At 55.1% G+C, this 57,671-nt stretch carries 50 protein-coding genes and 1 other RNA gene (2 of these 51 only partly in view); 29 read left to right on the top strand and 22 right to left on the bottom strand.

Going from position 1 to position 57,671, the window contains the following annotated elements:
- Positions 1-474: the 3' portion of a lysophospholipid acyltransferase family protein gene (locus ACP86_RS06215; protein ID WP_053113082.1), read on the top strand. It extends 291 nt beyond the left edge of the window; 474 of the gene's 765 nt are visible here — the last part of the coding sequence; its start codon lies off the left edge, out of view; the stop codon is at positions 472-474.
- A 25-nt stretch (positions 475-499) separates the two neighbouring features.
- Here the strand turns inward: ACP86_RS06215 and ACP86_RS06210 are convergent, their stop codons facing one another.
- Both ACP86_RS06210 and nhaD read right to left on the bottom strand, forming a co-directional pair.
- Entirely contained in the window at positions 500-1,483 is a 984-nt protein-coding gene (locus ACP86_RS06210) for a calcium/sodium antiporter (RefSeq protein WP_176443030.1), read from the bottom strand.
- A 9-nt stretch (positions 1,484-1,492) separates the two neighbouring features.
- On the bottom strand, positions 1,493-2,743 hold the full coding sequence (nhaD, locus tag ACP86_RS06205) for a sodium:proton antiporter NhaD (protein ID WP_053113081.1): 1,251 nt from the start codon (positions 2,741-2,743) through the stop codon (positions 1,493-1,495).
- 328 nt (positions 2,744-3,071) lie between these two features.
- Between nhaD and mqo the strand changes: the two genes are divergently transcribed.
- The 5 genes from mqo to ACP86_RS06180 all read left to right on the top strand — a co-directional run bounded on the left by mqo (position 3,072) and on the right by ACP86_RS06180 (position 10,652).
- Positions 3,072-4,553 carry a malate dehydrogenase (quinone) gene (gene mqo, locus ACP86_RS06200; protein ID WP_008171082.1) on the top strand — a complete coding sequence of 494 codons (1,482 nt, stop codon included), beginning with the start codon at positions 3,072-3,074 and terminating at the stop codon, positions 4,551-4,553.
- A gap of 156 nt (positions 4,554-4,709) precedes the next feature.
- Positions 4,710-5,942, top strand: a complete 1,233-nt coding sequence (locus tag ACP86_RS06195; protein WP_053113080.1) for an ATP-grasp domain-containing protein — start codon at positions 4,710-4,712, stop codon at positions 5,940-5,942.
- Between the two features lie 55 nt (positions 5,943-5,997).
- Complete coding sequence (locus ACP86_RS06190) at positions 5,998-8,022, top strand: hypothetical protein (RefSeq protein WP_053115475.1); 2,025 nt, start codon at positions 5,998-6,000, stop codon at positions 8,020-8,022.
- Positions 8,023-8,070: 48 nt separating this feature from the next.
- Positions 8,071-9,741, top strand: coding sequence for an acetolactate synthase large subunit (locus ACP86_RS06185; protein ID WP_008171088.1), 1,671 nt, complete (start codon positions 8,071-8,073; stop codon positions 9,739-9,741).
- A gap of 47 nt (positions 9,742-9,788) precedes the next feature.
- The gene (locus ACP86_RS06180) at positions 9,789-10,652 is read left to right on the top strand and encodes a hypothetical protein (protein ID WP_008171090.1); all 864 of its coding nucleotides are present in this window, start codon (positions 9,789-9,791) and stop codon (positions 10,650-10,652) included.
- Here ACP86_RS06180 and ACP86_RS06175 read toward each other — a convergent pair.
- The 3 genes from ACP86_RS06175 to ACP86_RS06165 form a co-directional block, all read right to left on the bottom strand.
- Positions 10,649-11,536, bottom strand: coding sequence for a chemotaxis protein (locus tag ACP86_RS06175; RefSeq protein WP_008171092.1), 888 nt, complete (start codon positions 11,534-11,536; stop codon positions 10,649-10,651). The two genes, ACP86_RS06180 and ACP86_RS06175, sit on opposite strands and share 4 nt — an antisense overlap.
- 217 nt (positions 11,537-11,753) lie before the next feature.
- Positions 11,754-12,410: an SDR family oxidoreductase gene (locus tag ACP86_RS06170; RefSeq protein ID WP_008171094.1), complete on the bottom strand. Its 657-nt coding sequence runs from the start codon at positions 12,408-12,410 to the stop codon at positions 11,754-11,756.
- A 69-nt stretch (positions 12,411-12,479) separates the two neighbouring features.
- Positions 12,480-13,076 carry an exopolysaccharide biosynthesis protein gene (locus ACP86_RS06165; RefSeq protein WP_008171095.1) on the bottom strand — a complete coding sequence of 199 codons (597 nt, stop codon included), beginning with the start codon at positions 13,074-13,076 and terminating at the stop codon, positions 12,480-12,482.
- 261 nt (positions 13,077-13,337) lie between these two features.
- Between ACP86_RS06165 and ACP86_RS06160 the strand changes: the two genes are divergently transcribed.
- The 3 genes from ACP86_RS06160 to istB all read left to right on the top strand — a co-directional run bounded on the left by ACP86_RS06160 (position 13,338) and on the right by istB (position 16,486).
- A complete protein-coding gene (locus tag ACP86_RS06160) occupies positions 13,338-14,210 on the top strand; it encodes a substrate-binding periplasmic protein (protein WP_158499459.1) in 873 nt (290 codons plus the stop codon).
- Between the two features lie 155 nt (positions 14,211-14,365).
- The gene (gene istA / locus ACP86_RS06155) at positions 14,366-15,736 is read left to right on the top strand and encodes an IS21 family transposase (RefSeq protein ID WP_053113078.1); all 1,371 of its coding nucleotides are present in this window, start codon (positions 14,366-14,368) and stop codon (positions 15,734-15,736) included.
- A 9-nt stretch (positions 15,737-15,745) separates the two neighbouring features.
- Positions 15,746-16,486, top strand: coding sequence for an IS21-like element helper ATPase IstB (gene istB / locus ACP86_RS06150; RefSeq protein WP_053113077.1), 741 nt, complete (start codon positions 15,746-15,748; stop codon positions 16,484-16,486).
- 293 nt (positions 16,487-16,779) lie between these two features.
- On the opposite strand, the gene ACP86_RS06145 is transcribed toward istB, so the two are convergent.
- The 4 genes from ACP86_RS06145 to ACP86_RS06120 all read right to left on the bottom strand — a co-directional run bounded on the left by ACP86_RS06145 (position 16,780) and on the right by ACP86_RS06120 (position 21,797).
- Positions 16,780-18,330: a hypothetical protein gene (locus ACP86_RS06145; RefSeq protein WP_008173682.1), complete on the bottom strand. Its 1,551-nt coding sequence runs from the start codon at positions 18,328-18,330 to the stop codon at positions 16,780-16,782.
- A 627-nt stretch (positions 18,331-18,957) separates the two neighbouring features.
- Positions 18,958-20,111, bottom strand: a protein-coding gene (locus ACP86_RS06135) for an IS3 family transposase (protein WP_085986445.1) whose coding sequence is annotated in 2 segments (ribosomal slippage) — positions 18,958-19,871 and positions 19,871-20,111 — 1,155 coding nt in all. Because the reading frame shifts where the segments join, the coding sequence is not laid out codon by codon here.
- A gap of 386 nt (positions 20,112-20,497) precedes the next feature.
- Positions 20,498-21,064, bottom strand: coding sequence for a hypothetical protein (locus tag ACP86_RS06125; protein ID WP_053113076.1), 567 nt, complete (start codon positions 21,062-21,064; stop codon positions 20,498-20,500).
- Position 21,065: 1 nt separating this feature from the next.
- Positions 21,066-21,797, bottom strand: coding sequence for an AHH domain-containing protein (locus tag ACP86_RS06120; protein WP_053113075.1), 732 nt, complete (start codon positions 21,795-21,797; stop codon positions 21,066-21,068).
- A 763-nt stretch (positions 21,798-22,560) separates the two neighbouring features.
- On the opposite strand from ACP86_RS06120, the gene ACP86_RS22045 reads away from it, so the two are divergent.
- From ACP86_RS22045 to ACP86_RS06100, 4 genes are all read left to right on the top strand, one after another.
- Positions 22,561-23,508 (top strand): Abi family protein, encoded by a 948-nt coding sequence (locus ACP86_RS22045; RefSeq protein ID WP_075267610.1) that lies wholly within the window; start codon positions 22,561-22,563, stop codon positions 23,506-23,508.
- Positions 23,509-23,603: 95 nt separating this feature from the next.
- Positions 23,604-23,843 (top strand): hypothetical protein, encoded by a 240-nt coding sequence (locus tag ACP86_RS06110; protein ID WP_026948197.1) that lies wholly within the window; start codon positions 23,604-23,606, stop codon positions 23,841-23,843.
- Positions 23,844-23,873: 30 nt separating this feature from the next.
- Complete coding sequence (locus ACP86_RS06105; RefSeq protein ID WP_053113073.1) at positions 23,874-25,871, top strand: class I SAM-dependent DNA methyltransferase; 1,998 nt, start codon at positions 23,874-23,876, stop codon at positions 25,869-25,871.
- Entirely contained in the window at positions 25,868-26,239 is a 372-nt protein-coding gene (locus tag ACP86_RS06100) for a hypothetical protein (RefSeq protein ID WP_053113072.1), read from the top strand. The genes ACP86_RS06105 and ACP86_RS06100 overlap by 4 nt, the downstream gene beginning before the upstream one ends.
- A 216-nt stretch (positions 26,240-26,455) precedes the next feature.
- On the opposite strand, the gene ACP86_RS06095 is transcribed toward ACP86_RS06100, so the two are convergent.
- Positions 26,456-27,772 (bottom strand): IS1380 family transposase, encoded by a 1,317-nt coding sequence (locus tag ACP86_RS06095; RefSeq protein WP_053113071.1) that lies wholly within the window; start codon positions 27,770-27,772, stop codon positions 26,456-26,458.
- Between the two features lie 205 nt (positions 27,773-27,977).
- Here ACP86_RS06095 and ACP86_RS06090 point away from each other — a divergent pair, with 205 nt between their 5' ends.
- From ACP86_RS06090 to ACP86_RS06075, 4 genes are read left to right on the top strand one after another with little or no spacing between them, the layout of a single operon-like run.
- Entirely contained in the window at positions 27,978-28,763 is a 786-nt protein-coding gene (locus ACP86_RS06090; RefSeq protein WP_053113070.1) for a restriction endonuclease subunit S, read from the top strand.
- Positions 28,760-30,604, top strand: a complete 1,845-nt coding sequence (locus ACP86_RS06085) for a DUF262 domain-containing protein (RefSeq protein ID WP_053113069.1) — start codon at positions 28,760-28,762, stop codon at positions 30,602-30,604. The genes ACP86_RS06090 and ACP86_RS06085 overlap by 4 nt, the downstream gene beginning before the upstream one ends.
- 24 nt (positions 30,605-30,628) lie before the next feature.
- Entirely contained in the window at positions 30,629-33,829 is a 3,201-nt protein-coding gene (locus ACP86_RS06080) for a type I restriction endonuclease subunit R (protein WP_053113068.1), read from the top strand.
- Entirely contained in the window at positions 33,829-34,362 is a 534-nt protein-coding gene (locus tag ACP86_RS06075) for a transcriptional regulator (protein ID WP_053113067.1), read from the top strand. Before ACP86_RS06080 ends, ACP86_RS06075 begins: the two co-directional genes overlap by 1 nt.
- Before the next feature lie 26 nt (positions 34,363-34,388).
- Here ACP86_RS06075 and ACP86_RS06070 read toward each other — a convergent pair whose 3' ends face one another.
- On the bottom strand, positions 34,389-35,603 hold the full coding sequence (locus tag ACP86_RS06070) for an IS256 family transposase (RefSeq protein WP_053115474.1): 1,215 nt from the start codon (positions 35,601-35,603) through the stop codon (positions 34,389-34,391).
- A gap of 24 nt (positions 35,604-35,627) precedes the next feature.
- Between ACP86_RS06070 and ACP86_RS06065 the strand changes: the two genes are divergently transcribed.
- From ACP86_RS06065 to ACP86_RS22600, 7 genes are all read left to right on the top strand, one after another.
- Positions 35,628-36,266 carry a hypothetical protein gene (locus ACP86_RS06065; RefSeq protein WP_053113066.1) on the top strand — a complete coding sequence of 213 codons (639 nt, stop codon included), beginning with the start codon at positions 35,628-35,630 and terminating at the stop codon, positions 36,264-36,266.
- 44 nt (positions 36,267-36,310) lie between these two features.
- Positions 36,311-36,859, top strand: coding sequence for a winged helix-turn-helix transcriptional regulator (locus ACP86_RS06060; RefSeq protein WP_053113065.1), 549 nt, complete (start codon positions 36,311-36,313; stop codon positions 36,857-36,859).
- Between the two features lie 104 nt (positions 36,860-36,963).
- Positions 36,964-37,140: a hypothetical protein gene (locus ACP86_RS22980; RefSeq protein ID WP_011399984.1), complete on the top strand. Its 177-nt coding sequence runs from the start codon at positions 36,964-36,966 to the stop codon at positions 37,138-37,140.
- Between the two features lie 251 nt (positions 37,141-37,391).
- Positions 37,392-37,745 (top strand): TIR domain-containing protein, encoded by a 354-nt coding sequence (locus tag ACP86_RS22855; RefSeq protein ID WP_158499458.1) that lies wholly within the window; start codon positions 37,392-37,394, stop codon positions 37,743-37,745.
- Positions 37,742-39,169 carry an SIR2 family protein gene (locus ACP86_RS06050; RefSeq protein ID WP_144422719.1) on the top strand — a complete coding sequence of 476 codons (1,428 nt, stop codon included), beginning with the start codon at positions 37,742-37,744 and terminating at the stop codon, positions 39,167-39,169. The genes ACP86_RS22855 and ACP86_RS06050 overlap by 4 nt, the downstream gene beginning before the upstream one ends.
- A gap of 9 nt (positions 39,170-39,178) precedes the next feature.
- Positions 39,179-39,766: a toll/interleukin-1 receptor domain-containing protein gene (locus ACP86_RS06045; RefSeq protein WP_053113063.1), complete on the top strand. Its 588-nt coding sequence runs from the start codon at positions 39,179-39,181 to the stop codon at positions 39,764-39,766.
- Positions 39,767-40,354: 588 nt separating this feature from the next.
- Positions 40,355-40,711 (top strand): hypothetical protein, encoded by a 357-nt coding sequence (locus ACP86_RS22600; RefSeq protein WP_144422718.1) that lies wholly within the window; start codon positions 40,355-40,357, stop codon positions 40,709-40,711.
- Between the two features lie 5,114 nt (positions 40,712-45,825).
- Here ACP86_RS22600 and ACP86_RS06010 read toward each other — a convergent pair.
- Genes ACP86_RS06010 through ACP86_RS05995 form a run of 4 tightly spaced genes read right to left on the bottom strand, consistent with a single transcriptional unit; the run spans position 45,826 to position 48,811 of the window.
- A complete protein-coding gene (locus ACP86_RS06010) occupies positions 45,826-47,268 on the bottom strand; it encodes a YfjI family protein (protein ID WP_227507869.1) in 1,443 nt (480 codons plus the stop codon).
- A gap of 32 nt (positions 47,269-47,300) precedes the next feature.
- Positions 47,301-48,221, bottom strand: coding sequence for a toprim domain-containing protein (locus tag ACP86_RS06005; protein WP_053113055.1), 921 nt, complete (start codon positions 48,219-48,221; stop codon positions 47,301-47,303).
- Complete coding sequence (locus ACP86_RS06000; protein WP_053113054.1) at positions 48,214-48,618, bottom strand: hypothetical protein; 405 nt, start codon at positions 48,616-48,618, stop codon at positions 48,214-48,216. Before ACP86_RS06000 ends, ACP86_RS06005 begins: the two co-directional genes overlap by 8 nt.
- A complete protein-coding gene (locus ACP86_RS05995) occupies positions 48,611-48,811 on the bottom strand; it encodes a helix-turn-helix transcriptional regulator (protein ID WP_053113053.1) in 201 nt (66 codons plus the stop codon). The genes ACP86_RS06000 and ACP86_RS05995 overlap by 8 nt, the downstream gene beginning before the upstream one ends.
- Before the next feature lie 188 nt (positions 48,812-48,999).
- Here ACP86_RS05995 and ACP86_RS05990 point away from each other — a divergent pair, with 188 nt between their 5' ends.
- Positions 49,000-49,200 carry a hypothetical protein gene (locus tag ACP86_RS05990; protein WP_141201818.1) on the top strand — a complete coding sequence of 67 codons (201 nt, stop codon included), beginning with the start codon at positions 49,000-49,002 and terminating at the stop codon, positions 49,198-49,200.
- Positions 49,201-49,773: 573 nt separating this feature from the next.
- On the top strand, positions 49,774-49,974 hold the full coding sequence (locus tag ACP86_RS05985; protein ID WP_141201818.1) for a hypothetical protein: 201 nt from the start codon (positions 49,774-49,776) through the stop codon (positions 49,972-49,974).
- 1 nt (position 49,975) lies between these two features.
- On the opposite strand, the gene ACP86_RS05980 is transcribed toward ACP86_RS05985, so the two are convergent.
- From ACP86_RS05980 to smpB, 7 genes are all read right to left on the bottom strand, one after another.
- Positions 49,976-50,245 carry a hypothetical protein gene (locus ACP86_RS05980; RefSeq protein ID WP_053113051.1) on the bottom strand — a complete coding sequence of 90 codons (270 nt, stop codon included), beginning with the start codon at positions 50,243-50,245 and terminating at the stop codon, positions 49,976-49,978.
- Positions 50,246-50,312: 67 nt separating this feature from the next.
- Positions 50,313-50,927 carry a hypothetical protein gene (locus ACP86_RS05975; protein ID WP_053113050.1) on the bottom strand — a complete coding sequence of 205 codons (615 nt, stop codon included), beginning with the start codon at positions 50,925-50,927 and terminating at the stop codon, positions 50,313-50,315.
- Positions 50,928-50,942: 15 nt separating this feature from the next.
- The gene (locus ACP86_RS05970; RefSeq protein WP_053113049.1) at positions 50,943-51,161 is read right to left on the bottom strand and encodes a hypothetical protein; all 219 of its coding nucleotides are present in this window, start codon (positions 51,159-51,161) and stop codon (positions 50,943-50,945) included.
- Positions 51,162-51,192: 31 nt separating this feature from the next.
- A complete protein-coding gene (locus tag ACP86_RS05965; protein WP_053113048.1) occupies positions 51,193-52,425 on the bottom strand; it encodes a tyrosine-type recombinase/integrase in 1,233 nt (410 codons plus the stop codon).
- Between the two features lie 179 nt (positions 52,426-52,604).
- Positions 52,605-52,969, bottom strand: a transfer-messenger RNA (tmRNA) gene (ssrA, locus tag ACP86_RS22035).
- Between the two features lie 90 nt (positions 52,970-53,059).
- Positions 53,060-54,478, bottom strand: coding sequence for a WS/DGAT/MGAT family O-acyltransferase (locus ACP86_RS05960; protein WP_053113047.1), 1,419 nt, complete (start codon positions 54,476-54,478; stop codon positions 53,060-53,062).
- Positions 54,479-54,618: 140 nt separating this feature from the next.
- Positions 54,619-55,098 (bottom strand): SsrA-binding protein SmpB, encoded by a 480-nt coding sequence (smpB, locus tag ACP86_RS05955; RefSeq protein ID WP_008171507.1) that lies wholly within the window; start codon positions 55,096-55,098, stop codon positions 54,619-54,621.
- Positions 55,099-55,298: 200 nt separating this feature from the next.
- Here smpB and ACP86_RS05950 point away from each other — a divergent pair, with 200 nt between their 5' ends.
- From ACP86_RS05950 to ACP86_RS05940, 3 genes are all read left to right on the top strand, one after another.
- A complete protein-coding gene (locus tag ACP86_RS05950) occupies positions 55,299-56,924 on the top strand; it encodes a sodium-dependent transporter (RefSeq protein ID WP_053113046.1) in 1,626 nt (541 codons plus the stop codon).
- Between the two features lie 72 nt (positions 56,925-56,996).
- The gene (locus tag ACP86_RS05945; RefSeq protein ID WP_008171509.1) at positions 56,997-57,443 is read left to right on the top strand and encodes a type II toxin-antitoxin system RatA family toxin; all 447 of its coding nucleotides are present in this window, start codon (positions 56,997-56,999) and stop codon (positions 57,441-57,443) included.
- Positions 57,440-57,671, top strand: the 5' portion of a protein-coding gene (locus ACP86_RS05940) for an RnfH family protein (RefSeq protein ID WP_053113045.1). 59 nt of this gene lie beyond the right edge of the window; only the first 232 of its 291 coding nucleotides appear in the window; the start codon lies at positions 57,440-57,442; its stop codon lies beyond the right edge, outside the window. The genes ACP86_RS05945 and ACP86_RS05940 overlap by 4 nt, the downstream gene beginning before the upstream one ends.

Below are 57,671 nucleotides of genomic sequence, written 5' to 3'. Positions count from 1 at the left end.
GTCACCTTCGTATCGTTGCCGGGATCGATCCGTATGCTGGCAAAAAAGGAGCTGTTCAGTATCCCGCTGCTGGGGCGGGCCATGCGTGCAGCGGAATTCCCCTCAGTAGACCGCTCCAATCGGCAACGTGCAGTCAGGGATCTGGAGAAGGCGCGGGCGATGATGGAAAGTGGAATCGTGCTCTGGGCCGCGCCCGAGGGAACCCGCTCGCCGGACGGAAAACTTCTGCCTTTCAAGAAAGGCTGTTTTCACCTGGCGCTGGATACTGAGGCGGTGATCGTGCCGGTGGCCGTGCGGGGTATCCACCGTGTTTTACCGGCCCGCACCTGGCAGATCAACCTCGGGCAGCCGGTGGATGTGAGGGTAGGAGAACCGCTGGATACGGCAGGAAAGACCAAAGCCGACCTGGACGAAGTCATGACCGAGGTGCGCGCAAGGCTGACGGAGCTGTTGGGAGACGGTGAAGCCGGTTAGCACCGGCCTCACATCGGCACGCAGATCAGGCCGTACCGGCAGCCACCAGCGTGGAGAGCAGATAGCCGGTATAGGCCACGTACACCAGCACCAGGATGCCACCATCCACACGGCTCACCAGTTTTCGCCATCCGGTAAGCCCGTAACCCATCAGGAACAGACCCACCGTGAGCGCCAGCATCAGCGTCCAGTCACGGTAGAGCACTTCCGGGTCCACCGCGAGGGGTTCGATAACAGCCGCGAGACCCACCACGGCGAGGGTGTTGAAAATGCCCGACCCCAGAATATTGCCCAGGATCAGGTCGTGTTCGTTCTTTTTGACCGCGGCCAGAGCCGAGGCGAGTTCGGGCAGGGAAGTGCCGATGGCAACGATGGTGAGACCGATCACCAGATCGCTGACTCCAAGGCTCTGGGCAATCGTGACGGCACCCCAGACCAGCATCCGGGAGCTGACGATCAGCAGTACCAGGCCAATTACCAGCCAGATCACGGCGGTTTTCAGGGGCATGGGGTGCGCAATGATCTCGGCGTCGGCATCACCGGCCAGGGGGTCTGCCTTGCCTTTCAGGCCCTGGAAGATTGACCAGCCCATAACCACTGCAAATACCGCCAGCAACACCCAGCCATCCATACGTGAAAGTTGCCCGTCGAGCAGCTGGGCGCCGGCAATGAGGGTGAGCACGATCAGCAGCGGCAGTTCTTTACGGATTACCTGGGAGTGCACCGCGATGGGCGCGATGATGGCTGTCAGGCCGACAATGAGCGCAATGTTGGTAATGTTGGAGCCATAGCCGTTACCCAGTGCCAGCCCGGGATTGCCATCGGAGGCTGCCATGGCAGACACGGCCAGTTCCGGTGCCGAGGTACCGAAACCGATAATCACCATGCCGATCAGCAGGGTGGGCATGCCGAGATGTTTGGCGGTCGCCGCGGCGCCCTCCACAAATTTATCGGCACTCCAGACCAGGAGGACCAGGCCGGCGATGATTGCGCCAAATGCCATTAGCATAGATAGACCTCAGTTGATGAAACGCCCGAGCATGTAGACACCGGCGTAGCCCAGGGTATAGGCCGCCAGAAGGTGTGCAAGATACCGCATATAGGCGGCAAAGGTCAGCCCCGGAATCTTGCTCATTGCCACTATACCGGCGGCTGAGCCAATCACCAGGAGCGATCCACCCACACCCACGGCATAGGTCAGGCCCATCCACTCGCCGGGGCTCATGTCGATGCCGGCCTTCAGCAGGGCCGCCGTCAGAGGCACGTTATCGATAACGGCCGAGAAGATGCCCATCAGGTAATTGGCGTACAGCGGCGGCAGGATGTCGTAAATCGCCACCAGCGAATCCAGCGCATGGATCTCCTTGAGCATGCCCACCAGCAGGAGGATGCCGAGAAAGAACAGGAGCGTTTCAAACTCGATGATGCGGATGTACTCGAGAATCGGGTCCAGATCGGAGTCGTCACTCATGAATCGAGACACCAGGAACATGATGGACAGGCCGAACAGAAAGGTCAGTACCGGTGGAATCCCGAACAGGGCATTACCGGCAATGGTGCTCAGGATTGTTAACAAAAACAGCCCGCTGATGATCGCGTCCACCCGTCGCACCGGGGTGGTGTTGGAGCGCAGTGTCACGGTTCCTGTGAGCCCTCGCGACAGGAAAACCGCAAGGATGAAAACGGTGATCGAGGCCGGAATGGCCAGGGTTAGAAGGGTCAGTATTTCAACCTTTTCCGCCAGGAAAATCATCAACGTAGTGACGTCGCCGGTGATCAGAGAAACACCTCCCGAGTTGACCGCAAACACAACCAGCGTGACGAACTGGATACGTTTTTTCAGCTCCAGATCGAGAGACAGAATCAGCGAACATGAGACTAAAGTGGCGGTGATATTGTCTGCTAAAGAGGAGAAAATGAAACAAAAAAGACCGGTCAGGAATAGTAGCCGTCGCTCGCTTACCTGCTTCGGCATGATCAGGTAAATCACGTTTTCGATCATACCCTTCTTGTTCAGGTAGGCGACAAACGTCATGGCTGCGACCAGAAACAGCCACAGCCCGGCGATTTCGGCGATGCTCTCGGACAGACCATCGGAAATGGCAGACGTTTCACCAGCGTTATCACTGAACAGGAACAGCAGCATCCAGCTCATGGTGCCAAAGAACAGCGTTACCTTGGCCTTGTTGATGTGGATGACCTCTTCAAATATGACGCCAAGCAGTGCCAGAACCGCGAGCATAATCAGAAACGCATCAAGGGCAGACATTGGGGAAATCCCGTCCTGGTTTGTCAAAGTGGAGGCCTGAGCCGGCCAGACAGATCACGTGGGCGGATTGGATTTTAGACCTTTGACCCGTAGCAAACCACTGTTCGTAAGTGCACGTATCTGCCCCTGAAGCAATTAGATGCCGAAGAAAGACGCAACGATTGACAATCGCAATTTATTATCCCGGCAAAAATCGGGATAATTGCGCGCACATTCAGACCGGAAGCAGACGGCGGCGCCGTTTACCTCGCGCCCGGCCGGCTTCCGACAGGCTCTCTTGCTGATCGTGAGAGGGCAAAAGGCTCAACACTAGCTAGGGTGAAAACCAATGGCCGTTAGACAGGCAGACGTAGTGCTGGTCGGCGGTGGCGTCATGAGCGCCACTCTCGGCATGATGCTCAGGCAGCTTGATCCGTCCCTGGACATCGTCATGGTGGAGCGTCTCGACCACGTTGCCCATGAGAGCACAGACGGATGGAACAACGCAGGTACCGGGCATGCCGGGTACTGTGAGCTTAACTACACTCCCGAGACCGGTGATGGCGATGTCACCATCGATCGGGCCCTGCAGATCAACGCCCAGTTCGAGGTGTCACTGCAGCTGTGGTCCTACCTTGTGGAGCAGGGCATCCTGCCCGAACCCTCCAGCTTTATTAACCGCACACCGCATCAGAGCTTTGTCTGGGGCGAGAAGGATGTGGCCTTCCTCAAGCGTCGTTATGAACGCCTGAGTGCCCATCACCTGTTCCGCGACATGGAATATACAGAGTCCCCGAAGGATCTCGAGGAATGGATGCCGCTGATCGTCAATAACCGGGACCCCATGCAGCGGGTTGCCGCGACCCGGATCAAGCACGGTTCCGATGTGGATTTCGGCTCTCTTACCCGCAGCATGGTGAGCTGGCTGGAAACTCAGCCGAATTTCGAGCTGATGCTCAGCTCACCGGTGCACTACATCGACCAGCGGGATAACGGCCGATGGAAGATCCGCGTCAAGAACCAGAAGACCGGCGAGCTGACCAAGCTCGAAACCGGCTTCGTGTTCCTCGGCGCCGGCGGTGGCGCGTTGCCGCTGCTGCAGAAATCCGGTATCGACGAAGCCCGGGGCTACGGTGGCTTCCCGGTGAGCGGTCAGTGGCTGGTGTGTGGCAAGCCCGACATCGTCAAGCAGCATAACTCCAAGGTATACGGCAAGGCGCCGATCGGGGCACCGCCCATGTCGGTACCGCACCTCGATACCCGCATCATTAATGGCGAGCCGGCCCTTCTGTTTGGCCCCTTCGCCGGTTTCACTACCCGCTTCCTGAAACAGGGCTCGATCTTTGATCTGATTGGTTCGGTGAAGCCCACCAACCTGAAGCCCATGCTCTCGGTGAGCAAGAGCAACATGGACCTGACACGCTATCTCATCGGTGAAGTGTTCCAGTCCCACGGTGACCGGGTGGCATCGCTGCGCAACTTCTTCCCGGACGCCATGGAAGAGGATTGGCAGTTGCGCATGGCCGGCCAGCGCGTCCAGATCATCAAGCAGGTCGATGGTGGCGGTGGCAAGCTTGAGTTCGGCACCGAAATTGTGGCGGCAAAAGATGGAACGCTGGCGGCGCTGCTGGGTGCTTCGCCCGGAGCCTCCACCGCAGCCAATGCCATGATCAACGTGATCGAGCGCTGTTTCCCGGAGAAGATCAAGACGCCGGAGTGGCAGGAACGGATGAAAGAGCTTGTTCCGTCCTATGGCCAGTCCCTGGTAGAGGACGAAGCACTGCTTACCAAAGTTCGCGAGAGGACCCTGTCGACCCTGAAACTGGGCTGATATTCCCAATCGATCTAAGAAAGCCTAAGGCACTGCGATTGCTGGATTCACTCCCGGCTGTCGTAGTGCTTTTTGCGTTTCAAATGGGGGCGAAATTTGCGATTTCACAGCTAATGCGTAGGGTTATAAGTCAACCCTTATGAAAGGAGAGAGCCTGTGAGTGAGCAAAAGTACAATCCTGAGAAAGGGTATATTGCATTACTGGGCTGGAGCCTGAATGCGGTTGAAGCGGCCGACAAATTCGATCGTCGGTATGTTGTCGTGGCACCGGACTGGGCCGAAGCCTATTGCGAAGAGCATGACATTCCCTACGTGCCCTGGAATTTTGAGCGCCTGAATGACCGTTCGGTAGAAATTGCGCAGACCCTCAAGGAGATGGGCGTAGACGTTGCCATCCCGTTGTTTGAGGAGACTGTGGAGTGGGCAGGTGCCATTAACTCGGTGTTGATGGACAAGCCTCGTTTGCTCGGTCAGGCCATGCTGCTGCGTGACAAGGCCCTGATGAAACGCCGTGCCCAGCTCGGTGGTATCCGGGTGGGTATCTTCGAGGAAGCGCACGACAAGGGTGATGTTATCCGGTTCCTCAAGCGGGTTAACCAGACTCTGCTGAAACTGGATGGTGACCCCAACGATCCGATTCACCTCAAGGCCTTTGATAAGGCCGGCTGCCTTGGCCACCGGGTGATCCGTACGCCGGATGAAGTCGATACCATCCCGGAAGAAGAATTCCCGGTTTTGATGGAGTCGCACCTGGATGGCTGGGAGTTTGCGGTAGAGGCCTGGATTCACAACGGCAAGATCGCCTTCCTGAACATTTCCGAGTACGTGACGCTGGGCTATTCGGTATTTGTGCCCGCAACACCGGACCTGGAGAAGTATCGCGACCAGATTCGCGGCGAAATCGAGAAGCTGATCAAGACCTTCGATATCGAATTCGGGTTTATCCACCCGGAGTACTTCGTGACCAGCGACCGGACCATGTACTTTGGCGAGGTGGCCTATCGCCCACCGGGCTTCAAGGTATTCGAGCTGCTTGAGCGTGCCTATGGTTTCAACGCGTATCAGGGCATGATCCTGGCCTTTGACCCGAAGACCACGGAAGAGGAAATCAAGGCCTTCTTCCCGAAGGAAGTGGTGGATGCGAAGGGTTACGCCGGTTGTTTCGGTGTGTATCCGCGCCGCCGGGTTGTCAGCAAGCTGGAAATCCCGGACGAAACCGAAAATCACGAGTATTTCGAGTCCCACGAGCTGACTGCGCCGCTTGAAGAAACGGTCACCAAACGTACCGCTTTCGGTACCCACTGGGGGCTGGTGTATTTCTTCGGTGAAGACCCGTATGTCATGCGGGACCTCCTGAAACATCAGGAAGACCTCGATTTCTATGTATAATCAGGAGAAGCATTAACAACAACCGGGTTTGGTGCCAGGCCCTGAGGATTATCGTTTGAACGATCACCAATCGGGCAGCGCAGCGCCAGCTGTAAACCTTGACAAGCTGGCTCAACGCCTGGATGACGCCATTCAGGCTTTGGAAGAAAGCCGGTCTTTTACCAAGGCTGGCAAACTGCCGCGTGTGCTGGATATTGCCCGCCGGATCCTGCTGCAGCCGGATGGCTGCCGGATCATCGAGGAGCGCGCTGAGCGCCTTGAACTGGCGGGTGTCTTTGCCGGCACCGACTGGGCCGAACCCGGTATTCTCCTTCCCACGCTGACAACCTATTCGCTGCAGAGCCAGAATGCCGATACCGTCGTCATCGAGGCCTTCAGCGAATTGCGGCTGCTTGCCGTCGCCCGGGGCAGCTATCTGCATCCTTCGGTGTCGGCTGAACAGGCCCACCACTATCTGACCCAGGTTCTTGCCATCAACCTCGGCCTGCTGTTTGGCATGACCGGCGAGGCTGAGCGGGAGCAGGGCAAGCTCGCGCTGATCAGCCAGAACCTTGTGCAGTACGTGGCCCACCACATCGGCTACGAACATGTCATTGATAGTCTGATCGAGGAGATCTGGCGGATCCTTGAACAGCGACCGATCCAGGTATCGGACGTTCGCAAGATGATTACCCAGATTGCCCTTTGCCGGGCCGATCCGCAGGCCGATCTGGGCAGTGCCGGGCGCGGTGCCGACCGATTGATCTCCAGCCTCTATGGGCCCACCCGGGCGTGCAGTGAAGACCCCGGAACGGTGGTGTACGAGCAGCGGCTGGAAACCATGGACGCCCAGGCCCTGCAGAACGAAGCCACCGGGTTCGCCCGTTCCATGCACGATACCGGGCTGGTCTCGCCTTACCATGCCTCGTTCATACGTTTCATTCTGTTGGACCAGGACACCTTGCTGAGCGAGGCGCTGGGGCTGTCCAGTACCGGCCGGGATTGCCTGATGTGCTATCGGGAGCTGGTCCACACCCTGATTAAAGAAGGTATCTATCCGGAAACGGCACAGGGCATCTACGGCCTGGCGCTGCTGCTGGAGCGGGGTATTCTTTACCAGCCTCCTGTTGCGCCGGGTCTGTGGCGCCAGGCACGGCTCTCTCTGTGCCCCCATGCGCGGGAGCGACTTGAACTGGCCTATGGCTACCAACCGCAACCCAATGCCTGGCTGATTCAGGGCGTGTTGAACATGTTGGGCCAGCCTTTGGGCGTGGGGCAGGGCAACAATCCTACCTGCCAGTCGGCCCGTGCTCTCTCGATGTGGGCCTATAACGATCCGGATTATCTCTTGCAGATGGTTGCCTGGGCTGCCCGAGACAATGAGATCGTCATTCACTTTGAAGGCCAGCCGGTGTCGTCGGCCCGCAGTGTCGGCGGTGTCGCGTCCGAGGTAACCCTCGATCTGGATCCTGTCTCCCTGGTTGTAGTGCCGCATCTGGACCGCATTTATGTGGAGATGGGCCGGTTGTGCGTCGGCCGCCAGGGCGATCCCCACAAATGGGTGAACCCGGAGTTCCACGGCTGGTCTGCCGGGCGCGGATTTGCTATTAACGTGGATGTGGCCACTGGCAAGCTGCATGATCTGGAAGGCTTTATCCGGCATTTCTATGCCAGCTATCACCCCTACTACAACGGCAATCAGCCGCTGATCCACCCGCAGCCTGCGGGTATTGCAGTGACCGACAGTGCCGCCCGGTTTATCGGCTGGCACGCCATTACCATTCTCCGGGCCGCGCTCGACCCGGAAGGTGAGATGCGGATTTATTTCTTCAATCCCAATAACGACAGCGGCCAGAACTGGGGCGATGGAGTCAAAGTCAGTACCTCGGGCAACGGAGAGCGTTTTGGCGAGTCGTCGCTGCCTTTAGAACAGTTCACATCGCGACTGTACATCTTCCATTACGATCCCCTGGAGCGGGGGGAGCCTGCGGAAGTGAACGAGGATGCCCTTCGGCGCGTAACAGAGGGTGTGTATCGCAGTTGGGGTCTGGATCGCGTGCCGGCGGATGCTTTGCAGGCGGAGCCGCCCATAACCGATTGATCCCGGAACCTGCCGATCACCCGGAATCCACAGATCAAGAGGAAGGCCATGGCCAACGAACAGACCCCGGCCCGTAATGGGGCCGAGTTGTTTATCCGGGCGCTGGAAAACGAAGGCGTTGAATACATTTTCGCGGTGCCCGGTGAGGAGAATCTAGCCTTCCTTGAGGCTTTGAGGACCTCCAGTATTCAGCTGGTCCTCAACCGCCATGAACAGGCTGCCGGGTTCATGGCCGCCACCTACGGCCGCCTGACGGGGCGCGTGGGAGTCTGCCTTTCCACGCTCGGGCCCGGCGCCACCAACTTCGTGACTGCCGCCGCCTACGCCCAGCTGGGCGGTATGCCCATGATGATGATCTCGGGCCAGAAACCCATCAAGTCCTCCAAGCAGGGGCTATTCCAGATTCTGGATGTGGTGGACCTGATGCGTCCGCTCACCAAGTACACCCGGCAAATCAGCAATGCCAACACCATCCCCGCCAAGGTTCGGGAAGCTTTCCGCCTGGCCTCTGAAGAGCGCCCGGGTGCCGTGCATCTGGAGCTGCCGGAGGACATCGCCGATGAGGCGCCCGAATCCGATACCCATATCTTCAAACCCAGTGACGCCCGGCGGCCCTCGGCCAGCCCGAAAAGCCTGGAAATGGCGTGCGAAATGCTGCGCGAGGCCCGGCATCCGCTGATCATGATCGGCGCCGGCGCCAACCGGAAACGGGTTTCCCAGGCGTTGCTGCATCTCGTGAATGTCACCGGCATCCCGTTCTTCACCACCCAGATGGGCAAGGGCGTGGTGGATGAGCGACATCCGCGCTACCTGGGCAACGCTGCCCTGTCGGCCGGGGACTTCGTTCACTGTGCAATCGACCGCGCCGACCTGGTGATCAACGTGGGCCATGATGTGGTGGAAAAGCCACCTTTCTTCATGACCCCCGGCGGCAAGAAGGTCATTCATGTGAACTTCAGTGCGGCCGACGTGGACCCGGTGTACTTCCCCCAGCACGAGGTTGTCGGGGATATCGCCAACAGCGTGGAATACATGGCCGAGAACTGTGGCCAGTGCGCCAACCATGATTTCACCCGCCTGATGGAGGTGAAGGAGGCGGTGGATGCGCACCTGCAGGAACGAGCTGAAGACGATCGTTTCCCGGTGATCCCCCAACGCATTGTTCATGATGTGCGCCAGGTAATGCCCGATGACGGCATCATCACGCTCGACAACGGCATGTACAAACTCTGGTTTGCCCGCAATTACCGCGCCTACGACAACAATACGGTACTGCTCGACAACGCCCTGGCCTCCATGGGCGCCGGCTTGCCCAGCGGCATGATGGCCTCCATGCTGTATCCGGATCTGAAAGTGATGGCGATCTGTGGCGATGGTGGCTTCATGATGAACAGCCAGGAGCTGGAAACGGCGGTTCGACTGAACCTGAATCTGGTGGTCCTGATTATCAATGACAGTGCCTACGGCATGATCAAGTGGAAGCAGGGCCAGGAAGGCTACAGCGATTTCGGCCTGGATTATCGCAACCCGGATTTTGTCACCTATGCCCAATCCTATGGCGCCAAGGGTCACCGCGTGACCCGCACAGAGGACCTTCGGCCAACCCTGGAAGGTGCCCTGGCTGAAGGCGGTGTTCATGTGGTGGACGTGCCCGTGGATTACAGTGAAAACCGACGGGTGTTTGATGAGGAGCTGGCGGAACTGACCTGCAAACTCTGAGGGGTGTATTATGCGTCCATGGATGATGAACCCGAGGTAGCACTGCAATGATCCGTTCCTTTTTTCGCGGCCTGGTGGCCATCGCGACACTGACGTTGCTCGCCGGTTGCAGCAACCCCGAGACACCCCAGGAAGTGGCGGCGGCCTTCTGGCAGGCCATGGCCGAGAACGACGCCGGTGATGTGATGGAATACTCCACCCTGGCAGAAGCCACCGCGTTCGACGGTTACAAGCGTAGCTGGACCGACGCTGTGCCATCCTTCGGCCGGGTCGTCATTGAAGATCGCGAAGCCACTATCGTGACCCGCCTGCCGGCCGAAGCCGGAACCGAAGGTGAGCGGCTGGAGCTGGTCACCTATCTCGTACGGTTCCAGGATCAGTGGCTGGTGGATTACGACCGTACTGGCGAGGCCATCCTTAATCCTTCCCCGTTCAGCAGCATCATGGGCGAGCTCAGCCGGCTCGGTGACGAGCTCAGCGCCCGTTTCTCATCGTCTTCGGATGACTTTGAGCAGCAGATGGAGCAGCTGGCGCGGGATCTGGAAGCCTACTCCGAGGAAATCGGCCGCGAGGCAGAGGGCGCCATGGAGGCGTTCGGCAAGAAGTTGCAGGAAGCCATGCGGGAGCTTGAGCGCTCGGTGGAAGACGCCCTGAAAGACAGTGAGCCGACACCGGAAGAGGACCGGGTGATTCTGGAGCAGGCTGCCCGGGATCTGGATCGCCAGGCCGATGAGCTGAACGAGCCCACCATGGAATCGATCGCCAGTGCCAGCCGCACCGTGGCCGAAACCGGCGAACGCTTCACGCGCCTGAGTGAGGAAACGCTGAATCGTTACCGGGAGGAGTGGCAGCAGAGGCTGGCTGAGATGCGCGCTGACGCGGACGAATTTATCGAGCAGCTCAGACTTTAGCGGGCTTGCTCGGCGCCTCGCAGCATGGCCTGAAGCAGCTCCTCGGCATCGAATTTCGTCAGCGCTTCGTTGGCGCCCACCTGATTGGCATAGCTTAGGCTCATCTCACTGTTCAGTGACGTATGCAGGATGATGTAAGGCTGCTTCAGCGCTGAATTGTCCCGCACATTGAACGCCAGTTCGTACCCATCGAGCCCCGGCATCTCGATATCGCTGACCAGAATGTCCGTGGGCCGGCCCAGTTCATGGTCGCGCAGCAGAATCTGCAGCGCGTCATCACCATTCGACGTCACCTGGTAGGGGATGTCCTTGCTGTCCAGCACGTCCGAGAGTTGCTTACGGGCCACCTGGGAATCGTCGACCATCAGAATGTTCAGGGACTTGAGCGTCTCACTCTGCACATCCGTGAGAACCACCTCCTGGGTGTCCAGGGATTCCGGGTACACCTTCGCCAACAGCAATTCCACATCCAGCAGCTGGATGATATCGCCCTCCACGTCCAGCAGCCCTGTGATAAACGCCTTGCTGCCCAGGGCTTTGGGTGGCGGCATCACCGATTTCCAGTCAGTCTCGATGATCTGTTGCACGCTGCGCACCAGAAAACCGATCTCCTGGCGCTGGATATCCGTGACAATAATCGAGGCTTTTTCCCGTTCTTCCTGCGTCAGCGGCGGATAGCCGACCGCGGCAGCCATATCGATCACCGGAACGGCGGAACCCCGGAAGGTGGCCGTGCCGATGACGGCGTGATGGCTGTGGGGCAGTTTCGTCAGCCGCATGAAAGGCAGGATTTCCCGGATCTTCAGGGTTCCGATCCCGAACAGACGCTCGCCGGAAAGCCGGAACAGCAGAAGTTTCTGGGTCTGCTTCGCTTTGCTGGACATACAACCGGGTCCTTTCAAACGCAAAAGCCCCTGCCGCAGGAGCTTTTCAAGAATTGGATTCAGCAGGCTGTCTGGCGGGCGGACGCTGCCAAGCCAATAAGCCTGAGGTATGTAGCAATAGTAGCAGCTTTACCGTGAATCGGGATTCAGAAGGATTGTTTCAAATGGTGACAGAAACACTCCGCGCGAGGCCTTGTGTTGCCATACCAGTGTGCCCTCAGAACGCCATGTCCTTGCCGTCCCAGGCCTTGAAGCAGCCGGTTTCGGCGAGGGTGAGGCTATCAATCTGCCGCCTGAGGCCATCAACCGATTGTTCAACCGATACCTCGGCGTCGCTGCCGCCCATGTCCGTGGCCACCCAGCCCGGGTGGTAGATGCCCACGGCTATGCCCTGCTCACGCAGGTCCACGGCCAGATTTCGCCCGAGATTGAGCGCCGCCGCTTTTGAGGCACGATATATGTACCGGCCGCCACCGGCAGAAGCCTGGGATCCAAGCTTGCTGGATATGATGGCGATTTTCGGGGTGCCGACCCCGGCCAATGCCAGTCTGAGATTGGGTAGCAGCGCCTGTATGGTGAGGAATACGCCGGTCACATTGACCTGGAAGTGCTCCGCCCAGAGTTCTGGCGGATAGCCGCCTTCCAGCTGTTCATGGCGATCAAGCAGAATGCCGGCGTTACAGACCAGGGTTGAGATCGGTTGATTTTCGAGGCGCTCGCCCAGCGCGGTCACGCTGGCGGGGTCGGCGACATCCAGCACCTCCATGCCCGGTTCGCTGCGGGCCGTGCCGATGACATGCTCGCCCGCCTCTCTCCATTCATCGGCCAGGCCCTTGCCGATGCCGCGATTGGCGCCTGTGATAAGAATGGTCATGTTTGTATTCCTTGTGGCTGAGGCTCAACAGTAGCACAGGTCTCTGGCGATCCCTGCCGGAGGTGCTGCCTACCAGGGGAGGTTATTCAGGATGAACCAGGCGGTGCCGCCGGTCGCCAGGATTGCCACCAGGGCAAGCAGACCGTCCCGCGCCACGATGGCGAGGCCGAACGCCATCAGGGCGATTCCGGCACCGTTGGCGCTGAATGGAATCACTTCCATCAGTGGCATGGCAGCCGCTACGGCCATGCAAATGATGGCGATAACGTATTGCCCCGGCCCGCGAACCAGCCAGAGCAGCCTTTGTTTTGTCCATCGATCCACAAATCGGGCGGGCTTGTTCATCCAGTCCAGCCCCCTGGCAAGCTTTTCTCTTTCGATGTTCCGGCGCGCCAGCTTTGAGGGAATCCATATCGAGTGGCGCTGGAAAATCAGTTGCCCCAGGGTGAGTAGCACCATCAGACCAAGCAGCGTCGGTACTCCCGGAATATCACCTATCAGCGGGGCCAGGGTGATTACGCCGGCGATCAGAACCATCGGCCCGAAGGAACGTTCACCAACAGCTGCCAGTACATCGCCCACAGACACCTGAACCTGTCCCCCGGTGTTTGCGCGAAGGCGTTCCAGAAGTTCTGTCAGACTGGCCGGATCGTCTGGCTGGTTCATGGTGGTGCTCGTGGTCTCCTATTGAACAGGTTTTGCAGACACTACCTTGATTGGGCAACGAGTGCATGAACACAAGATGACAGGGAGTTAGCCCGGGCGTTGCCGCTCAGAATATTGAGTGCCTGACTAATTAGTCTATATTAATTAGACCTCCCCTCCTCGGCGGCATCAAAGATGTATCCAGGCCAGAGCAACGGGTTGCCGTTCTCAAAGTTGTTGCACCCGCATTTTTTGACGCCCGCACGGCGCAGATCTGCTTTGGTGCTCGCGTTCATTCTCTGTTTTTCCGCCCCAAGCTATGGGGACTGCGACATCTCACTGCGCTGGGACGATGATCCGCCCTATTTCATGGTTCAGGAGGGTAAGTTGGTCGGCATTGATGCCGACCTGGTCCGTGAGGCCATTGGGCGCCTGAATTGCGGGCTTTCCTTTCAGAAGATGCCATGGGCCAGGGCGCTTCGGGAGTTGCGTGATGGGCATGTGGATATGCTCTCCGGCGCCTACCGGACTCCGGAGCGAGAGGAGTATGCCCATTACTCCGACGTGGTCGGTCTGGTATCACCCAATATCCTGTTTATACGGCGATCTGACGAGTCAAGGTTCGAGCTGAATGGCTTGCGGCAGCTGCTGGAATCGGGTTTCAGGCTTGGTGCCCAGATTCATGTGTCCTACAGCGAGGAATACAGCGCCCTCATCCAGAATCCCGACTACGAAAAAAACATTCAGTATCTTTCCCGCCGAGAGTCGCTCTGGAAAATGCTGGCCCGGAACCGGGTGGATGGCGTGGTTGCCAGCAGGCTAACTGGCCTGTACGAAATTCAGGCGCTGGGATTGTCGGGCACGACTACGCCCAGCTCGATGGTTGTCTCTAATAAACCCGCGTTCTTCGTTTTCTCCAAAGCATCGGTCAGTTCCGAGTTTGTGGCGGATTTTGATCGTGTGCTGCAAGCGATGCTGGACGATGGGACCTTTGCGGCCATTGTGAATCGGTATGTTTGCGGTACCGGCGATTCTTGGCTGGCTGAGGCGCAGGCGGGTATGGGCGCATGCCCTTTGGCTATGCGTTTGCATATTCCGGCCCATCATGAACACCCATTCCGGACGAACGTGAACACCTATTCTGGTTCAACGTGAACAGTCATTCTGGTCGAAGATGAACACTTTTCGGAAATTTCCGGAATCGGTGTTCACCATGCCGGAATCGGTGTTCACGTTCAACCAGAATCCTTCTTAACGCATTGTTTATTCAACCGCTTGCTACTCTGGTTCTTTTTTTGGGAATCAGGGTCATGGCAGCAAAGAGAATTCCAATGCGCAAAATAAGAGAAGTGCTTCGCCTGAGGCTGGAAGCCGGGCTTTCGATCCGGCAAATCAGCGCCAGCACCAAGACCAGTGTCGGGGCTATCCAGAAGCTCCTGACCCGAGCCCAGGCTTTAGAGATCACCTGGCCCTTACCCGAGGATCTGGACGATGGCCGCCTGGCGGCCATGCTCTATCCCGGTGCTGACCCCACCAGCTCCAGCCGCTATCAGGTACCGGACTGGTTGACCGTCCATCAGAGCCTCAAACACAAGGGCGTTACCAAGCAACTGCTATGGGAGGAATACACCGCCCAATACCCCAATCGCTGTTACAGCTATTCTCAATACTGTGACCGCTTCCGGCACTGGCAAAAGCAGCAAAGGCGCTCTATGCGCCAGATCCACAAGGCCGGTGAAAAGTGCTTCATTGACTACTGTGGCCCCACCGTTCCGATCATTAACCCGCAAACCGGCGAAATCCGCACGGCCCAGGTGTTTGTCGCCGTGCTGGGGGCTTCGAATTACACCTATGCGGAGGCCACCTGGAGCCAGGGCTTGCAGGACTGGTTGATGAGTCACGTGCGCACCTTTGAGTTTTTTGCGGGTGTTCCGGAGATGATTATCCCCGATAATCTGCGTAGCGGTGTCAACAAAGCCTGTCTGGCCGACCTGAATCAGTGCATCCGGTCCCTGCTGGACGACCTGAACAGCCGACCATTCCGAGCGCTGCCAGGCAACCGGAAGGAGGCCTTCAAGACGCTCGACCAGCCAGCCCTGAAGGCGCTACCCAAACACCCCTATGAGTACGTCGAGATCCGGCGTTGCCGGGTCAACATCGATTACCACATCGAGTTCAGCCAGCACCACTACTCGGTGCCGCACCAGTATGTGGGCGAGCAGGTGGACCTCCACGCCAGTGAGCGACTGGTACAGATCTACTTCCGGCAACGACAGATCGCCAGCCACCCACGCAGTCATCAGTACGGCATCACGACCGAGTCAGGGCACATGCCCACCCGCCATCAAAAACAACAACAGTGGTCCCCCGGCCGGCTTAAGAACTGGGCCCGGGACATCGGGCCGGACACCCTGATCTGGGTCAGTGACCGACTGGATGAGCGGGAGCATCCGGAGCAGGCCTACCGGGTCTGTCTTGGGCTACTCAATCTGAGCAAGGAATATCCCAGCGAGCGCCTTAACGCCGGTTGCCGCATTGCCAACCGCGAAGGCCTGGACCGGCTGAAACACATCAAGGCCATTCTCCGGAGCAACCGGGACAAGTTGCCCGAACAACTGCCCTTGCACACAGAACTGCCCCAGCACCACGAGAACATCCGTGGCCCGAAGAGCTTCCACTAGGATACCCGCATGAACACCTTGCAAACCCTGACACGATTGAGAGATCTGAAGCTCGGCGGCATGGCTGCCGCCCTGGAACATCAACAAAACCAGCCGGGAACTTATGACGAGCTGTCGTTCACCGAACGCCTGGAGCTGTTGCTCGACCGGGAGTTCCAGACCCGGGATCACCGCAAGCAGGATCGCCTGGTGCGTCAGGCCCGCTTCAAACTCCGGGCCTCGGTTCAGGACATCGACTACCAGCACCCACGCAATCTGAAGAAAACACAGGTAGCCCAACTGGCCCAGACAGACTGGCTCGAACGGGGTCAGAACCTGTTGATTACCGGCCCTTGCGGCAGCGGCAAAACCTATCTGGGTTGCGCCGTGGGGCATCAGGCCTGCCTCAACGGCCTCAGCACCCGGTATTACCGGATCTCCCGATTACTGCTGGAACTGACCCAGGCCAAGGCCGATGGCACCTACCAGAAAACCCTCAGCCAACTAGCCAAAGTAAAGCTGCTGATCCTGGACGACTGGGGGCTGGAAGCTCTGAAACCTGCACACCGGAACGACCTGATGGAGATCATGGATGACCGTCACGGCACTCACTCGACCATGATCATCAGCCAGCTACCCACCGATCAGTGGTACGCCGCCATCGGCGATAACACTCTGGCGGACGCCATTCTGGATCGGTTGATGCACAACGCTCACCGCTGGGCTCTGAAAGGGGAATCGATGAGAAAGCGACTTCAGGAAATTGACTGAACGTGAACACCCAGGGTACAAACTCCGGTGGGTGATGCGTTAAGAAAAAAGGTGTTCACGTTCAGCCAGAATGGGCGTTCACGTTCGCCGGAATATGCAGCGTTGACGTTCGGAAAACTTTTGGACAGCGTGTAACGAAAAAAGCCCCTGAAATCAGGGGCTTTCTCTTGGTTGTTTGGGACGGCGACAACCGAAAAAAATACCTAAGCCAATGTAAAATATAAAAATTAATTTTTTATATAGTAAATGTGCCCCCAAATATGCCCCCAATCATTCTTTATCACTTGCCAGTTTTAACACGCAGAAACCCCTACTCCTAAATCTAAAACGCCTTGTGAATGCAGGCTGCTCATAAAAGCTCCAATAGCATCAGCGTAAAATACGTGTGCAAATGCTGGATGATTTCGATCGTTATCGGTTGTGTCGTAGAGAATGTCCGCCAGCGGAGTGGCATCGTCTAGACCTATTCGCACAATTCCCAAGTGAAGGCTCATTGGCTGTACTTTTTCTGCCAATTGTAGCCGCACCCTCGCCAGAATTTGAGGGCGATCTTTGAGGAGTCCATGTAACTCATAGGTCATATATTCTGACAGCTTAAGATATCGAGTACTCAGCGTAAGGCCTGGAGAGCTTTTCCCAGTGTTTTGATAGTAGAGCTGAAGTATCTGAGCCAAGTATTTTGCTGTTGTAATGCCGCACCTATGCAGTGTGTCTGGAGAAGTTCTCAGATCGTTGTGTGCGGCTACCAGGAGTAGGTGTGGTGTGAAAGGGGGGTAATCGCCAATGGGGTCCGGTAAAGCTGGTTTGGTCAGTGATGGTGGGCTGTCAGGAACGAGCTCTACAGGGGCGGTCGGCCCCTTGTTGACAACTTTCAATCTTGCGCTGGGTCCAATGTTGTCGTCGTGAATGTACAAATTGGGAATATGGGAGTCCTGAAGATTTATTTGGCCGGATGCTACTGTGCTTGGAGGGCAAGATCTAAAGCCAACGGCGCATACGGCATGCAGGCCAGCAGTGCCAAGTTGGCCGACAATCAATACAGGATACCCTGATCTGATCAAAGAAGCGCAAGAGCTTGAAAATCGCTCAATGCTGAAACCCTTAACGCCGGCAACTGCCGCAAGGTCACCGTTGAATACTATGGGTGACAGGTCATGTTCCTTAATTGCCTCGCGGACTTGTTCGATGCTTAGCCCTGAGGATGGGAAAACTCGATCTCCCATAGAAGCTGTTTGATGTGCTGCCTGAGTTATATCTGCGGTCGTCGGAATAGCGTGGTGATCATCGAAGGCAGATGAGTGCAGCATCGACCACAGCCCGACAGTTGCACAGGCGCCGACGCCAGTGTCCTGTTGTTGCCACGCAAGACCGTGGACCGTCAATCTGATTCCGGCAACGTGGGCGTGGTAGTCGCGAGATGGTGTAACTACCCGTGGGGTTTCGGGCTTCAAATCTTCGTACCAAGCCAGCACGGTCCTCCCTAACGGGGTTGCGGGGATTGGTCGGATCACTACGAACCCAAGATAATTTTCTTGAAGACGTTTAATAGCGCGCTCACGGCCTGCTGCTGCTGATCGCAGCGTGGAGCGATTAAACGCTGCCCCAGCGAAGAAATGCAGCCTTCGGCAAGTGTTGGGGTAACCCGCAGTGCTTTTGCAATAGAAAGCTGCAAATTCTGCAAGATAATCTCGATCGAAATAATTCGGTTCTTCAAGGACAGTTTGAGCGCCTAAATCAGCCAAGTATCTAATTAGATAATTTTTCTGACGAAAATCAGGCAGCTTGTGAAGGGGGCTGGCTTTGTCGAATTTATGAATTTCTAGCTTTTTAGGAGTGTTGGCCATATCAATCCCTGATTCTCAAAAAGAAAAAGGGCCGACTGATAAAGCTCGACCCTTCGAAATCTTTGATCCAAACGATAGCGCTTCGCTACTACCTGATTGTGTATCTCAGCTCTTCTTCCGTTACCGGAGTGCGGTAGGGTTTAGTTCGTTCCTCGACCTCATCGTCCTTCAACCGGCGGCTTACTTGGTCGACAAGGCGAGCGGCCAGTTCGCGTGAGACTTCTTGCTCAAAATTGGGAAGCTTCGACCACTGTCTGGAATCTGTGTTCCAGAGAGTCCTACGTTTGTTAGCTAACATGACAGCTCCCTGCTAGTTCGATGAGTGACCTTTCGCTGGCAATGCAGCGCATCAGACGTGACGCCTTTTAACTTGGAGGCGTGGCAAAGTCAACTTTTTGTAGTTAACCCGAGTTATAGCCAACGCAGTCCTCAATTGCAATTCTGAATTGTAAATGTGCGTACAGGCTTGCCTGCAGCCATAAGGGCGCTGCTTTGGCTGCAAAGCTAGATTTTTAACTTCTCAAAACCAATACGGTAAAGCTTGTTCAAGCTTAATAAGCTCTGCTATCTGGGCTTTGGTCAATTCCCTTCTCAATAGGTCTTGCTTCTCCTTCAGCTGGTGGGGTTCTACCCCGTTTCCACGGACGGTTTTAAAACGGCGAACAGTTTTCTGTCCTGAGCAGCAACTCTACGTCGCATCCTAGGATTATGGAACCGCTCAATGTAATCGAAGACATCAGCTCGTGCTTCATTTTGGGTTCGGTAGCGCCGGTGGTGAATTCGCTCACGCTTGAGCATGCCGAAGAACCCCTCGCAGGCCGCATTATCACCACAATGACCGACCGCGCTCATGCTGCTCACCAGTCGGTTGCTGCCGAGATAGCGCTGGTAATCACCGCTGGTGAATTGACTGCCTCGATCTGAATGCAATATCACCGGAACTTTCCCCTGGCGCTGCCAAACGGCCATCTCAACCGCTCTGATTACCATATGCCGATCCTGTCGGTGATGCATCGACCAGCCAACGATCAGCTTGCTGAACAGGTCGAGAACCACGCAGAGAAAGAGCTTTCCTTCCTGCGTCGGGATCTCTGTTATATCCGTCACCCATTTGGTGTCTGGCTCCAGAGCGGAGAAATCCCGTTCCAGATGATTCCGGATTCCCGGTGGTCGATAAGATTGACGTCCCAAGCGTCCGCGCTTCTTGCGTGGCCACCCCTGAATGCCGTGTTTGGCCATCAATCGCGCGACGCGGTTCAGGCTGGTTGAGGCTCCCTCAGCAACCAGATCCTCATGCATACGGGGTGAGCCAATCATGCCCCCGCTATCGTCATGAATCTCTCTGATGCGTGACAGCAAGTGCTGATTCGCCTTTGACCTGGCGGACTCAGGGCGAGAGACCCAAGCGTAATAACCGCTGGCCGACACCTTCAGGCATCGGCACATAAGACGTATTGGGAAAGTATTGCGACAACGTTGAATCGCCTGATACCTCAGGACGACTCCTTTGCGAAGAACACTGCCGCTTCGCGCAAAAAATCACGCTCCTTCTTCACGCGGGCCAATTCTCGCTTGAGGCGGGCAACCTCTTCGTCTCTGGGGGAACCAGAGCCTTTAAAGGCCTTATCCGTTTCCTCATCCGCTTCTCTGCGCCACCGGGATAACAGGTTGGGATTGATGCCGATCTCTAAGGCTACCTGGCGACAACTCACACCGGGTTGCCGGGTTAAGGCGATGGCTTCGCGTTTGAACTCTGGGCTATATTTTCTGCGTCTGGACATGAACACTCCTTTGGCACAGTGTGCCTCTTTTTAGGAATGTCCGCAGTAACGGGGTAGAACCCGTTTGGTGCCATTCTGAAGGATGGCCGGTTATCGCCTTACCCCATTATGGCAGCCTATGCCGAGTTGACACGCTTTATCTTTGTAGCTAGTTCCGAGTGTTATTGTAAGAGCGCTGAGCAAAGGAGGGTGACTTTTCCTTCTGTAGATTCAGTCTAAATTTCACGATATGGAATCAGCCGGACACTGGGCTGTTAAATAAGCCGGCTTTTGTCGTAAAGCCAGTGGGCCTGGTGTGTAGTAGTCAATTTACTGTGACTTCTTCAAATTTTACGTAGCTGAAGAGCTAGGAGCGGCAGTGCAGAAAAATCTGGCAGTTGCCACAGTTAGAATGGGCTAATCAAATCCTCATCGTATCTCAGTCCGCTTAACTTAAGTTCTCTACATAACCCTTTAAATGTAGAGGTACAGTAAACTGACATTCCCCCTTCCAGCTTGGATTTGAACAACAACTTTTTGTCGATGTCGGTTTGGTCAAAAGAGAGATATTCTAGGCCGTCAACCTCGCCATCCACGTAGTGAAAAATACACTCCGAATCATTTTCTTCACCCCATGTCGTGCAGCGAAAAATAAACATTTCGTTGCCATCGACTACGATTGGAAGAAATTCGCCAGAGCTCTTTAAATAAGAGAATAGTTTTTCTTTGGCATTCTTTGAGAGCACTAGCCAACCATACCCCCAGACAGATATATCAGGTAACGTATCCGCAGTAGGAAACTGCTTTTCGGGAATTACTTGAATAACCGTCCAGATGTCGGATATAGGTTCATCTGATACCATTATTGATTGCAGGCTACGTACACCAACACCCAATTCCTTAGAAAGCTCATAGAAGCTTTTAACTATGACTTTATATGTCTCAGAATCATTTTTAAGCTTATAGGTAATCATATTAGTCACCACTCCATTCTGTATCTTTTGGTTTAACTATTTCTGGCGGATAACCACCATACTTAAGCACCGTTTTACACTCTCGGAGTCGATCTATAAGAACGCGCTTGGAAATTCCGGGTATGGCGAACTTACTGACTATCCAGGTTTCATAATTGTATCGGTGTATTTCCTTATGAGCAGGTGCTCCGGGGGTAGCCCAGTGCCCTTTATCTTTGTATTCTCTTGGTAACCAGACGCCGTTTCGTGGATCGTTAATCCCTATTCCATGCAGACGCAAAGCTAGCCGTGCATCTATCATTTGTGCCTGCTGATATTTTCCTTTGCCCATTACAATGTGGTGCGCGTCATGCCTAACGCTTGGTTTTGGTTCTGCTATCGCTGCGAGGTGGTTATTTAGGCTTTCAGTTGGGTGGTGAGCCTCATTCATCAGAACGTCAATACCTGTATCAGTTTTTGAAAGGGCATGGTTATCCTTTTTGTATTGCTCCAATGTGGCTTGGATCGCCGCGAATTGTTTGATACGAGTACGCTCACATTGTAAGTGAGCAAAGTCCACTTTGCGCTGATTGTCACGAGCTTTTCTAGCTTCTGGAGTCTCATTTTTCGGTACACTACATGCCTGCTCATTATGAAATGCCTTAGCCTTCTGCTCGAAATCGTAGATCGCTAAAGCCAATAGATTAGTGGTTTTAGGTCGACTGTTGGGGGCGGCAGGTTGTTCAATTTTCATTCATTCTCTTCCGTGAAATGTGGCCTTTATATGCCAGATAACCATGCAATATCAGATGAAGCCTAACTTACAACATTTTGATTTGACTGATAATACTCATAATACTTACTTAGCAAAACTTGCTGGGTGTATCACTGAGCAATCGGAATGCTGGCTCACAAAGACAATTCTGATACGTGAAGCAGCGCGGACGCCCCATCTCTATCTGGCCAAGACATCTTGTCGGCCAAGGCGGCGCTACTCTTTTGTTACCACCACGGTCTAAGTCGTGATGAGCTGGCAGTACTTCCGGTAATCAGTCCTACCGTAGCTTATGAGATGGTACCATCTTCATCGATATCAAGAACCGCAAGAGTATTTGTTTGGTGCCATTCTGAAGGATGGCAGGTTATCGCCTTACCCCATCACAGCAAGCTACTCCGAGCTGGCGCGCTTTGTGTTTTTGGCTGATACGGGATGTCATCAGGCCGAATGGGGGGAGGCGTCTGTTGCGGAGTTGACTATTGGGGCCGGCAGCGGACGGCTTGCCGTTTTCGAGCATTAAGGCTTGTGTTTTGGCTGCCGAATATATAAATTAGCTAAATTATATATGGCGGCTTGAGTTTGTAACTTATTGATCTAAAAAGCAAAAAGGCCCTCCTTTCGGAGAGCCTTTTTGATTGAATCTTCGCATCTTGGACCCCTTCAAGCTGACCGAAGTGAGCAGAGAAAAGATATAAACCCAAGTGCTTACGGAATCTAGTATAGGATAGGAGGCCATCGAGTGCAACCCGCCAATATTCACCAGACTCATACAGACATATCTGTCGCCAGGCTGTCCAGCTATCGAACGATGTTTCATGGAGCAAATGACCATGAACTCTATGGCATATATTGCTGGAATGAGGCCCTTTCCGCAACGCTGTTCCGGTTGATTTCAATCACCGAGGTTGTGATGCGTAATCGCTTCCACACTGCGCTCAGCTTGCACTTGCATCGTCACCGCTCCGTAGGTAGAAACGATTCAAATGACTGGTACAACCACCTTACATTACCGCCAAAGTCAGCACAAAAGATCCAACAGGAAACTCACGATAGGCATCGGCGCACTGGACAGTGGAGGCCAAAAGCTCCCGCGCCTTCACCAAATGATGTCGTTTCTAGAATGACATTTGGTTTTTGGCCAAAGCTATTCGACGCAAATTTACCTTGGGGGGATTTGATTCCTCAAATTGTTCCGGGGCACCGTTACACTACTGCTGCGCATTGGTCTGTACTGCGAAACCAAGATGCCCTTTATTCAAGAATGGATCTGGTAAACAAAATCAGAAATCGAATTGCCCATTTCGAGCCTGTATGGAAGCAAGGTGACCTATACGAAGAGCGGCGATATCGCCAGGGTAGTCCGGCCCCAGCTTTGGTGCAGAGTGCCCCGAACACGCCACTCGATGCAATCCAAAGGCTAAAACTCATACATGATCGCATCACAGAGCTACTGAAATGGCTATCACCTGATCGATACAATGATTATATGAGCAGCTATGTAGAGAGACATTTCAACTGGATTTGCTCTGCCGAAGGTCTAGTAGCCTACAAGCAGTTGCAACCTGGGGTGAATATGCCAATGGCTCGCTTCAAGCGGGAGCTCAATAGTCTCCTTGCGCGCCAGGCCATGGTAACGGTCAGTCGTAAAAACCGCCCGGTAGGTACTTACTACCCGATGCTTCGATGAATCCGACCAACTAAAAGCAGCTTATGGCTTGCACCAGGCGAAATCAGTATATAAATTAGCTAAATTATCTAATGAGCGATCTTGAAGGTTAAAAAATGAACGAATCCGAGATCTATGAACAGATTCGCAAAGCCCTGGCCGATGCACCTCGCAACCAGTACACCGTGGAAATGCACCTGCAAATGATCAAGTACGCAGACCAGCTCAAGAGCGTGACTTCCAAAGAGTTCTGCGAGGGTGTGGGCCTCAAGCCCAGCTTTGGTACAGAGTTCAGCAAAATGCGGAATCTCACTCAGCGCTTGAAATCAGCGGGTCTGAATACCGACCTCCTCTAAGTCAACAATATCAAGAATTGGAATCCATCAATGCAAGAAGTAAGAACCAGCGACAGCACCACCCTCTCCAACTTCATCTGGAAAGTTGCCGACGACCTGTGGGGGGATTTCAAACACACGGATTTCGCCCGCATCATAATTCCATTGCTGCTTCTGCGCCGCCTTGAGTGCGTGCTGGAACCCACCAAAGAAGCAGTGCTGAAAGAGTACGAAAACGAAAAAGACTCCGGTATTGATCTGGACCTGATCCTGCCGTCGTTCTCCGGCTTGCCGTTTTTCAACATCAGCCAATACACCCTGGATACCCTGGGCGGCACCAACACCCGCGCTAACCTGGAAGACTACATCAGTAAGTTCAGCGCCAATGTGCGGGTGATCTTTGAAGAGTTTGGTTTCATCAACACCATTCACGAGCTGGATAAAGCTCGCCTGCTTTATCGCATGACGCGTCAGTTCGCCGCCATCGACCTGCACCCGGAAGTGGTCTCCGACCGGGTGATGTCCAATGCCTACGAAGACTTGATCCGCCAGTTCGCCGCCAGCATCAACGAAAAAGCCGGGGAATTTATGACCCCGAAAGATGTGGTTCGCCTGGCAACAAAGCTGGTGCTGGCACCCGATGAAGCCGTATTTTCAGAAAAGGGTGTGATCCGCACTGTCTACGACCCTGCCTGTGGTTTGCTGGGTTTTATCAGCGACGCCATCGACCAGATTAACCAGCTCGGTTCCACTGCTACCATCGTACCTTTTGGTCAGGAACTGGACCCGAAAACCCACGCTATGGCGCTCACCGCCATGCTGATCCGTGGCTACAAATCAGAAAACATCGCCCAGGGCAGCACGCTCTCTAACGACTTGCACCGTGATAAGCGCTTCCACTATGGCCTGGCGAATCCCCCTTTTGGCATCAAGTGGGAGAAAGACAAACCTGCCGTTGAAAAAGAACACAAAGAGATGGGTTACGCAGGCCGATTTGGCCCGGGATTACCCCGCGTCAGCGATGGTTCCATGTTGTTCCTGATGCATCTGGTCAGCAAGATGGAGCGCCCCGAAAACGGCGGTGGCCGTGTTGGTATCGTACTGTCGGGTTCGCCGCTGTTTACCGGTGATGCAGGCTCTGGTGAAAGCGAAATTCGCCGCTGGTTGCTGGAACAGGACTTGGTAGAAGCCATTGTGGCCTTGCCAACCGACATGTTCTTTAACACCGGCATTGGCACCTATGTGTGGATTCTGTCTAACCACAAAGAAAAACGCCGAAAAGGCAAAGTGCAGCTGATTAACCTCAGCGATACCTGGTCGGCCATGCGTAAATCCGAAGGTACCAAGCGTCGATTCTTAAGTGATGAACAAATCGACGATGTGGTGCGCGAATACGCCGATTTTACCGAAACCGAGCGCAGCAAAATCTTCAAAACCACAGACTTTGCCTACCGAAAGGTCGCCATCAAGCGCCCGCTCAAAGCCAAACTGGTCATCACCAAAGCCAAAATCAAAACCCTGCTCGATCAGAAAGCGTTTGAAAAACTCGATGAAGCCCAGCAAACCGCTTGGATTGACTATTTCAGAGAACTGATTTCAGAGCCAAATGGCGGCGATCAGGAGTACACCTGGGCTTTTGAGATTGTGAAGGTTAAGAATAAAGAGGAAGGGTTTGGAAAAACCAGCAAAGCACTGGCTAATGCCTTTATTGCCGCGTTTATGGAGCGCGATGAAGACGCCGAACCAGTGTTGGACGACAAAGGCCAGGTAATTCCTGATACGTCGCTGAACGATACCGAAAGCGTGCCCTTTGGTACCTCGGTAGAAGACTACTTTAAAGCCGAAGTGTTGCCCCATGTGCCCGATGCGTTTATCGACTACAGTGTACGCGATCATAAGGACGGTGAAGTGGGCGTTGTCGGCTACGAAGTCAAATTTACGCTGTACTTTTATAAATATATTCCCCCGAGAAATCTGGCCGAAATAGACCAAGATATAAAGCGATGTGAGTCAAAAATTCACGGCTTGTTGACGGAGGTTGCAAAGTGACTTCAACTCGCTACGAAAACTACAAACCGTCAGGCATCGACTGGATTGCTGAAATACCAGATCATTGGAAAATTAAGAAGTTCAAGCATCTTTTTAGAATTAAAAAGGAAATAGTCGGAGAGCTGGGTCACGAAGTTCTTTCTATTACTCAGAAAGGCGTAAAAGTAAAGGATATAGAAAGTGGAGAAGGGCAAATATCATCAGATTACACAAAGTATCAATTGGTAGCTGCCGGTGACTTTGCGATGAATCATATGGATCTGTTAACTGGATATGTTGATATCTCCCCATTCGATGGTGTGACCAGCCCAGACTATCGTGTATTCAGGCTTGAGGATCGTAATGCTTACAATCGCCTGAATCAGTGACTTTGCAGGCCAGTATACTCCGCAAAGCGCCATCGGCGCTAACGGGAGCCATCACTTGGTCAAAAGCAGGTTGATAATGCCGGAACGTGCAGTCTGACGTCGATCAGCGGCCAAATTTGGGCGCGTTTTGATCAACTTCTGGTCGTCAGGCAATAGCGGGTTGCCCCGGGCTGGTTTTCCGGGTGGCTTTAAGGTAGCGGCTGTTGTCGGACTTGCTTAACCGGAGGCGGCAAGGCTTCCATAGAGGTCGCGGTAAACGGCAAAGCCCGGACAGTGCCGACCAAAGCGCAGAATCCACTGCCGGCCGCTGTGCACCAGGCGGCAGGCCATGGTCATCAGTTCCTGCATCACCGTTCTCAGGCGGCGGCGCTTGGCCGGATGGCGCACTGGCGCATCTGGGGCGGTCAGTCTCAGGCCCATCCAGCGCAGCACGTTGTAACCCATGGTGGCGAAGGCCATGACCAGGTTGTTGGTGTCGAACTTGCCGGAGGGCAGGCGCTCCAGGTCCAGGTCGGTCTTGAACTCGCTGTGAAATTGTTCACTGGTGGCATGGTCGCTGTACAGCGCCATGATGTGTTGCTCACTGGCCACGTCAGCGGGCAAGGAGGTAATCCAGCCTTCGATGCTAACTTCTGGCTCCAGGTACAGCTGACCGGAGGCATCGCTGGTGCGAACGGTGACCTTGACGATGCGACGCAGGCCGGGTTCATCGGGAAGGTCTTCTGACAGAACCGCTTCCATCTTGCCGTCGCGGTCCAGCGACCAGACTTCCTTGGCCTGGGCCTTGTTTGCCCAAGCCAAGGGATCCTGCTTGCGAGGGTTCCACTTGATCAGGAAGTCGATCTGGTCCTGCTCGCGCAGGAAGTCGCGATTGTCACGGGCATCGTGTGCACTGTCCAGACGCAGCAGGATGGGCTTGTCCGTCAGTGACCGGGCCCGGGGCAAAACCCGTTTGAGGGTATCCAGAAAACCGTTATTGGCGTGCTGGCTGCCAGGGCGTAGCTCGCAACCCAGGCACCAGCCTTCCTGGCCCAGATACGCGGCAATGGGTGCATAGCCGTCGTAACCCTTGTAGGTGTAGCTGACACCCTCTTTATGGGTCTGGCTGTTGTCCATGGGAAAGACATCCATATCCAGGGCAACATGGCCCATCGCCAGTGGTGACACCGGCGCTTCGACGGACTGAAGAAATTCAACGCTGGCATCCTCCAGCAATGGCGTCAGGGCTTGGGCATCTTCATCAAATCGCTGGCGCAAACGGGCTGAAGATGGCGACTGCTTGATGCCCATCGCCGATTTGAAGAACGGATCTGTTCGTACCGGCTCGGCCGCCTCGAAATCGCTCTTGCCCAGCGTGATCAGGCCCAGGTAGGTGCGGATCAGCTCAATGTTCGGAATACCGTGCCGCTTGACGACTGTGCGAGCGGTTTTGATCAGCGACGTGTGCCGGTTCAGGCAGTGGCCCACCAGGGCCAGTCCGCCGTGGGGTGTATAGACTTCGGTTCGGGATTGCTGGAGAGTGAAAGTACGCATGAGCTAAATGCACTGACTGGGTGAATGGATGTCAGGTGCTATTATATCGCCCAAGGCTTTGTTATTGCAGGCTTTGGATACAGTTTCAGCCGGTTGAACTCACGGATTCAGGAATCGATATTATCTCTACCTGTTACAACTATGCTATGCGCATAAAATATTTTTTCCATATGGGCAAGGGGCCGCGCAGGTTGGCAGATGGAGATTGCCTGCTGATGCATTCAAAGAATTTTTTGCACCATATCCCGACATTGAGGAGCAGCGAGCGATTGTAGCGTTTCTGGACTTTGAGCTATCTCGAATTGATGACTTACTAAGTGAATGTCATCGCTTAGTTCAATTGCTGTCAGAGAAAAGGAAATCGCTTATTGATGTTGCGATGAACGATAAGAATACCGAAAAAGTACGGTTGCAGTTTTGCACTAGAACTATTTCGAGGGAAATTAATAGACAGGATGAAACTCTATATGAGCCTATAGGGGTGTTAAATAGAGGGCGAGGACTATTTCACAAAAATAAAGTACTAGGTAAGGATCTGGGAAGCTCCACATTTTTTCATGTTGAACCAGGCGACTTGATTATATCTGGGCAATTTGCATGGGAAGGTTCAGTCGCTATTGCCGGAGAATCAGAGGCAGGCTGTATAGTCTCACACAGATATCCCGTGTTAAGAGGTGTTGAGAGCCTAGATACCACTTTTCTTTGGGCTTATTTCACGACTCGTGAGGGTGACTTTGTATTAAATCAGCATTCAAATGGCGCTGCCGGAAGAAATCGCCCTTTGAACCTTTCCTCGCTACTTAAGGAAAAAGTTCCCGTTCCTCCAAAAGAACTGCAAAAACCTGTCATTGAAATAGTAAAAAAAGAAATAAGGTTGCGAGATCAGGTTAAGGAAATTGAAAGCTTTATTAGAGAGCATAAGACATCTCTAATAAATTCTGCGGTTACCGGGAAAATTGACGTACGCAATTACAAGCAGGAGGCCGCGTGAGTAAGCTGGAAAACAAAATCGAAGCGCGGCACAGAAACCTGTTTGATGTACTTAACGAACAAAAGTACACGGTGGACTATTTTCAGCGCGAATACAGCTGGGGTGAAAAACATATTGAAGAGTTGGTAACGGATTTAACCTCAGCGTTTCTCAATGAATATGCACCAGGCGACAAACGAAAAGAGGTTGAAAACTATAACAACTACTACCTTGGTCCTTTTGTGGTCAGTAGTAAAGATGGCAAGCGCAGTATTATCGACGGCCAACAGCGTTTAACCTCGCTGACCCTGTTTCTTATTTATCTGAATAATTTGCAGAAAGAGCTGGGTGAATCACAGAAAATTGAACCGCTGATTTTCTCTGAGAAGTATGATGAAAAGTCTTTCAATATCACAGTGGAAGAGCGTATTCCTTGTCTGGAAGCCTTGTTCAACTATGGAAGTTACAGCCCAGCGGAAACCGATGATGAATCCACAGCGAATATGGCCGAGCGCTATCAGGATATTGTTGAGGCGTTTCCGGAAGAGCTAAAGAATGATGCGTTTCCATTCTTTATCGATTGGCTCAAATACAACGTGATTATGGTGGAGATCATCGCCTATTCGGACGAGAACGCCTACACCATTTTCGAGACCATGAACGACCGTGGCCTGAACCTGACGCCGTCGGAGATGCTCAAGGGGTTTATCCTGTCGCGCTTTGATCATGCCGATAAACGCCAGAAGGCGAATGATCTTTGGAAAAAGGCCATGATGGAGTTAAAGGCCTTCGAAAAGGACGAAGATCAACGCTTCTTTCAATCCTGGCTGCGGGCGCAATATGCTGACACTATTCGCCCTGGTAAAGCGGGCTCTAAAAACGAAGACTTTGAAAAGATCGGTACCCGCTTTCATAGCTGGGTGCGCGACAACCTGAACAAAGTGGGTTTAGATCCTGATAGCGGCACAAGCTTCGAGCAGTTTATTCAGCACGAATTTCAGTTCTTTCTCAAAGCCTATACGCACATACTCAAAGCTGAAAAAGTCCTTAATGCGCGGCTAGAGCATGTGTATTACATCCATCGCTGGGGGATTGCGCCCACGTTGAGCTTCCCATTGATGCTGGCACCGTTGAATGTGGACGACAGCGATGACATGGTTGTCGCCAAGATCAATACCGTTGCCCGTTATATTGAAACCTTTGTGGTACGTCGCTCGGTCAACTTCCGCAAGTTCTCAGCCAGCTCCATCCGTTACACCATGTATAGCTTGGTGAAGGATATTCGCGGCAAGAGTCTGGATGATCTTAAGCAGGTGCTATCGAAAAAGCTGGTCGAAATGCAGGAGTCATTCGAAGGTGTGGATGAGTTCCGCCTGCATGGCCAGAACTACCGTTTCGTGAAGTTTCTGCTGTCTCGTATGACGGCCTGGGTTGAGCAACAGGCAGGTATGAGCACAAGTTTCGCTACGTACTACCAGCCTGAGAAGGGAAAACCCTTTGAGGTGGAGCATATTTGGGCTGATAAGTTTTCCCGGCATCAGGATGAGTTTGAGCAGGAGCACGAATTCAACAGCTATCGAAATCGTTTGGGGGATCTGGTGTTGTTGCCACGAGGAACGAACCAGTCCTACGGAGACTTACCGTATGAGCAAAAGCACCCGCATTACATCAAAGAAAACCTGCTGGTGAAATCGCTCTGCCCATTGGCCTATCAGAACAACCCTAACTTTACCCGCTTGCAGAGTGAATTGAATTTGCCATTCAAGCCACATGAGGCATTTAAGAAGCAGGATGTCGATACCCGGCAACACTTGTATCGGGCTATTTGCGAGCGCATTTGGCACCACGATTTGAATAGTTGATTTGCAAATAAGAAATAACAGGGAATGCACATGGCCGCCCATCACGAAGTACATCTTGAATCCTATGTGGTTAAAAAGCTGGTCGAGAGTGGCTGGGTGGAAGGCCACAATAGCCACTATGACCCAGTGCGGGCGCTATACCCTGAAGACGTGGTGGGTTGGGTTAAGGATTCGCAACCGCAGACCTGGGAAAAGCTGACACGCCTCAATGGAGGAGATGCTGAAAAGGCCATTTTGGATCGGCTGGAAAAGGCGCTTTCCGCCAAAACAGGCGGTACTATGAAAGTACTTCGCCAGGGCTTTGATATGGCGGGTTGCGGCAATATCGCCATGAGCCAGGCAGCCCCTGAAGATACCCGTAACAGCAAGGAGGTTGAGAAATATCAGAACAATATTCTGCGGGTTGTACGGCAGCTGAAGTATTGCCCGACTCGGGAATGGGCCATCGATCTGGGCTTGTTTATCAACGGTTTGCCGGTAGCTACGGTGGAGCTGAAAACCGATTTCACGCAGGCCATTGATGATGCCATTTTGCAGTACAAACAAGATCGTCTGCCGGTAGACCCAAAAACCAGCCGCAAAGAGCCGCTACTCACCTTTAAGCGCGGAGCCGTGGTCCATTTTGCTATGAGTGACAGCGAAATAGCCATGTGTACAGAGCTGAGGGGCGATAAGAGCTTTTTCCTGCCGTTTAACAAAGGTAATGATGGTCACGCCGGTAATAAACCCCGTGATGACGGTGAGTACCCCGTTGCTTATTTTTGGGAAGAGATATGCCAACGCGATGCCTGGTTGCGAATTTTCCATAGCTTTGTGTACGTGGAAACAAAGGAGAAGGTTGACAAGTTCGGAATGCCCTACAAAGCGGAGACGCTTATCTTCCCTCGCTATCACCAGTTTGATGCAGTGAATAGGATGATCGACGACGCCCGTAAGCTAGGGGCGGGCCATCAATATTTGTGTGAGCACTCCGCGGGCTCGGGTAAAACCAGCACCATCGCCTGGACAGCCCATGATCTGATTAAGTTGCGCTACCCGGATGGGAAGGCGTACTTCAATTCCGTGATCATCGTGACCGATAGAACCGTTCTGGATGCGCAGTTGCAGGATGCGGTGAAGCAGCTTGATCACCAGTTTGGGTTGATCGAAACCATTGAGGCGAACCAGCGCGGTGGCAAATCCAAATCGAACCGCTTGGCAGAGGCGTTGAAGCAAGGGGTGCCGATCATCGTTGTAACGATCCAGACCTTCCCATTTGCTATGGAAGCTATCATCACCGAACAGTCATTAAAGGACCGCAACTTTGCCGTCATCATTGATGAGGCCCATACCTCACAAACGGGTTCGACAGCTCAAGGCTTGCGAGCAGCCCTGTCGCTGGACGCCAAAGATAAACTCGATGAGATGACCATTGAGGACGTGCTGTTGGAAATTCAGAAATCGCGAGTGCGTCCGACTAACGTCAGCCATTTTGCCTTTACCGCTACACCTAAACACAGCACCTTTACACTATTTGGTCGACCGGATAACCCAGAGTTGCCCGTATCAGATGATAACAAATCTGTTTCGTTTCATCGTTATACACAACGACAGGCCATCGAAGAAGGATTTATTCTGGATGTGCTGCGGAACTACACGCCTTACGAGCAGGCATTGCGCCTTGGCGACCAGGGGTTAAACGATAAGCGTGTCGACAAAAAGTTCGCACGCCGCGCTCTGGCTCGCTGGAAGTCGCTTCACCCGACCATTGTGTCGCAGAAGGTGGAGTTCATCATCGACCATTTCAGCAAAAACATTGCCGGACTGCTGAATGGCGAGGCGAAGGCCATGGTGGTTACCAGCGGTCGCCCCCAGGCTGTTAAATACAAACTGGCCTTCGATAAATACATCAAAAAGCACAATCTTGAGCACATCAAGGCGTTGGTCGCCTTCTCGGGAAAGGTTGAAGGAAAAGCCCTTGGCGATGATGACGAGAAAGAGTCGCTGGGTATTGATATCGAAAAGGAATACACAGAATACAATTTGAATCCGGACGCATCCGGTGATTTGCGTAATGAGTTTGAGCGCAGTGAATACCGGGTAATGATTGTAGCCAACAAGTTTCAGACAGGTTTCAATCAGCCGAAACTGGTTGCCATGTACCTCGATAAGAAAGTCAGTGGAGTGGAGGCTGTTCAGACGCTATCTCGCCTTAATCGAACGTATCCCGGGAAAGATGAAACCTATGTTATCGACTTTGTTAATGATCCGAAAACCATTCTCGATGCCTTTAAACAGTACGATGATGGGGCGGAGTTAGAGTCGATACAGGACGTGAATGTCATTTATGACATGAAAGATATTCTCGATGCTGTTGGCATTTACGTACATGCGGATCTCGAAGCGTTCAAACAAGCGCGCGGCAAAGCTGTTCTTGGTAAAGAGAGCGACGAAAGCCTCCACAAGAAACTATACAGCGCCACCCAGCGCCCGACCGATATTTTCAATAACAAATTGAAGATTCTAACTGATGCTATTGAGAAATGGGATTCAGCAATAGATATAGCTGTTGCACAAGGAGATAAAAAAGCGCAGGAGTATGCTGAAAGGCAACGCAGTGAATTTGCCACAGAGCGTGAGGCCTTAATGCGCTTTAAAACTGATCTTGCTCGCTTTGTTAGAACTTATAACTATTTAGCTCAGTTGGTTGAGTTAGGTGACGCGGAGCTGGAGAATTTTGCTGCTTTCGCAAAGCTTTACAGCAAACGCTTGAAGGGTATCTCCCCTGAGCAGATTGATTTAACTGGATTGGTGCTTGCTAATTTTCAGATACGTGGTGCAAAGGAAGTCAAAGAAGAAGGTGCTAAATATGCCTTGAAGCCTATTGGCCCAAATGAGGCTGAGCCTAGCGATCGAGAGAAGGAGTTTATAAGTCAGATCATCGCACGAATGAATGAATTGTTTGGCGAAATATCAGACGATCTTGGACGGCGTCATTTTACTTCGCAAATAGTTGATATCGCGAAGCAAAATGAACGAGTCAACGAGCAGGTTGAAAACAATACAAAAGAGCAGGCGCTTCAGGGTGATTTGCCACAGGTTGTCAGAGCGGCAACGGTTGATGCAATGAAGTCGCATAACGATTTGGCGAGAGTCCTGCTGAAAGATCCTCAGAATATGGCTACGTTTTTTAGCTTGGTTTACGACATTATGAAGCTTGGCGATTCAAAGGATTTGATTGAGTAATGTTTGATAAGCAACAAATTAAAAATGTCCTTCGGGAGTCTCCTGGGCTGACCGGTAAACAGATTGCTAAAGCGTTAGGTGTTAGCGATAAGTCTGCACTCAACAAATATCTTTATGCCAATCCAGAAGGGCTGAGGCAGGAAGGCTGGAAATGGTATTTGGCTGACGAAGATTATATTTTGGAGCTGACGACACTGTCGACGTGGATTGACGAGAGTGATTTTGAAGATAGCTTGTCGGCTGCGGGGTGTCTGTTAGGGGCACCGGCAAACAAGTGTGTCATACGTTTTCCAGAAAACTGTAAAATCTTGCTAATTGCGGGAGCGCGAGTGATTGCATTGGCAAACCAGGCCTCCCATATTGGAAAATCTATTGAATTGGATTTCAGTAAATGCCCGAGTACAAAGCGCTATCTTGATAGGCTGGGATTCTTCGATCACTTACACCCCAGTGTAATGGTGTTGCCCGCAAGACCTGTGGATTCCAAAGCGAAACAGTACCTTGGGAACAGTGAAAATCTGGTGAGCCTGTAAATAAATCTGTGTAACTGCCCACCCCATTACAGGTGGCCGTCCAGGCGGTCACCGAATTCGATAATAAAGCGATTCAATGCCGGCTTCCAATCACGGATCGGCATGGTCCATTTCTTTGAGGCCTGTTGGATCGCCAGGAAGGCCACTTTCAGGGCCGAGTCATCACTTGGGAACAGCTTCCGGCGCTTGGTCGCTTTGCGGATCACGCTGTTCAGCGACTCAATGGCATTGGTGGTGTAGATCACTTTCCGGATCGCCGGCGGGTACTCGAAGATGGTGATCAGGTTATCCCAGTGGCTTTGCCAGGAACGAGAGATCTGTGGGTATTGGCTGTCCCAGCGCTCTCCAAAGGCCTCCAGTGCCTGCCGGGCTTCATGTTCCGTGGCGGACTGATAGATCTGCTTCAGATCGGCCGTCACGGCCTTGTAGTCCTTCCAGGATACATAGCGCAGCGAGTTGCGAACCATGTGCACGATGCATAGCTGCACTTTGGTTTGCGGGTACTCAGCGGCAATAGCATCCGGGAAGCCCTTGAGGCCATCCACACAGGCGATCAGGATGTCCTCCAGGCCCCGATTCTTGAGTTCTGTCAGTACCGACAGCCAGAACCTTGCACCTTCAGTTTCGGCAAGCCACAGGCCCAGCAGCTCCTTCTGGCCTTCCATGTTGATGCCCAGGGCCAGATATAGGGACTTGTTGATCACTCTCTTGTCCTGACGAATTTTCAGAACGATGCAGTCCAGATAGACGATGGGGTAGACCGGATCAACAGGGCGATTCTGCCACTCGTGAACCTGATCGATCACACGTTCCGTCACTTTGGACACCAGCGTGGCCGAGATGTCGGCGTCATACATCTCCTTGAAGGCGTCCACAATATCCCGGGTGCTCAGGCCCTTGGCGTAAAGCGCCAAGATCTGGTCATCCATCTGGGTCAGGCGGGACTGACCTTTACGGACGAACTGAGGCTCGAAGGAACCGTCCCGGTCACGAGGAGTCTGTATCGGTACTTCGCCGTGCTGGCCCTTCAGGCGCTTGGCGGAATAGCCGTTACGGCTGTTGCCGGTGCCACGGCCTTCAAGAGCGTGCTTCTCGTATCCAAGATGCTCATCCAGTTCGGCGTTGAGTGCAGTCTCGACGGTGAGCTTGACCAACTGCTGTGTGAGGGCTCCGAGATCTTTTTCAGACTTGATGTCCTTGGCCAGCTCGGCGGCCATAGCTTTAAGTTTTTCTTGGTCCAATTGCGTACCCACGATGGTATCCTTTTGAAAAGACTACTCAGTCGTGGGCAGTTACACAATTTGGTTTACAGCCTCAATCTGGTTGAAATTGCTGCAATAGATTTGAATAACTTTGATTATTCACTTCCTAAGAACCTTACAAAGCGCTTTTCGCATCACGCTGGCGATGCTTATTACCAATCGGCTTTTACAATCTTTTCAGAGTTAATTGGTAACGTGCAAGAACACAGCGAAACACCTATGCCGGGCTTTGTCGCATTGCAACTTTATGGTGGTAAGCGACGACATATCCAGACGGTTATTTCCGATGGGGGGTTGGGCATTGCTTCGACGTTAAAACGTACTCTGAGTCAGCACTACCCAGATCTTTTTGAGCACCTTCAACAAACGAGTGTTGATGCGGATATCTTTCTCGTGTCACAAGCTTTAACTCAGGGTGGATTAAGTCAATTTGGCTCAAGCCCCGATAAAGCTGCCAGAGGGCTTGGGCTCAGAAGTACACAGACTCATGCCGCAAAATACGATGCCATCGTTGTTGTTCGTCAGCCGACTTTTGAGTTGAAGATTCAATACAAAGATGGAGAACTAGCCGACATAAGCGAGAAAAAGGGTCTTTGCAGGATAGACGGAACACAAGTTTGCTTTGATTTTTATCTGGACTAACATTAGTATAATCTCCTTAAATTAAACCTGTTAAGCAGAAATCTATGTTAGTTAAGCTCCTCGAACTCACTGATAACAACGACCATCCGTTCGGGAATGTTATAGGCCGTGAGGTATTTAAACGGCTGCAAGGTGTTGTAGACGAGAATCCTGGCAGGAAGTCTTTTGAAATCTCGCTTGAAGGTATCGTGGCTACAGATTCCTCTTTTCCAAGAGAGAGCGTTATCTCCCTCGCAAAGCAGCTGCGCGGGGAAAGGTGGTTTTACATCACTCACGTGAACTCGCCGGATCTCATCGACAACTGGGATTATGCCGCAACCGCGAAACAGCAATCTTTGATACTCATAACGGATAGCGAGACACGGGTCATAGGGCCCGATGCAAAGGCGTCCACAAGAGAGCTACTGGACTTTGTTCTAAGCCAGAGGGGGGTCAGCACAGCTAGTGTGGCCAAGGCTCTCGGAATCTCTGTCCAGAATGCCAGTACCAGGCTAAAAAAGCTTAGTAATGAAGGGCTTATAATGAGGTCTGAGGCATCTTCGCTTACGGGTGGGATAGAGTTTCTCTATTCAGGTCCACAATTTTCTGATTAAACGGGTTGTTTTAAACAGATTTGGCGTGTAAAGTGCGCTCATGGGTGAAAAACACCCATTTTTAATAACCCCTGGTTAAACAGCTTTATTTAAGGAGAATTAGCATGGCAACAAATCCACCTAAAGGCGATGGTCACCGCAATGGTGCGGTTCGTGATCGCTCTCAGACTCAGACTCCCAGTGGCCACTGGGTAAAACGTGATGCTGATACTGGCCGCTTTATGGATGTTAAAACGACTGACAAAACACCATTCAAAGGTGTACGGAAAGAGAAGAAATAGATATGCCCATGTGCGCGGGCACTAAGCGAGACGGAACTCGCTGTTCAATCTTATGTGCCGAAGGGGAGAAATACTGTAGGCATCATCGCTCCCAGGGGGCGTGGAGGAGCGCGGCAGGTTTTGGAACCGCTGCATTCTTAAGTCAATTCATCGCTCCTGGATTGGGCTCAGCACTGATCGGTGGCGCGTCCTATTTGTTAGGAGAAAATGTGTTTGGAGGCACAGCAATGGTCGGAAAAAAGAGAGTATTCGTGAGCTTCGATTTTGATGAAGACCGCGTTTTGAAGGATTTCATTATTCAGCAAGCAAAGAACCCTGACTCGCCCTTTAACGTTATTGATCACAGCTTGAAGGAGGCAGCTCCAGAGCGTTCCTGGAAGGACAAGGCTCGATCGGCGATTAAACGGTCCGATATTGTTCTCGTTATGGTCGGCCCCAAGACCCATCGGGCCCCGGGAGTTTTGGCTGAGGTTGCGATGGCTAGGGAAGAAGGCATTCCTATTGTTCAAGTTATTGGATACAAAAATGGGGATTATGTTGCTGTTCCTAATGCTGGAAGGCTATATCGCTGGAACTGGGAAAACCTTAAGAATTTGTTGGGGTGACTACATTGGTTTCTATCGAAAACTTCATTAAGAAGTTCTCGCGCGAAGTTGACGAGAATAATGCAGCTATCTTTGCAGGGGCAGGACTGTCAGTCGGAGCAGGATTCGTAAATTGGTCAGATTTGTTGCGTGAGATTGCTGACGAATTGAATCTGGACGTTGACAAGGAACACGACCTAGTGTCGTTGGCCCAGTATCACCTTAACGACAGAGGCGCAAATCGAGACGGTCTAAATAGGGCGATAATCGACCATTTCTTTAATGAGAATACCGTTACGGAAAATCACAGGATCTTGGCTCGCTTACCGATTACCACGTTCTGGACAACGAACTATGACGATCTAATAGAGCGGTCATTGAGAGATGCTGGGAAGATTCCAGACGTTAAGCAAGCCAAGGAAGATCTACCAAGGACTATTCGAAATCGCGATGCTGTCGTTTATAAGATGCATGGTGATGCGCAGCACCCTAATGACGCAGTGATAGCAAAAGATGACTATCAAACATATATGCAAACGCGTGGGTCTTTTGTAACTGCGCTTGCAGGCGAGTTGGTATCAAAAACATTTCTGTTTTTAGGGTTCAGCTTTAGTGATCCAAATTTAGATCATGTATTAGGAAGGATACGGTCAGAAATGGGATCTTGTCAGAGAACCCATTACTGCATACTTCGGAAAGAACAGAAGCTGGATTCAGACTCTCCTGGTGATTTCGAGTATAGGAAGATAAAGCAAGAGCACTTTATCAATGATTTGAAGTGCAGATATAACATTCAAACTGTATTGATAGATTCATACGCGCAGATCACTGACATTCTAACGAAAATTGAACGTGTCCATAAGCAAAGAACGATTTTTGTTAGTGGTGCGGCAGATGATTATTCTCCATGGGCTGAGGCGGATGCTTTGGATTTGTGTGCGAATATATCCGCTTTGATAGTGAAAAAAGGATTCCGAATTGTTAATGGCCTTGGTTTAGGCGTTGGAAGTGCAATCGTAGAAGGTGCCTTAAGGGAAATATACAGAAATCAACGAAGCAAACTCACCGATCAGTTGCAGATTCGCCCATTTCCACAATCCGATGACGCTAAAAAAATGTGGAGCCGATACAGGGAAGACATGCTGGATTATGCCGGTGTTGCCGTCTTTGTTTTCGGAAACAAGGCCTCGGAAAATGGATTGGTTTTATCCAATGGAATGAGAGAAGAGTTTGATATAGCCATAGCAAAAGGAGTTACTCCCTTGCCTTTGGGATTCACGGGGAGTATGGCAGACGAATTATGGCGTGAAGTTGTTAATAGCTTTGAGAAAATAATCCCGAAGAGTCTTCACGGTATTAAGCCTGATTTTGTTTCTCTCGGCGATAAAACCAAATCAGGGCAGGAACATTTGAAAACGCTTGAGCGTATATTGGATAGTTTGTAGGAGGCTCTAATGGCTTATTTTACGAAAGACGAGGCGCGTCAAGCAGCCCGCTCCAGAATGAATAAAAGTTATCAGTTCAACGCTAAGTCAATATTGGAGTCGGAGGCCAGATCTACAACATCTTATGAAAGCTTCGATGTGTTTCTATCCCATTCATCCAAAGATGCTGAGCTCGTCTTGGGAGTAAAAGAAATTTTATCCCGCATGGGGATTAAGGTGTACGTTGACTGGCATGACGATCCACAGGCAAATCGTGAGAATGTAACCGTTGAGACCGCTGAGCTCCTGAGAACGAGAATGAAACAGTCAAAATCGTTGATATTCCTGGCTACAGACAATGCATCGGGGTCGAAGTGGATGCCTTGGGAATTAGGTTACTTTGATGGATTCAGCGGAGGCTCGGTTGCAGTTTTGCCAATCGTTGATTATGAAGGCGCAACATTTAAAGGTCAGGAATACTTAGGTTTGTATCCGTTGGTTGATAAAGGTAGGTATACCAATGGTCAGTCAGATACATTCGTAAAAAAGCAGGGCGCTTGGTTAACGCTCGATTCGTTTAGGAAAGGAAGTACAGCCTGGAATCGTTATTCCTATTAGTCGGCATCGATTTCCGCAAACGACCGGCAATCTTGCAGATTTAAGAACATTAAGCAAAAAGGCCTGAGAAATCATTAGTCTGTGATTTCTCAGGCCTTTTTTTCTTTGAGTGGGTCAGTATACCCTTGAATTTGGCCAACCTTTTTGAAAAAAGTACATAAGTTTGGCCAAAATGGCCAAACTTTGTGACTTTCCCCACGCCCTTGGGCGGCTTTGGATCTTTGTTTGGTGGAGACGGCGTCCAATGCCGTAACCACTTCAAGCGCATGAAAATAAACGAATATCTAGAATTGTATTTTTCGGTATACCCCCAGAAATACCCCCACTTTAAATGCCATACCCCTTGTTTTGGTCAAATTTCAGGCGTGTGTTTGCCCTGGCTTTATTTGGCACAAAATAAAATTATTGGCCGCTTTGGTGAGGTCTGGCAGCTGGTGGCAGGCGGGAGCCCGGAGCCGGGTTTGGCCCGGCGGTGCGGCTGGCGGCCAGGTTCAGGGCCGGAGGCCGGCAGGGTGCAGCCGTGGGCCGGTTCTCCGGCGGTGTGATCCGGCAGCGGCAGCATGGCGGCCAGCCGTGGGGGTGTGTCGTGTGGGGGTATCTGCCAGGGCGGCAGGTGAGCACCAGGAACAGCAGCGTTCGGTTGGTGGTGATGAGGTCTGGCAACTGGCGGCAGCCGGAAGCCCCGGCGGTGTGGCTGGCGGTTGGGTTCAGGGCCGGAGGCCGGCAGGGGCTGCCGTGGGCCGGTTGCCCGGCGGTGTGATCCGGCAGCGGCAGCAGGCCGCCAGCAGGTGCCCCGGTTTGGGGGTATGTCGTGTGGGGGTATCTGCCAGGATGGCAGGTCATCACCAGGAACAGGGGCGCTCGGTTGGTGGGGTGTGGTTTGGCAGCTGGCGGCAGCCGGAAGCCCCGGAGCCGGGTTTGGCCCGGCGGCATGGCTGGCGGTGAAGTTCAAGGCCGGAGGGCGGCAAGGTGCAGCCGTGGGCCGGTTGCCCGGCGGTGTGATCCGGCAGCGGCAGTAGGGCCGCCAGCAGGGTCACGGGCTGGGGGTATCTGCCAGGGCGGCAGGTCATCACCAGGAGCAGCGGCGTTCGGGTTGGTGCCGGGAGCCCCGGAGCCGGGTTTGGTCTGGTGGTATGGCTGGCGGTGGGGGTCAGGGCCGGAGGCCGGCAGGGTGCAGCCGTGGGCCGGTTCTCCGGCGGTGTGATCCGGCAGCGGCAGCATGGCGGCCAGCCGTGGGGGTGTGTCGTGTGGGGGTATCTGCCAGGGCGGCAGGTGAGCACCAGGAACAGCAGCGTTCGGTTGGTGGTGATGAGGTCTGGCAACTGGCGGCAGCCGGAAGCCCCGGCGGTGTGGCTGGCGGTTGGGTTCAGGGCCGGAGGCCGGCAGGGGCTGCCGTGGGCCGGTTGCCCGGCGGTGTGATCCGGCAGCGGCAGCAGGCCGCCAGCAGGTGCCCCGGTTTGGGGGTATGTCGTGTGGGGGTATCTGCCAGGATGGCAGGTCATCACCAGGAGCAGCGGCGTTCGGGTTGGTGCCGGGAGCCCCGGAGCCGGGTTTGGTCTGGTGGTATGGCTGGCGGTGGGGGTCAGGGCCGGAGGCCGGCAGGGTGCAGCCGTGGGGAGCGGTGCCCCAGTGGAATGGCCCGCAGCGCAGGCTAATTGCTTACGCTTTCACTTAGATCAAAAAAATCTTAGAACGATTTTTGCTTAAATGGTTTAGTCGTCTAATTTAATGTGATTAAAAACTTTTAAAACAACAAGTTAAATTGGCAAGCAAGATTCGTGCGCAAAAATTAAGGCATATATCAAAATAGAATATATGGGCGCTGGGCGGTACTCGCTGCCCGCCGGCTAGGCTGGGTAAGCGGCCCGGAGTTGGGCTTGGCCCGTTGGTATGGCTGGTGGTCAGGTTCAGGGCCGTAGGCCGGCAGGGCGCAGCCGTGGGCCGGTTGCCCGGCGGTGTGATCCGGCAGCGGGGCAGGCCGCCAGCAGGGTCACGGGCTGGGGGTATGTCGTGTGGGGGTATCTGCCAGGTCAGCACCGGGAGACCAACAGCGGCACGGGGTCAAAGCCGTTGAAGCGGGGCGGTGCCCCCATGCCCACTGACATAACTGACAAAAGCCCCTTCCGTCAGTTTTGTCAGTGCCGTATCCGGGGGTACGCCAGAAACAGGGGGCGCAGCAGCTGGCGGGAAGCGTGGAGCCGGGAGCGGGCCTCAGGTGAGCCGGTGGCCCCGGCGGCTTGATCCCATGGCCGGAGGCCAGCAGGGTCAGCAGGAGAGCGGTTCCCGGTACCAGGACAACGGCAGGGCCGCCAGCCCCGGCCCGGTCTCAGGTACCCCCAGCGGCAACAGCAGATCATCACCAGGTGCAGGGCGATTCAGCAGCTGGCGGGCAGCTGGCGGGCAGCAGAGGACCGGGAGAGGCCCTCAGGGCTGGCGGGCAGGCCGGTGGCCTGATCCCGTGCCGGAAGGTCAGCAGCGGCAGCGGGAGGCCGGCTCCCGGAGTCAGGGGAGCGGCAGGGCAGCCGGAGGCTGGGGCCGCCAGCAGCGGGCCGGTACCGGATGCACCCAACGCTGGCAGGTCAGCAGGGGCACAGGGAAGCTGTCGAACGGGGGCATGCTCTACATACCTACATAACCTACTAAAGCCCCTTCCGTGGGTTTTGTAGGCACCGTATCCGGGGGTACACCAAAACTAGGGGCACACCAACGGCAGCGGATCAGCCACCAGGTATAAGGCAGCTCAGCCGCTGGCGGGAGGCCGGCTCCCGGTACCAGGGCAACGGCAGGCAGTGGAACCGCCAGCACCGGGCCGGACTGGGGCATATACCCCCAGCGGCAGCAGATCATCACCAGGTGCAGGACGGGCAGCAACTGGCGGACAGCAGGAAGCCGGGAGCAGCCCTCAGGCTGGCGGGTAGGCTGGTGGCCTGATCCCTTGCCGGGAGACCAGCAGGGGCAGCGGGAGGCCGGCTCCCGGTACCAGGTCGACGGCAGACGGTGGAACCGCCAGCACCGGGCCGGACTGGGGCAGATACCCCCAGCCGCTGGCGGGTTGTCGCAGGTGGCAGGCAGTGCGGGCAGCAACTGGCGGACAGCAGGAAGCCGGGAGCAGCCCTCAGGCTGGCGGGCAGGCCGGTGCCCTGATCCCGCGCCGGGAGGTCAGCAGGGGCACAGGGAAGCTGTCGAACGGGGGCATGCTCTACATACCTACATAACCTACTAAAGCCCCTTCCGTGGGTTTTGTAGGCACCGTATCCGGGGGTACACCAAAACTAGGGGCACACCAACGGCAGCGGATCAGCCACCAGGTATAAGGCAGCTCAGCCGCTGGCGGGAGGCCGGCTCCCGGTACCAGGGCAACGGCAGGCAGTGGAACCGCCAGCACCGGGCCGGACTGGGGCATATACCCCCAGCGGCAGCAGATCATCACCAGGTGCAGGACGGGCAGCAACTGGCGGACAGCAGGAAGCCGGGAGCAGCCCTCAGGCTGGCGGGTAGGCTGGTGGCCTGATCCCTTGCCGGGAGACCAGCAGGGGCAGCGGGAGGCCGGCTCCCGGTACCAGGTCGACGGCAGACGGTGGAACCGCCAGCACCGGGCCGGACTGGGGCAGATACCCCCAGCCGCTGGCGGGTTGTCGCAGGTGGCAGGCAGTGCGGGCAGCAACTGGCGGACAGCAGGAAGCCGGGAGCAGCCCTCAGGCTGGCGGGCAGGCCGGTGCCCTGATCCCGCGCCGGGAGGTCAGCAGGGGCACAGGGAAGCTGTCGAACGGGGGCATGCTCTACATACCTACAGAACCTACTAAAGCCCCTTCCGTGGGTTTTGTAGGCACCGTATCCGGGGGTACACCAAAACTAGGGGCACACCAACGGCAGCGGATCAGCCACCAGGTATAAGGCAGCTCAGCCGCTGGCGGGAGGCCGGCTCCCGGTACCAGGGCAACGGCAGGCGGTGAGCCGCCAGCAGCGGGCCGGACTGGGGCAAATACCCCCCAGTCTCTGACAGGCTTCCATGGGTGGCAGGCATTCCGCTGGCCTGATCCCGTGCCGGGAAGTGAACAGCGGCAGCGGGAGGCCGGCTCCCGGTACCAGGGCAACGGCAGGCAGTGGAACCGCCAGCACCGGGCCGGACTGGGGCATATACCCCCAGCGGCAGCAGATCATCACCAGGTACAGGGTAGCTCAGCAGCTGGCGGACAGCGGGAACCGGGAGCGGCCCTCGATCTGGCGGGCCGGTGAGCTGATAGGAATTGATTGTTGATTAGTAATATATAAATACCTACAAAACCTACAAAACCCTTTTTGTTGTTATAAATTAAGTGGTTAATATTCAGTAACGCTTCCGATTATCGGTTGTGATTGTATCCTACATCCCCTTTAGCTGGCGGGCTCCTGAGGAAGACAGGCAACGCGGGCAGCCGGCCCGGTCTCAGGCACGCTCAGCGGCAGCAGATCATCATCAGGTGCAGGACGGGCAGCAACTGGCGGACAGCAGGAAGCCGGGAGCAGCCCTCAGGCTGGCGGGTAGGCTGGTGGCCTGATCCCTTGCCGGGAGACCAGCAGGGGCAGCGGGAGGCCGGCTCCCGGTACCAGGTCGACGGCAGACGGTGGAACCGCCAGCACCGGGCCGGACTGGGGCAGATACCCCCAGCCGCTGGCGGGTTGTCGCAGGTGGCAGGCAGTGCGGACAGCAGGAAGCCGGGAGCAGCCCTCAGGCTGGCGGGCAGGCCGGTGGCCTGATCCCGTGCCGGAAGGTCAGCAGCAACAGCGGGAGGCCGGCTCCCGGTACCAGGTCGACGGCAGACGGTGGAACCGCCAGCACCGGGCCGGACTGGGGCAGATACCCCCAGCCGCTGGCGGGTTGTCGCAGGTGGCAGGCAGTGCGGGCAGCCGGCCCGGTCTCAGGTACCCCCAGCGGCAGCAGATCATCACCAGGTAGAGGGCGGTTCTGTCCCTTCGAGTGTTGTTCAATTTATCCGGTCTTCCTTACTTCGTTTTTCTGTTCTTATCTGTGGTTCTTCCCAAGGCTTCCGGGTAGATCCGTATTCTAACTTTATAAAACAGCCCAAAAAATGGGAGGAAGGAAGGCTAAGTATCTGATCTGTCTACAGAAAAACCGCGCCTCTGCGCACCCTCAGTGGGTGGTGCCCCTTGGAAGGACCCGTTCATTTTTTCTGAATGTCTGCCTGTTGGTTTATGCCTGGCAATGCTCTGGCGTTATGGGCTGTTTGGGCCCTTAGTGGCAGTGGTTGGCAATCTTGCGGGAGTATGGCCCGGCATTGCCGGGGTTGGTCACATAGCGGAATCTCTGTCCATCTCAGAGGTAGGCCGCCAGCCCTTTAATGTGATGCTCAGGACCACTCGATTAGAGGCAGGGGGAGGGAGGTAAGCGGGGCCGATCTGGAGCTTTGTAAGGCTATACGTCTCTAGCCAGTTTTGCCCGATCTGGCAGAACCGGGATACATGGGGCTGGCATTCGCGGCAGGTCTTGAGGTGGTTGGCGGTCCATTCCCGTGCCTTCCGCCGGTCCGGGGTGCACTCCGGCTCTCTGTACTGTTCCCTCAGCTCCCATGCATCTCGGCAGTACCGGCCCCGGTTGGGATTGCATATCGAACAGCCAGGAATGTGCCCATAGAAACGGTCACGGGCGGGCCTCAGCGCTGGCGAATCCAAAGGGCGGGGGCGTTCTTTGGCGTCATCCCTGTTGGGCACGTCTGTTTTTCGGTCCAGCCTGACAAAGTGCCCGTTCTCTGCAAGGAACCGGGCGTAGGCGCGCAAATGCTCCCGATTGATAGCCCCCGCCCCTATGTCCCGCAAATCGTCATTATCAAGCCCGGCTTTCAGCTCAGACGGTAGAAGCCTTAACCCTCGGCAGGCCTGTATCAGCTCCCGGTATATCGTTTTCGTTTTTGGTGTACCCCCGGACACGCAACCTACAAAACCTACGGAAGGCGCTTTAGTAGGTTCTGTAGGTTCAACCATTCCCCCCGCTTGTGTTGTATCACTCCCGGCCCGGTCATTACTGGGGGTGGTTTGCTTCACTCGATCAAGCCAGCGGCCCATTATTTAGCCTCCGTGGTCCAATGGAAGCGGGTAGAGGGCCGGCCTCCAGTATTAGGCACAGCCTCCAACCTTATCTGGTGGTGATCGAGCAGTACCGTCAGGGCATCGGAGACTTCATATTTATCAGACAGCCCAGACCACCCTTTCTGCTGTATCTGCCTTGTGGTGAATGGTGACGGTAATTTGTCCTTTCGTTTCAGCAGCAGCTTTGCAGCTTTAATAGCGGAGTTGCTCACGATCGAATACAACCGCTCTGAATGGCTCCTGAGGTAGTCCGCCAGCTCAAGGGCCATAGCCAGTGATTTGGCAGAAATAGACGTTTCCCCGGATTCAATCAGCTCAAAAATCAGACTTAGAGCCGCTATGGTTTTCGGCATTTTCACCAGGTGCGCAGCTATCACGGGGTGAAGGTCCCCGCTTCTCGCTTCCGCTTGTAGTTCTTCCATCCATTCAATAAAGAGCGGTTGCGCCTCATCGTTAAACCTTGCCCGCTTGCCCTCTCTCGGAAGGGATGCCAGCCGGTGGAAACAATCGGCGTATGCCTTGTAAATATCCTTGTCTGGCGGCACGTCGTGCCACTTGAACCGGGATGGGATGTCCGGCCATACCGCCAGCTGAACACGTTGAATCAATCCATCATCGTCAGTACCACGGGTGGCCCCTCGGATCAGTGGAGCAATCCGAGCCGGTTGTATCCCGCCAATGATTGCAAGGGTGGTTGATTCAATATCAACGGTCCCCCGGCCTATGCGATCGAACGTGTAACGCCCATCTCCGTCATAACATTCAAGGTAAAAAGCCCGGTCCCCCTGGCCTTCCTCCCCGCTTAGCTTCGACAGCCAGCCCGCCAGCTCATCACGCACAAGCAATAGGCCGTTGGGGTTTTCGTTGAGCAGCTCTCCCAGCTTCTCAATGGTTGCATCATTCACGATCAGCCGTTGCCGGGTTGGTTCTTCTGGTTTGTCTACTGACTTCAGGGCCTCTAATGCCCCTTCCTTGTCGCCTTTCTTGTTCAGTCGTTTGGCGTTGTCCTGTGCCTGCTTTTCTTCGATGGTTGCCAGCTTCAGCGCGGCTTCAAAGTCTGCCTTCTCCTGTTCATACACCCGCCAGGCAGCCCGCTCCATATCCTTAAGCGGTGCCATTGCAGCACCCATGGCCGGTGATTTACTAGAGGCAGGGCCACCAACGACAGCGCCCCATAGGTTCGGAACGATTGCCCAGTTATCGTGTTGCTTTGGACAAACCCTGATCTTGTTACCCACAACGGCAGAGAGAGCACACAGGGCGGTCACTGCCACGTAATCAGGGGGGCATTGTTGACGCTCTGCGACATCCGCAACAAAAGCGCTCAGTGGCTCCGGTAAGGCTTCCAGCGGGAGGGGTACAACTGGGGGCTGATCCGGTGGCAGGGGTAGCGGTACGTTTATCTCTTTGGGATTCACCAGGGGAGGCGGGTTGTTCTTTCCGGTGTCGGTCACTGCTTCACCTCATTCAGCCAGGTTGCCAAGTCGTTGAAGTCGGAAAGGTGCACCGGGCACCCTTGAGGCCATTCAGGTAAGGCCAGCCGGGCGGCACTCAGTTCAGCGGCCCTTTTGGCGGCTGTTGCGCCGGGGTTGCCTTCGGTTTTCCGGTCATCATCCCCGCAGATAATGAGGTCACAGCCCGGCCAACGTTGGCGGGTTGCGACTGCTACGGCTGGAAGGTTGCCGGCATCAATGGCCGCCAGCACCAAGGCAGCAGGCATAGAGGCGGCCAAGGTTGCCCCCGTGGCCCATCCCTCACAGATCAGGATTGTTTCAGGGTCCCCGCCATCGGCACCGGTTACAGGAATAAATCGCTCTTGCTTGGCTCCCCCTGATAACAGTTTTTTAGCCCCGTCCGGTTGTATGAATTGCAGGCTTGAGAGCTGTCCTGTTATATCCCGTATATCAAGCACCAAGGCAGGGCCGATCTGCCGGGCTCGGAATGGTGGAACCTGCTTTTTCACGAGGTAGGGGTGGTCAGGGCTGGCGGGCTTTGCCTTCTGCCACATGTTCCGGGCACGTTGCGCGGCGGTGGCCTGCCGTTGCTTTAGTTGGGACTGGCGGGCAGTTTTGGCCCGCTCCATTCGCTCCCGTAGCTGGCGTCGCTCGTCTTCGGTTAGCTGTTCCAGGCCTTTGATACACCAGTTTTCAGCAATACCGGCCCGCCAGCTGCCAAAGGCCCCGGCGGGAACCCCGTCCAAATGGAGCACGTACCAACCGTTACGGCTGCCTTTCTTGTCATCTTCAACGCGGAAGCGGTGCAGCAGGCCATCACAAATAAAGTTTGTCTCAGGGGCGGCAGGTAGCCCGGCGTCCGCCAGCACTTGCCGGAAGCGGTCAATAATGTCCCCGGCGCTATAATGTTTATTCATCACAGCCCCTTACAGGTATACCCTGAAACGGTATTTCTAAGTAACCATCAGCTCCCACCAACTGGCTATGGGTGTAAAACAACAGGTTCAAATCTTTCATTGTGAAAAACTGGTAGGCGCTTTGTTCAGGTAATCCCCCTTGGAAAAGCCCGCCTATCAAGGTTCGGACAGCTTCAACCGCTCGCTTTTTCTTCTTTTCCGATACCTGTATTGGAATTGTGTTGAGGTCATAGGGTGAAGTTGTTGCTATCTCAATCAGCCCCTGAATAAGACGATCAGTGATCAAGTTATCTGGTAGCTGTGCGCTACTATCGGGCTGGCGGGCCTCAATCAATCGAACGGCCAACGTTAATAGATTCGCGGGCGCTGAACTGAGAGGGTTGCTATGTTCAAGCATGTTGGTCAGCCTCCCGCTTTTCAGCCTGTTCCTTAATCCATCCCTGAATTTCAGATTCAAGCCAGCCAACAGAGCGAACGGAGAGCTTTATGGGTTTTGGAAATCGTCCCTCTGAGATCAGTTCGTATATTTTGGTTGTTCCGAGTCCAACCATTGAGGACACTTCCTTTCTACGCAATACGCGGTCAGTCATAAATTCCACCTTGGGCCGTTAAAGAATGATTATGGGCGTTAGCGGAATAAGGTTATTTAACCGGGCCGCAGGAATATTCCCGCAACATTGCCGGTTATCTTGGGAGCGCTGGCGGATCGTCACCAGGTACAGCAGCCTTCACCAGCTGGCGGGCAGCACGGGGCCGGGAGCTGGCCTCAGGTGAGTCAGTGGCCCCGGTGTCTGATCCCATGGCCGGAGGCCAGCAGGGGAAGCGGGAGGCGGGTTCCCGATACCAGGGCAACAGCAGGGCGGAAGGCTGCCAGCAGGGAGCCGGTACCGGATACCCCCAGCGCTGGGGGTACATCACCAGGTACAGCAGCGTTCGGCAGCTGGCGTGCAGCAGGGAGCAGGGAACGGCCCTCAGGTGAGTCAGTGGCCCCGGTGTCTGATCCCATGGCCGGAGGCCAGCAGGGGAAGCGGGAGGCCGGTTCCCGGTACCAGGGCAAAGGCAGGGCCGCCAGCCCCGGCCCGATACCCCCAGCGCTGGGGGTACATCACCAGGTACAGCAGCGTTCGGCAGCTGGCGTGCAGCAGGGAGCAGGGAACGGCCCTCAGGTGAGTCAGTGGCCCCGGTGTCTGATCCCATGGCCGGGGGCCAGCAGGGCAGCCGGAGAGCGGTTCCCGATACTAGGGCAACAGCATGGCCGCCAGCCCCGGCCCGATACCCCCAGCGCTGGGGGATCGTCACCAGGTACAGCAGCCTTCACCAGCTGGCGGGCAGCACGGGGCCGGGAGCTGGCCTCAGGTGAGTCAGTGGCCCCGGTGTCTGATCCCATGGCCGGAGGCCAGCAGGGGAAGCGGGAGGCGGGTTCCCGGTACCAGGGCAAAGGCAGGGCCGCCAGCCCCGGCCCGATACCCCTGCTGGCGGATCATCACCAGGTACAGCAGCGTTCGGCAGCTGGCGTGCAGCAGGGAGCAGGGAACGGCCCTCAGGTGAGTCAGTGGCCCCGGTGTCTGATCCCATGGCCGGAGGCCAGCAGGGGAAGCGGGAGGCGGGTTCCCGATACCAGGGCAACAGCAGGGCGGAAGGCTGCCAGCAGGGAGCCGGTACCGGATACCCCCAGCGCTGGGGGTACATCACCAGGTACAGCAGCGTTCGGCAGCTGGCGTGCAGCAGGGAGCAGGGAACGGCCCTCAGGTGAGTCAGTGGCCCCGGTGTCTGATCCCATGGCCGGAGGCCAGCAGGGGAAGCGGGAGGCGGGTTCCCGATACCAGGGCAACAGCAGGGCGGAAGGCTGCCAGCAGGGAGCCGGTACCGGATACCCCCAGCGCTGGGGGTACATCACCAGGTACAGCGGCGTCCGGCAGCTGGCGGGCAGCACGGGGCCGGGAGCGCGCTTCAGGTAGGCCGGTGGCCCCGGTGGTCTGATCCCATGGCCGGAAGGCCAGCAGGGGCAGCCGGTGCCAGGGCAATGGCAGGGCCGCCAGCCCCGGCCCGGTACCCCCAACGGTGGGGGTACATCACCAGGTACAGGGAGGTTCAGCCGCTGGCGGGTAGCAGGAGGCTTTCAAGCTCTTTTTTTACGGCGTAATAATATTTTTCAGCAGTGGTTTTTCCAATCGTAGCGCCGAATCTCTCCCCCGCAGTCTCTGCCGCTTCATCGAACATATCAGGACTCACGGGGCGGCCCTTGTTTCTCAACTCTTCACAGATAATGAATACTTGCCATTGTAATTGGGCTTGCTTGTTACGGTCTTTCAGCCTGCCGCGTCCCTTCGTATCGAATCCAAAAGCTTCGTTTAAATCGCGCGCTTCGTACATCGAGAGCTTCAAGGCGGCATCATGAACGGCAGACCAGCACCAGAGGGGTAGCGGCTCATGAAAGTACCCGTATTTCTGAACCGCTTCTAATAGAGCCTGAACATCACCCTTCTGCCATTTCTGATTTAGTGATTCCTGAACCGGGCCAGTTAGAAGCGCCTTTGCCTCATTTGCGATTCCAGCAACCGGCCTTATACGGCAATGGTCAGGTAGTTTATTTTCTTTTCGCCAGGCAGCGGCCCCAACTTCAGACGTGAAATGAGGGGATAAAACTTGCTCCCATGGTTCCCCGTCCGGGCCGGTGGTCTCAAGGATAACAACGAACTCAGGCATTGAACCCGCCAGCAATCAGGCAGATTGTTTCGCTTCTATCAGGTCGAACAGTTGCCCATTCAGCAGCTCTGAAGCGGTGGCTAATCCGCCAATGTACAAATCCTTGTCGAGGAACTCGGGGCGGCCCGTGCATCCTCTCGCGGCTAAGATTTCCTGTTGCAGTCTAGCCACTACTTCCGTGGCTTCCCTCAGCTTTTCCAGTTGTTCCGCTTGCAGTGTTTCCATAATGGTCATGGCTTGTTTTCCTTTTGGGTGGTGGTCAGGTTCAGGCAGTTTTGCCACGGTTCAGGGGTACAACATTCCCTTTGCCGGTTCTCAATTCATCCAGGTAATCGGCCCACGTTTGCAGCATGGCGCGGCGGGCTTCTAGGTGGGTGGTTCGGTTGTAGGCCCTGCCGTTGGCATCCCGGACTGAGTGGCCCAATTGCTGTTCAATGTATTCAGAGGGAAAGCCCAGCTGTTCCGCCAGCACCGTGCGGGCCATGGCCCGGAAGCCGTGGGCAGACATTTTGTCCTTCAGGTCTAACCGTGCCAGGGCGGCCCCGATGGTGGCGTTACTCATGGGGCGTTTTCTGTCCCGCACGCTGGGGAACACATACCGGCCCCGGCCCGTGACTGAATGAACCTCCCGAAGGATTTCCACAGCCTGGCGGGGGAGTGGGGTTACAAGCTCGAACCCGGTTTTACTGGCGCTGTAGTGCCATTCAGCCGCGTCAAGGTCGATATCGGCCCATTCCGCTTGGCGGAGTTCACCGGGGCGAACAAACAGCAGCGGGGCAATCTTGAGCGCGGCACAGGTGGCAAAGTGCCCCGGATAGCCATACAGGGCTTTCATAAGCGGCCCGATTTCTTCCGGCTTGGTAATGGCGGGGTGGTGTTTGGTTGGGGGTACTTTGAGGGCATCCCGCAGGTCTGGGGTAATGTCCCGTTCAACTCTCCCGGTGGCGATCCCGTAGCGGAAGACTTGGCCGCACAGCGTTTTAACGCGGCGGGCGGTCTCTATATGGCCCTTTCTTTCTACCTTGCGCAGGACTTCCAGCAGTTCACCGGGGGTGATTTCGCCAATGGGGCGGCTGCCAATATGGGGGAAGGCGTGCACCTCAAGGCGGCGGAGGTTGCGCCCCGCGTGCTCAGCAACAACGGCGCTTTGGTGTACCTCCCGGTACCACTCGCGGGCCACGGCTTCAAAGGTGTTCACGGCTGCCGTATACCGGCTGTGTTTTACCTGTTTGCGGTGGTTGCTCGGATCAATGCCTTTATCTAGCAGTGCACGGGCTTCATCCCGTGCGGCCCTGGCATCTTTCAGACTGACCTCAGGATATACCCCCAAGGCTAAGAGCCGTTCTTTTTTTGCGTAACGGTACTTCAGCCGCCAGTACTTCCCGGATTTCTGAACGTGCAGGAACAGCCCGGCTCCGTCGAATAGCTTAAAGGCGCGGTCTTTGAACTCGGCATTCTTTACGCTGGTTGCTGCCAGCTTGTTAACGGCCTGACTCATCGTTGCAGGTGTCCATCTGGGGGTACAAAAAACTAACCTTGGGTCATGTACCCCCTAATGTACCCCCACTTTTCCCGGCTTTCAACGTATCCAGACGGACAGTAACGAACCAATCAGGCAATAAAAAACCCGCTGTTACGCGGGTTTCAGAGGTTTTCGGTTTTCCGAGATTCCTAATTTGGTGGAGACGGCGGGAATTGAACCCGCGTCCGCCAGTACTCAGCCTTGAGGTCTACATGTTTAGCGTCTCTCTATTGATTTAAGTTCAAGCGACCCGAGAGTCAGGGTGCAAGAACCGAGTTCTTTAAATCTTAGCCGTTAACCAGTGAACTCTGGGTAACGGAGCATCCCGTAAGCGATGACGTCCTGAGATGTTGCTTCCGGGCTACGGGCGACCCGGTCAGGACGACTAGCAGCTTACGCTGCTAGTGCGTAGTTTTCGTCGTTTGCGACTATTGCGTTGCAGCTTTGGATTAACGAGATTGGCTGCCATCTCGACATGCACTCAAGGGTTCGCCACCGGCGTCGAAGCCATGTCGTCCCCTTACCTTCAGTATATGTGTCCGGTTTGCCGGACTTCAAGGTTTCTTTGTTGCAGTTTTGTGCTTTCGGGGCTGTAGATGTACCTAGAACCCTAGCTGGCCTTGCGCTCAATGGCGTCATGTCGGCCTGCCAGGGCCTCGTGGCTCAGGGCCTCGAAGCTTTCCCGGAAGTAGCCCATCACGGCGTCCGGATCCGCGTGAATCGCCTTGTCCACGGTGATGCCGAATTGCACGGTGCCGGCATAACTGAGAATACTCATGCCGATACCGATGCTGCCGCTCTGGGGAACCCAGAACATGGGCTGGGTCAGCTTGCTGCCCGCCAGATACAGGGGCTCTTTCGGGCCGGGCACGTTGGTCAGTACCGCCGAGGCCTTGTTGCTGAGCAGATCCAGGGCCCTTCGTTCGATAACATCGGGGCCGCGCCCGAAGATATCAAGCAGGCTGTAGGTAACCTGGGCCTGATAGGACTGTTTGAGCCGGTTCATGTTCTCCTGCACCTGGCGGAAGCACATGAGCGGGTCCCTCACTTCCACCGGCAGGGTAACCAGTACGAGCCCGAACTTGTTGCCGAGGGTTTCGATGGGCTGATCAAGAGGCCGCAGATTGAACGGTACGGCAACCCGAATGCCGCACTCGGGGATGGTTTCTTTGTGGGCGGCAAAATGTCTCTGCAAGGCGCCTGTAACGGTGCAAAGGAGGGCATCGTTGATGGTGCCCCCCAGAGCCTTGGCACAGGCCTTTACCTCGGCAAGGTCGAGGGGATCGGCCCAGGCCACTTGCTTGCGCCCGGATAACGGCTCTTTCAGTCCGGTTTTGGGTTCGCCGGGCGCCAGGCCCAGTTTCAGGAGGTCAAGGGCGACACCGCTGGCGGTGGTGGCCAGTTTTAACGGGTAGTTGGGCTCCTCACGGACGGACTGGATAAACAGTCTGGCTTGGTTGGTGGCTGTCTGCGCGCTATCCACGGCACGGTGCAGAAAGTTCTGGATGGCCGATTTCCTGCCGGGTTTGGAGCGACGCTTGCGGGCCACTTTGCCCAGCCGGGGTTCCGGCGTTTTGTCGGTCAGTGACAGCATCACACGAACCAGCGAGATGCCATCGGCGATGCAGTGGTGAATGCGGATGAGTAGCGCGCCGCCGTCCCCGTAATTGTCGATGTAGTGCATTTGCCAGAGCGGTTGCCGGAAATCCAGCGACGTGCTGTTCATGTCACTGACCAGCTTCTGGAGCTCTGCCTTATCGGCCTTGCCCGGCAGGGCGATGCGGTGCAGATGGTTGTCCAGGTCGAACAGGGGATCGTCCTGCCAGTACGCCCGGTCGCCAGTGTCGATCACCCGTTGCCGGAAGCGGTTGAAGCAGAGAAACCGCTCCTCGAGCGTGTGCCTGAGGCGGTTCATCGATACGGGGCGTTCCAGTGTCCATACCCCGCAGATCATCATGGGGTTCTGGGGCGAGTCCATGCGTAGCCATGCGCGGTCTACGGCGGACATTGGTATCTGTTTGGGTGACATAAGCGGCTCCCTTTGCCATGCACCAGAGTTCCCGAGTATAGGCCCGATGGAATTCTGAACAAAGAGAGTGAGTATGCGACATACCCGTTCACGCCGGCCATGACCGGCGTCAGGTATTTGTTAATTGGTGGCGGGCAGGATCAAACGTTGGTTTCGCGCAGGATGCGTTGCTTCTGGCGGTTCCAGTCGCGTTCTTTCTCGGTGGCGCGCTTGTCGAACAGCTTCTTGCCTTTTACCAGGGCGATTTCGCATTTGACCTTGTTGTTTTTCCAGTACAACGCCAGCGGAATGCAGGTGTAGCCGGCCTGGTTGACCTTGCCCACGATCTTGGCAATTTCCTTGGCGTGCAGCAGCAGCTTGCGGGTGCGCGTGGGGTCTGCGATCACGTGGGTGGACGCCGCAATCAACGGGGTAATGTGAGAGCCGAGCAACCAGGCTTCGCCGTCCTTGAGCAGCACATAGGCGTCCACCAGCTGGGCCTTGCCCGCACGCAGGGACTTCACTTCCCAGCCCAGCAGGGAGAGACCCGCTTCAAAGCGTTCCTCAATGTGATACTCGTGCTTCGCCTTTTTGTTCAGCGCAATGGTATTGCTCGGCGTTCCGGGTTTTTTCTTGCTCATGAATCAATGAATCCGGGGTCGGACGAATGAACGGGCCGGCGTTGCTGCAGCCGGAAAAAGGCGCATTGTAGCCCAACAGTGGCGGACCGGTCACGAATTCGGTGTTGTGGCGGTGTCCGGTTCGTGCGCGACGGGATCCTTCAGCTACAATACTGGCCCAGACTTTCTCCCCGACCTGTTGAGTGGCCTCAGGGACGCGAATGCCTACGCCGTATCAGACACATATCGGGTCCTTTACCCGAAAATCAACCTTCTTCTGGGCCGCGGTGGGCGCTACCGTGGGTCTTGCCAACCTGTGGCAGTTCCCGTATCTGGCCAGTCTGCATGGTGGTGGCCTGTTCATCCTGCTTTATCTCGCCTGTCTGCTGCTGGTGACTCTGCCTCTGATGGTGACTGAAGCGGCTGTTGGTCGGTATTCCCGGCACGGCATTGTATTGGCCATGGACGGGTTGATTCGCAGTGCCAGGCAGTCTCGGGCCTGGATGGCGGTTGGCCGGCTCAGCATACTGGCCGCCTTTCTGGTGCTCTCGTTTACGGCAGTCTTCGGATCCATTGCTCTGGCTTACGTGTTCTTCGGCGCACTTGGCCGTTTCTCCGGCGCCGGTGAGGCAGAGGCAACCGGGATTCTGGCGGGGCTGGTGTCCGACCCCAGGCAGTACCGTGTATTCATGGCCTGGCATATCTTCTTTCTGCTACTGGTGCTCTGGGTCTCGGCACAGGGCGTAGTGAGGGGGCTGGAAAGGGCCCTGAGGGTGGTTGTGCCGGGCGCCCTGGTGCTGATGCTCGTGCTTTTTGCCCTGGCAGCCTGGCATGGCCGGATCGACGGGGCCATCAACCATATTCTGGCCATGCATCCCGAGGACCTTTCCTGGGAAAGCCTGAAAGCCGCGTTGTTTCATGCCTTTTTTACGCTCGGGCTCGGTATGGGTGTCTGGGCGATACTGGGCTCGTACACCACGCCCCAAACCCGTCTGAAGCGTTCGATTCTGGCCGTGGTGCTGATGGATACCCTGGTGGCGATCCTGGCTGGCCTGATGATCTTCGCAATCGCAACAGACGGCAACAGCTTTGACGGTGAACGGGGCTTCAGCCTGCTCTTTGTTTCCATGCCGGTCACGCTGGCCCAGCTGCCCGCGAGCCAGTTCGTGATCGCCGCTGTTTTTCTGCTGGTGGTGCTGATTGTCTGGACCACATCCCTGAATCTGCTCGAGCCCATCGTGGGCTGGTTCCGTGAGTGGACCGGGGCGCCCAGGGCGCTTTCGGTGCTGCTGATTGGTCTGTCGGTGTGGCTGGCGGGGCTCGCGTCTCTGCTGTCGTTTAATGTCTGGGCCGAGGAGCGGATGGGCGGCGCCACCATGTTCCGCTGGCTGGAGCTGATCACCGGTGGCCTGCTGATTCCGCTCGTGGCCATCTTGATTGCGCTGTTTACCGGCTGGTGCCTGACCCGACACCTTTCGGGTACCATGCTCGGCGCAACGCCAAAACTGTTCGCCGGCATCTGGTTCTGGGTGATGCGCCTGGTGCTGCCCCTCGTGGTTGCCTGGATAGGGATCCAGTACACGGCCTTTTCACTGGCTAACCTGTGCAGCAACGGCAATGTTGCAGCCTGGTGCGATCAGCCTGCTGCCATGGTCTCGGAAGACGGGGAAGTGCCAGCGAGAGATCGGCCTTTTGCCGCTACGCCGGCCGAGCCGGAGGAGAAAGCCGCCGAGGCCGAGAAGACAGCGCCCGCGTCAGACCAGAAGCCGCCGGGGGTGGAGGAAAGTCGTGGTAAGTCAGGCGAAAAAGCCCCAAAACAGGACGATATCCTTTATGATAGCGTGTGATTGAGGCTGTCTTCCTCTCCAGAAGTCTGCAACCTTTTCACAGCGTGTTTGCAAGCAGGACAACCGGTTCCAATGCCCCATCAGATTGATAAAACAGCTTTGGTTATGCACTCCGCCGAGCGCATGTTTCACCTGGTGAATGACATCGCCCGTTACCCGGAGTTTCTCCCCTGGTGCGCTGGCGCGGAGATTCATGAGCGCCAGCCCGAGCAGGTGACAGCGTCGCTAGAAATCGCCAAGGGTGGGGTGCGGCACACGCTCACAACCCGGAATCAGTTGCTGATGCCTGAGGCGATCGAGATGAACCTGGTGGATGGCCCTTTTCGCAACCTGACTGGTCGCTGGCATTTCAAATCCCTGGATGAGAACGCCTGCAAGGTGATCCTGACCCTGGAGTTCGAGTTCTCCGGATCGCTTTCAAGGATGACCTTCGGGCCGGTATTCAGTCAGGCGGCCAATACGATGGTGGATGCCTTTTGCCGGCGCGCTGATGAGCTCTACCGGAAGGAGGGTGCATGATTCAGGTGGAAGTGGCCTATGCCCGGCCTGACCGGCAGGAGATTGTGCCGGTGAATGTGCCCGAGGGCACGACCGCCCTGGAGGCGGCCAAGCTGTCGGGGATCAGCGATATTTTTCCGGAGATCGATCCGGATACGATTGATATGGGCGTGTTCGGCAAGGTGATCAAGGACCCGGCCGCCCATGAACTGCGTGAGGGTGACCGGGTGGAGTTGTATCGCCCGCTGA

Source organism: Marinobacter sp. CP1, assembly GCF_001266795.1.
In the GTDB taxonomy this organism is placed as follows: domain Bacteria; phylum Pseudomonadota; class Gammaproteobacteria; order Pseudomonadales; family Oleiphilaceae; genus Marinobacter; species Marinobacter flavimaris.
This window is presented reverse-complemented; position numbering and strand designations above follow the sequence as displayed.

Coding starts and splice junctions, on each gene's coding strand:
- ACP86_RS06210 (WP_176443030.1), bottom strand. CDS start 1,483: ATGCTAATGGCATTTGGCGCAATCATCGCCGGCCTGGTCCTCCTGGTC.
- nhaD (WP_053113081.1), bottom strand. CDS start 2,743: ATGTCTGCCCTTGATGCGTTTCTGATTATGCTCGCGGTTCTGGCACTG.
- mqo (WP_008171082.1), top strand. CDS start 3,072: ATGGCCGTTAGACAGGCAGACGTAGTGCTGGTCGGCGGTGGCGTCATG.
- ACP86_RS06185 (WP_008171088.1), top strand. CDS start 8,071: ATGGCCAACGAACAGACCCCGGCCCGTAATGGGGCCGAGTTGTTTATC.
- ACP86_RS06180 (WP_008171090.1), top strand. CDS start 9,789: ATGATCCGTTCCTTTTTTCGCGGCCTGGTGGCCATCGCGACACTGACG.
- ACP86_RS06175 (WP_008171092.1), bottom strand. CDS start 11,536: ATGTCCAGCAAAGCGAAGCAGACCCAGAAACTTCTGCTGTTCCGGCTT.
- ACP86_RS06170 (WP_008171094.1), bottom strand. CDS start 12,410: ATGACCATTCTTATCACAGGCGCCAATCGCGGCATCGGCAAGGGCCTG.
- ACP86_RS06165 (WP_008171095.1), bottom strand. CDS start 13,076: ATGAACCAGCCAGACGATCCGGCCAGTCTGACAGAACTTCTGGAACGC.
- istA (WP_053113078.1), top strand. CDS start 14,366: ATGGCAGCAAAGAGAATTCCAATGCGCAAAATAAGAGAAGTGCTTCGC.
- istB (WP_053113077.1), top strand. CDS start 15,746: ATGAACACCTTGCAAACCCTGACACGATTGAGAGATCTGAAGCTCGGC.
- ACP86_RS06145 (WP_008173682.1), bottom strand. CDS start 18,330: ATGGCCAACACTCCTAAAAAGCTAGAAATTCATAAATTCGACAAAGCC.
- ACP86_RS06125 (WP_053113076.1), bottom strand. CDS start 21,064: ATGATTACCTATAAGCTTAAAAATGATTCTGAGACATATAAAGTCATA.
- ACP86_RS06120 (WP_053113075.1), bottom strand. CDS start 21,797: ATGAAAATTGAACAACCTGCCGCCCCCAACAGTCGACCTAAAACCACT.
- ACP86_RS06110 (WP_026948197.1), top strand. CDS start 23,604: ATGAACGAATCCGAGATCTATGAACAGATTCGCAAAGCCCTGGCCGAT.
- ACP86_RS06105 (WP_053113073.1), top strand. CDS start 23,874: ATGCAAGAAGTAAGAACCAGCGACAGCACCACCCTCTCCAACTTCATC.
- ACP86_RS06095 (WP_053113071.1), bottom strand. CDS start 27,772: ATGCGTACTTTCACTCTCCAGCAATCCCGAACCGAAGTCTATACACCC.
- ACP86_RS06080 (WP_053113068.1), top strand. CDS start 30,629: ATGCACATGGCCGCCCATCACGAAGTACATCTTGAATCCTATGTGGTT.
- ACP86_RS06075 (WP_053113067.1), top strand. CDS start 33,829: ATGTTTGATAAGCAACAAATTAAAAATGTCCTTCGGGAGTCTCCTGGG.
- ACP86_RS06060 (WP_053113065.1), top strand. CDS start 36,311: ATGTTAGTTAAGCTCCTCGAACTCACTGATAACAACGACCATCCGTTC.
- ACP86_RS22980 (WP_011399984.1), top strand. CDS start 36,964: ATGGCAACAAATCCACCTAAAGGCGATGGTCACCGCAATGGTGCGGTT.
- ACP86_RS06045 (WP_053113063.1), top strand. CDS start 39,179: ATGGCTTATTTTACGAAAGACGAGGCGCGTCAAGCAGCCCGCTCCAGA.
- ACP86_RS06005 (WP_053113055.1), bottom strand. CDS start 48,221: ATGAATAAACATTATAGCGCCGGGGACATTATTGACCGCTTCCGGCAA.
- ACP86_RS06000 (WP_053113054.1), bottom strand. CDS start 48,618: ATGCTTGAACATAGCAACCCTCTCAGTTCAGCGCCCGCGAATCTATTA.
- ACP86_RS05995 (WP_053113053.1), bottom strand. CDS start 48,811: ATGACTGACCGCGTATTGCGTAGAAAGGAAGTGTCCTCAATGGTTGGA.
- ACP86_RS05975 (WP_053113050.1), bottom strand. CDS start 50,927: ATGCCTGAGTTCGTTGTTATCCTTGAGACCACCGGCCCGGACGGGGAA.
- ACP86_RS05970 (WP_053113049.1), bottom strand. CDS start 51,161: ATGACCATTATGGAAACACTGCAAGCGGAACAACTGGAAAAGCTGAGG.
- ACP86_RS05965 (WP_053113048.1), bottom strand. CDS start 52,425: ATGAGTCAGGCCGTTAACAAGCTGGCAGCAACCAGCGTAAAGAATGCC.
- ACP86_RS05960 (WP_053113047.1), bottom strand. CDS start 54,478: ATGTCACCCAAACAGATACCAATGTCCGCCGTAGACCGCGCATGGCTA.
- smpB (WP_008171507.1), bottom strand. CDS start 55,098: ATGAGCAAGAAAAAACCCGGAACGCCGAGCAATACCATTGCGCTGAAC.
- ACP86_RS05950 (WP_053113046.1), top strand. CDS start 55,299: ATGCCTACGCCGTATCAGACACATATCGGGTCCTTTACCCGAAAATCA.
- ACP86_RS05945 (WP_008171509.1), top strand. CDS start 56,997: ATGCCCCATCAGATTGATAAAACAGCTTTGGTTATGCACTCCGCCGAG.